We start from the raw sequence: 55,990 nt of genomic DNA on the forward strand, positions 1-55,990 counted from the left end.
TCGGCGTTGGCCCCGAACAACGAGGCCATCGGGTCCGCGGCGGGCTCGTCGTCCGCCTTCCCCTCCACCGGGATGCGCGCGGCGCCGGGCGCGTCGGCGGGCCTCGGCGGGGCCGCGGCGGCGCGCCGGGCCCGCAGGTCCTTGGCCAGGGCGAAGCCGAGCAGCATCAGCACGCCCGCGGCCATGGCCAGCGCGCCCGGGAACTGGTCCGGCCAGACCTTCATCGAGATCACGACGATGGTGATCTCCACGGTGAAGGTGACCGCTCCGCGCACCCGCCCGAACTGGCTCGCGATCGCGATGACGGGGAACAGCAGGAACAGGAAGAGGATCGGCGTCGCCATCTCCTGCATCGCCGTGAGGAAGTCCACCGGCAGGTCGTGCGCCGCGTTGTTGGCTCCCGACAGCCCGAACACCACGACCGCGCCCCAGGCCCCGCCCAGGATCGGCGCCAGCCACCGGCGCGGCGCGAGCAGGCCGAGGATGTCGGTCGGCAGGAACAGCAGCCACGGGTTGAGCACCCCCGTCGACAGCGCCATCGGGGCCCCGAGCCCGAAGACGAAGCCGGCCGACAGGCCGAACGAGACCGCGGTCATCTCGCCGCGCCTGGTGTTGCCGCGGATGAAGTCCAGCAGGAAGGGGCGGGCGCCGTCGTTGAAGACGGCGAGCGCCATGTTCGAGATCAGTGCGGTGAGCGCGCAGAGGGCGATGACGGTCAGGCTCTGCGCCGGGGAGAAGTCGAGCTTGTCCGCCGCCGCGGGGGTGTAGAGGGCATAGGGCATGGCTGCCTCCGAGGGGAAACCGGTCAGGACGGGCGGGTCACCCGTTCCGCCGCCGTTCGTGGATGGCCCCGGCCAGGATCGGGACGACCTGGTCGATCTGGTCGATCGAGAAGCCGAAGGCGACCCTGCCCTCGGCGATCGCGGCTTCGGCGTCGGCCTCGGCGGCCTGCCCCCGGCCGAAGGTGAAGCACCGGGCCGCGCCGAGCAGCCCGACGAGCACGCCCAGGGAGCCCCCTGCCCCGGTGTGGCACGTTCCGATGTAGTAGTCGGCCTGGCCGGCCATCAGCCGGGTGGCCGCGTCCATGTCGTTGGTCACGACGACCTCGAAGCCGCCGATCTCCTCGAGCCGCTTCGCCACGTCGACCTTGCCGACGCCCCCCACCAGGATCTTCGTCATCGCATCGCCTCTCGTTGTCGTAGCAGGGCCAGGTGCAGAGCGAGGAAGCGGACCTCCTGACCGGGCAGGACGACGTCCAGCGCGGACTCGGCCCGCTCCGCCAGCGCCGCCGCCTGCTCCAGCGCGTCCGGGTGGCCGGCCAGCTCCGCCCGCACGGTCTCGTCGGCGGCGAACTCGGTCAGTGCCCCGCCGTCGCGAGAGCGCTGCAAGGCCAGGAGGAGATGGCTGGTCAGCGTTCCCGCGCTCTCCTCGGTGATCTCGCTGCCCGCCGCGTCCAGCATGTCGAGCTCGACTCGTACGAAACGGCAGATCTCGGGCGCGACCTGCCCGGTCCTCTCGAAGATCTCCAGCCGCTCGGCCAGCTGCCGGTCCATGGGACGGCCTCCTCTCAGGGCGGATCAGTACGAAGGCAGCCGGTCGCCGGACAGCACGGCCTGCTGCGTCCGGGTCACGAGCTCGGCGGAGAGGCGGTCGCGCACGGCTTCCAGGGCCGGGGAGTCGCCGGCGCGGACGGCGAGGACGGCGCGGGAGTTCCGGTCCGCGAGGCCGGTGGAGGTCACCTCGTCGAACGGGATGGTCGTGACCTCCTCGTCGATGTGCTGGTGGACCTCGTCGAGGTTCCAAACCGTCGCGTCCACCTCGCCCCGGCGGAACAGCTCACCGAGCTGCATGTACGACGTCTCGACGTACCGGACGGGCCGTTCCGCGAAGACCAGCCGGGTGAGCCGCTGCTGGTCGGCGGAACTGGTGTCGACGGCGACGGCCAGGCCCGGGTCGTCCAGCGACGTGCCCGCCCGCAGCAGCACGCCGTGCGCGCCGACGAACGTGCGGGGGCCGAGGTCGGCGAGCTGGGCGATCGGGCAGTCCGCCCCGAACTCCTCGAACGCCAGCCGGGACACCACGATGAGATCGACCTTGCCGGCCAGCAGCGCGTCCAGCCGGGCCTGCGCGCCCCGCATGAACGTGAGCGCGAACGGGATCTCCGCCTGCTCGAACGCCTCCCGCAGCCCGGTCGCCAGCCCCTCGTAGCGGCGCGAGTACGGCAGCGGCATCGCGGCGAGCATCGTCCCGAGCCCGGCCAGCTTCCACAGACCGGTCCGGTCGACGGCCCGCAGGTACGTGCCGAGGTGCCCGCGCGCCTCGGTCTGCACCGCGCCCGTGCTCTCCAGCAGCTGCAGGGCCGCCTGCACCGTGCCGTTGCCGACACCGAGCCGCTCCGCATAGTCGCGGATCCTCGGCAACCGCGAATCCGGCTGCTGATTGAGCAGTTCGGCTGCCAATTGCCGGGCGGCCATCCCGTTCCGTGTAAGGAACCGTGCGTCCAACATGCACTGAACAATAACCAGGATCCTGTACAAGCGCAATGGGTGACCGGGAACCCGCTGGGCGAGCCACTACGGTCCGCCGACGCGGCGCTGCCTGCCTTTCCTGCCCGGACACGACGGACCCCGCTCCCGTCCGAGGACGGGAGCGGGGTCTGTGGCGAGGATCGGGGGGCTGGGAGGGATCACCCGGACGGGGCTCAGCCGAGGGGCTTCGGGGCGCCCTTCTTGCCGGGGCCGTGGCCCCAGGACAGCACCTCGTACTTGACGCCCTTCAGGTGGCCCGCCGAGGTGCCGGTGTTGTACTTGCTGCTCGGCTTCTTGCCGTCCACCAGGTGGCGGAAGGTGTAGGTGTCGAGGTCGAGCATGACGCCGCGGTGCGACGGCTCGCCCGGCCCGCGGTCGCCGACGAAGCCGGTGACGGTGCGGCCCTTGTAGGACACCTTGACCTTGGTGTGCATGGGCCAGCTCGGGCTGGCGAACAGGCCCTTCTGCATCGGCTTGCCGCCGGCGGGGGCGCCGGTGTCGCCGTTCACGCCCGAGCCGTCGTCCCAGAAGTAGGACGCGGTGGTGCTGCCCGACAGGACGCCGTGGCCCTTCGGAGCGCCCTTGCCGGTGGCATGGCGCGGGGCCTTCGCGTCGTGCTGCCCGGCCACCGGCTGCCCGGTGACCTGCTTCCCTGTCACCTGCTTCGCGGTCACCGGCTTCCCGGTCACCTGCTTCCAGGTGACCTGCTCACCGGTCACCTGCTCCCCCGCCACCGGCTTCCCGGCCATCTCCTGCCCGGCGACCAGCTGGCCGGTCATCTGCCGGCCGGTGACCTGCTGGCCGGTGACCTGCTGGCCGCTGACCTTGTGCGCCGTCGGGCTGTCCGCCAGGGCTCCCTGGGCGGTCCCGACCGCCACTCCCGCGACGAGCGTGCCCGCGAGGGCGGTACTGATGAGGGCGACTCGCTGCTGCATGTTCATCCTTTGCTCGGTGGTCCGGGGCGCCGGGTCGCGCCTTCGGGCGTGTGGGGCTCGCCGTTCGGGCATGACGGACCCGGCGCACGGCACGTGGCGTGCTCGCGACGTGGGTGTGATCGCGCGGAGGGATGGAGAAAGGGGGGAGCACCGCTGGACGGTGCGGGGCTAGGGGGCCGCTGAGCGGCCCGGGCTCACCGGTACTGGGGGTAGCCGTAGCCTGCGACGGTGGAGGTGTCGCGGACCTTCTGCTTCACCGCGTCACCGGTGTTGCCCTCGATGGTCTTGATGGTGCCGTCGTGGTTGTCCTTCACGACGATGCCGACGTGCTCGACACCCTTGACGCCGCCGCCGTTCCAGGCGAAGAAGACCACGGCGCCGGGCTTCGGGGTCTCGCCGAAGCGGCCGGTCTTCTTGAACCACTTGGCGTGGCTGACGGTGTAGGCGTCGGCGCCCATGCCCTTGGTGCCGGTGTTCTGGCCCAGCCAGGACACGAACATGTCGCACCAGGACTGGCCCTTGTAGACCGAGGCGCTCTTGGCGCCGATGCGGTGGGCGTTCTGCTCGCCCAGCGGCGAGCCGGCGTACCAGTCGTTGAACTTGCTGTTGCCCGAGGCGTCCTCGTGGGTGCCGACCTGCGTGCGGGCGAGCTTGATGACGTCCTGTGCGGAGGCGCCGACCTCGGCGCTCTGGCCGCCGGCCTTGGACGCGGGGGCGGCCTGCGCGGTGTTCGCGGGCTTGGTGTCCGCCTGGGCGGACGGGGCCAGGGAGGTGAACCCGAACACACCTGCCAGGGAGAGGACGGCTCCGGCGGCGACGCGGGTGCCCATGCGCTTGGGCAGGCGGATATTACGAGCGGTCATGCAAGGTTCTCCTGAGTTCTTCCAGTCCGCCTACCGGGTTAGCTGTCGGGTTCGGGCGTGGAAGTGGCCCTACCGCGGCCCCGCGCATGGCGGGGGTGCGGATTCACCCCGGTGTTTCGGTGGGTCCCCGGCTCCGCTCGGCCATGATCGGCTCTCTGCGGACTCGGCGGCGGACGTGCCGTGATCGGCCGTCCTGATGATCAGGGACTCGACGCGCCCTTCATGATCTGGTCGGGCGCTCCGTACGGGCTTCCCCGTCGGTTACACACTCACAACAGGTTCAAGCGACCCCATATTTCGTCAAGCACGCCCCAAGAACCCGTCCGACCTGCAAAGCCTCCCCAAAACCCCCTAAACGCAAGGCCTCCGGCCCAGTCAAGCCGAAGCATGATTTTTTGGCCGCCACCTTCGCCCAGAGGGGTCAGCCCACACCCGACCGCCCAGGACGTTGCCTGAGATACGCCCATCACGCCACTGGTTGCCTTAAGGCATCGACGAAGGTCTGAGCCAAGCGGACGCCAAGCGTGGCGGCGGACACACCTCGGCGTTTGCAGGCACCATCGGCCGGTGAGGCCGAAGCACGTGTCTCGGCGGCAGGCGAGGGGGCGCCACACCGGCGTTGGCTTTGTGTGCGCGCCCAGGGTTAGACCGGCTGCACGGCGGCGTCCGGCTGACGGTGGAGTCGCTTGGTCCGCAGCAAGGGCCGGGCGAGCAGTGGCAGCATGCACACTGCGGCCGTAGCAGCGGCGGCGAGCATCGCTGCTCGCAGGCCGAACGTGGTGCCGACGAGTCCGGCGGCGGCTGAGCCGATGGGGAGCGTGCCCCAGGTGAGGAAGCGGTGGACCGCGGTCGCGCGCGTGGCCAGATCCGGCGGCGTGGCCAGATGCCGGATGGTGATGGCGTTGACGGCGAACATGCCCTGACCGATTCCGTTGACGAACGTGCCGGCGGTGAGCAGCACGCCCGGCCAGCTACCGGCGGACGCCGCGCCGATGGCCAGCCCGAGCACCGAGGGCACGCCGGCGATCGTCAGGGACGGCCCGATACCGAAGCGGTCCGCCATGGAGCGCGCCAGCAGACCGCCCAGCGGGAATCCGCTGCCGCCGACCCCGAGAGCCACGCCTAGCAGCCAGGCGTCCAGGCCGAGGTGCTCGACCGCGAACACCGCGAGGAGGGAGTCGTACATGGCGACGCCGAGGTTGTACAGCGCACCGCAGACCATGATCGGCCGCAGCACCGGATGCCGCGCCACGAACCGCAGCCCGTCAAGCACTTCCCTCCGCAATGGACGCCGTTCCACCGGGACCGCCAAGACCGGGTCGCGCTGCCCGATCAGTGCCAGGGTCAGCACGCTGACGAGGTAGCTACAGGCATCGGTGAGCAGCGCCCGAGCGGCCCCCACGCTGCTGACGACGACCCCGGCGATGCCCGGGCCGACGAGCAGCGAGGTGGACTCGGAGACCGAAAGCCGGGTGTTGGCGGCATGCAGCCGCTCGTCGTCTGCGATCAGCGTGGGCGTGTAGGACTGGTAGGCCACCTGGAAGAACACCATGCCGATCCCGGTCACCAGCGCCACCAGCAGCAGATGCGGCAGCGTCAGCACGTCCAGCCAGGCCGCCACCGGCAGTGACAGGACGGCCAGGGCGCGCATGAGGTCCGCGCCGAGCATCGATCGCCGCATCCCCAGCCGCGCCACCCAGACCCCGGCCGGCAGCCCGATCAGCAGGAACGGCAACCTGCCGAGCGCCGCGAGGACGGCGATCTCCATCGTGCCGGAGTGCAGTTCCTGAAGCGCGGCCAGCGGCAGCGCCAGCAGAAAGACCTGATCCCCGACCAGGCTCACACTCTGCCCGGCCCACAGCAGTCGAAAGTCTCGCCACGACCGGCGGTCGGACGACACGGAGATCTCACTCGGCATCGCACCAGCATCATGGCCGCGACCACACCACAGAAGTGGCGCAAATGCCTACGACCGCCAATATCTCGCCACGAGACACTGGACTTCTCCACTCCACCCGCCCCAGCCAACGCGCCGACCCCGAACGCGTCCATGCCGACCGGGTCGGGGTACTGCTGGTCGAACTCGGGCACCTGGCAGACCCAGCGCGGCGTCGTCGGCGGGCTCGGCGTCCAGACTGGACAGGCCGATCGTCATCGGGGTGGTGGCGTCGAAGCGCCGCCGGCGACGCCCCCGCGCGGAAATGGCATTCTCAGGGCACCGCGAGGAAGACCGTCACCGCGTGGCGATGGCATTGGCCGCCTCGATGAAAACGTCGACGAGCAGGCGCAACGGGCCGGTTGTGGACTTCGGGCCGCCAGCGGCATGGGGGCGACACCAGAATGGCCAGCATGCGCAACGGCAAGGTCTGGTGGCCATGGCTGGCGGTCCTGGCGGCAGTGGTCGGCGTCCTGGTCCTGGCATGGGTGACGTTCACCCCGCTGACCGACAACGGGGGGTTGCAGGTCTCGGCGAACCGTGCCCAACTGACTGGCGGGTTCGTGTTGGCCGCCGCCGTGCCGTTGGTCCTTGCATTGCGGTGGGCCCGACAGCGTTCCCGCGAGCTGGTCGCCGCTGCCGTCCCCGGCCCCGAGGTCGTGGCGCGCGCCAAGGAGTTGCTGGCCGGCTTGGTGGCCGAGCAGTGGGAAGACGAGGCACGGCGGCGGTCGCTGGATGACCCTTACCCGATCCCTGTGCGCTGGCGCACACCCGCACCCGACGCACACACTCCCGCGGTCATGGACCATCCCGACCTCATCGACCCCACCACCGCAAGCACAGGCCGAGTGTGGTGGACGGCCTCCAGCAACCACATCGCCGCTCTCTCCGTCCGGTTCCGCCGCACCCGACGGGGCCGACTTGTGATCCTCGGCAAGGCAGGGACCGGCAAGACCACCCTGGCGATACAGCTGCTGCTGGATCTACTGGCCACCCGCACCACCGGTGAACCGGTCCCGGTGCTGCTGCCGGTGGCCGGCTGGGACACCGAGCAGTTTCCCCGCCTCCACGACTGGGTCGCCGACCGGCTCGCCCGCGACTACCCGGCACTGCGCTCACCCGACCTGAGCACCGGCGCGGCGCACGCGCTGACCGGGCGCGGGCACGTGCTGCCGGTCCTGGACGGGCTGGACGAGTTGCCCCCACCCGCCCAGGCCAACGTGATCTCTGCTTTGAACCGGTCGCTGGGCGGCGACGACCAGCTCATCCTCACCAGCCGCACCACCGAGTTCACCACCGCCATCACCGCGGCCGGAGACGTGGTCAACTCCGCCGCCGTGCTGGAACCACTCCCGCTGTCCCCGGCGGCCGCCGCCGACTACCTCACCCACTGTCTGCCGCCCTCCCCAGGACCCGCCTGGGAACAGACCCTGACCGCACTACGCACCACACCCCCCACCGACCTGACGCCACTCCAACAGGTGCCGCCCGGGCCGGCCGGGGCGCTGGCCCGAGTGACCGCCACCCCGCTGGGCCTGTGGCTGTTGCGCACCGTCTACACCGCGCCCGGCACCACCCCCACCGACCTGACTGACCCCGCCCTCTTCCCCACCCCGGCCGCACTCCAAGCCGCCCTGTTCGACCGACTCATCCCCGCCTTGATCACCACTCGCGAGCCCAGGAAGGATTCTGCCGAGCCGTTCCGGCCCCGTCACCGCCACGATCCCTGCGACACCCGCCGCTGGCTGGGCTACCTGGCGCACCACCTCATCAATCAAACCGATTCCTCCGGCGGTCAGGAGGGCGGCCAAGAAACCCGTGACTTCGCCTGGTGGCGCCTGGCCGCCACCACCCGCGCCATGACCCTCACCACTCAACTCGCCCTCACAGTCACCATCACCCTCTCGCTCGCGCTCATGTGGGGACTGATGACCGGATTCGTGGACTGGGTCGAAAATCGGTACTTTGAGGAGAAGGATCAGTTCCTGGGAGGTTTCCCGCTCGGGATACTGGGGCTGGCGTTCGGGCTATTGGCCGGGGCCTACTTCGGGAGTCAAGTACGGCTCTGGGCGCGGGAGACGCCCGGATACGCCGATCTACGCATCCGAAACCGCCCTGCAGGACTCTTCCGCCCACTCGTGAAATATTGCGCGATCGGGCTCACAACCGCGCTCGCGTGCTGGCTCGCGCAGCCAACCGAGGACGGGACTTACGAGTCCAGCCTTCTAGTGATCGTTGCCTGGTATGGGCTCATATTCGGGGCTACAGCCTGGCTTCTCAAAATCCCGAATTGGGCGACCACACCGGTCTCGTCCACCCTCACCGTCGCGCCGATCGACAGTTGGCGCGCCGACCGGAACCTCAATCTCCTGCGCATCACCATCTGCGCACTCGCGGGCGGACTGTGTTTCTGGCCCACGGCTGTGCTCCTGGCCGCGCTCGCGGGCGACCTCGATACCTGGGGTGCTCTGACGTGGTCCGCTCAGACGCTCCTCCTCGCGCTCACCTGCGGACTGACGGTCGGGGTCGCCGGTAGGCACCGGGCCTGGTGGGCCTACCTGATCGCCACCAGAAAGCTGGCCCGGGCCGGCCGCCTGCCGCCTCAACTGATGCCGTTCCTGGATGACTGCCACCGCCTCGGCCTGCTTCGGGCGGTCGGCCCGATCTACCAGTTCCGCCACGCCGAACTCCAGGACCACCTCGCAGCCACCTACCAAGCCCCGCCGTAGTCGTGAAGGCGCCATCCGTTACTTTACGGAGCCGCTCAGTGGCCCGGTCCAGGCTGAGATCAATAGGGAGCAGACCGGCCCGCTGGTACAGGTCTGCCTCACGGCGAACCGCAGCATCGGCTCATGCTCGACTTCAACGACTATGGGAAGAAGGGAATATCTCTCGACGGCGGGCACGGTCTGTGGCCGTTCTCAGCGCGGATGTTCGCCGACCTTCCCGACCGTCCACCCAAGATGGAGAGAATTTCCGGCACCTTCTGCGAGGGCGGGCACATCGACAGGAAGGCCCTCTAGCAACTCTTCCCTAAGATGACGGGACTCTGCGTCCCATCCTCATTCCGGTCATCAGTGGCCTCTTTCATCCTCGGATGTCCTCGTAGCACGGGGATCGGGGTTCAGGCCGGTGAGTTTGTCCGGGTTGATCTGGAGGCGCAGGTTCTGGATGCCGTCCTCGGCGAGGTCGTAGGTCAGGGCGCCGAGGGGCCGGTCGTCGAGGGTGACGAGGATGCCGAGCTCGCCGTTGATGGTGGCCGGTCGCAGGGCGACGCCCGCCGAGACGGGCTTGGCCAGGACGCCCAGGAACCAGCGGGCGACGTTGTCGGGGCCGTGCACGGGGCGGAGGGCGGCGGTGACCTTGCCGCCGCCGTCGGACCACGCGGTGACGTCCGGGGCGAGGAGCTGCATGACGGCGTTCAGGTCACCGCCCGAGCAGGCCGCGATGAAGCGGGCGGTGACCTTCTCACGCTGCGCAGGGTCGGCGTCGAAGCGGGGCCGGCGGGCCTGGACGTGGGTGCGGGCGCGGCGGGCGATCTGGCGGACGGTCGCCTCGGGCCGGTCGAGGGTGTCGGCGATCTCGGCGTGGGTGTAGCCGAAGACCTCGCGCAGGACGAAGACCGCGCGTTCGAGGGGGCTGAGGGTCTCGAGTATCACCAGCATGGCGGTGGACACGGTGTCGGCCAACTCGGTCTCCTGTGCGATGTCCGGGGAGGTCAGCAGGGGCTCGGGCAGCCAGGGGCCGACGTAGGTCTCGCGCGTGGCGCGGGCGGAGTTGAGCCGGTTCAGCGCCAGGTTGGTGACCATGCGCACCAGGTAGGCCCGCGGGTTGCGTACCGCGGTGCGGTCGGCGGCGTTCCAGTTCAGCCAGGCGTCCTGGAGGACGTCCTCGGCGTCGGCGACGCTGCCGAGCAGGCGGTAGGCGGTGCCGAACAGGAGCCGCCGATGCTCCAGATAGGGGTCTGATCCGGACATCTTCCTCATCCTCAGAGCCTCTCGGGTGTGCGCGCCGATGCCGGACGGCGGGCCGGGGCCGCCGTCCGGGCGGCGGCCGTGGCGAAACCCGCGCGCGCCATGGTCGAGGTCGCCGTCACGCCGGGTCCCCGGCGGTCAGGCGGCCGGTGTGCGGGTGGCGCGGCCGCCCCGGGACAAGGTCGCGCTGACGTTCATCCGCTTGCTGTACCGGTAGAGCTTCAAAGGGCTGCCGGAGATGGTCTCCTTGTACAGCACGGCGGCGCGGCCCTTGAGGTAGGCGCGGCGCGGGGTGTCGTCGGCGCGGGTGAACTGGATGACCGCGTCGCGGCGGCCGAGGCTGACCGGCTGGTGGACGTAGCCGAACCGGAACGGCTTCACCGAACGGCCGCGCAGCAGCCGGGCGATGGCGTCGGCGGTGTACTGGGCGGTGGGGAGCCCGCTCTGGCAGGTGCCGTGGATCGGTCCCCAGGCCATCCGGGCCGCGGCGGCGTCGCCGACGGCGTGGACGTCGGGGTGCGAGACCGACCGCAGGGTCGCGTCCACCTGGATCAGACCGTGCTCGTCCACGGCGATCCCCGCCTGCGCGGCCAGCTCGGGGACCGTGACTCCAGTGGTCCACAGGCACGCGTCCGAGGCGACCGTCCGGCCGTCGTCCAGCTCGACGGCGTCGGGCAGCACCTTGGCCACGCCCGCTCCCGTCCGGACGGTGACGCCGAGCCGGTCGAGGGCATTGCGCATGTACGCCTGGGCTTTGGCGCCCATCATCGCGCCGGGCTCCCCCCGGCTGATCAGGGTGACCCGGGCGCCGGGGTGGGCCTCGGCGATCTCGGCCGCGGCCTCGACGGCGGTCAGCCCGCCGCCGCACACCGCGATGGTGCCGCGGTCCGCGGCGACCTCGCGCACCCGTGCCGTGAACCCCGCGCTCCTCGGCCCGTCAAGGGTGAAGGCATGCAGGTCGGCGCCGGGGACCCGGGTGACGTCGGTCGCGCTGCCGAGCGCGTACACCAGGGTGTCGTACTCCAGCCGGTCCGCCTCCTCGTCGAGCACCACGACGCGGCGCTCGGGGTCCAGTGCGGTCGCCCTGCCCTGGACGAAGGCCACGCCGGTTCCGGCCAGCAGGTCGGGGATGCGGTGTTCGGTCAGCGGGTGACCGGCCGCGACCTGGTGCAGCCGCAGCCGCTCTATGAAGCGCGGCGAGGGGTTGACCAGCGTGATCTGCACGCCGGCCCGCCGGGTTCGGTGGGCCAGCCGTATCGCCGTCAGCATGCCGGTGTAGCCGCCGCCCAAGATGACGACGCGGTGCCCGGTGCCGCGCTGGGTGGTGTTCATCGCTTCTCACTCCCACGGTCGATTCCCGTCCGGCCCGATGCGCCGGCCGGTGACACCCATGGGACAAATAGGCCCAGCCCGTCCGTGACACCCCCAAATGTAATCCAAGTCACATCACGACGCCGGGCGCCAACCTGCCGCGGCGGCTTCCGCCACTGCGCCTAAAGGTGCGCCGCGCTGGGCGGCGTGGTGCAGCACCGCTGTTACGGGCGGCTCCTGGCCGAGGCGGGTGGCTGTCAGGACACGAAGTAGGTGGCGATGTGCTCGTGGACGTAGTCCGACAGCCGCTTGCAGGCGGCCTTGGACTCGGTGCCGACCCACTTGCCGTCCTCCAGGACGACGCCCCCGGCCACGAAGTCATTGATCGCGGAGAAGGTCATGAAGATCGCCATGTGGACGTCCACGCCGGGCCGGAACCCCGGGCGCCACCGGTCGATCAGCGGGCCGATGACCGGTGCGGTGTAGGTGTTCTCCAGGTCGCTGAGGTCGGCCGCGTCCGACAGCCACCGCTGCATCCAGATGCGCCGCAGTTCCGGGTGCTCCACGAGGTAGGCCAAGTAGCGGTCGGCCAGCAGGCAGAAGCCCGCGGCATCCGGGGTGTAGTCGGGACTGTCGATGTCCATGTGCGCGAGGAGACCCTCGACGCCCTCGGCGAGGACGCCGAGGTACAACTCCCGCTTGCCGCCGGTCAGTTCCTCGACGGCCTCCGAGGAGATCCCGACCGAATCACCGATCAACCGAAGGTCGGTGTTGTCATACCCCAGTTGCGCGAAGAGCCGGACGGCGACCTGCCGGATCTGCCGCCGCATCTCCTCCGCGCCGCGCTCGGTCATGACGCCCTCCCCCAAGGCCGTCAACGGCAGAGCCGCCGCGCTCGCCGCCGGTACCGCCCCACCGGCGGCGCACAGGTCCTCTACCGTGGCGATGACTTGCCCACTCATCGTATCCACGGCCACAGAGCGTCTTCAGTGGAGCCCCGGGCGGCGTGGAGAGCTTGGCCGAAGAACCCCTGGCCGCGTCAGTGAGTCGGGGTGTTCTCATGAACGCGCGGGGCCGGGCTCGCCGGCCGCGACGGCTCAGTGCTCCTGGTCAGCCACAGGCCCGTGAAGACGGCTGCGGCCAAGGTGACGACGCCGGCCACGACGAAGGCGCTGTTGAGCCCCTCCTCGAAGGAGGCGCCACCGGAGTCCCGGGTGCGGACGACGGCTCCGAGCACCGCCACGCCGAGGACCGCGCCGATCTGCCGGGTGGTGCTGCTGACGCCCGACGCCAGGCCGCCCTCCTGCGGGCTGACCGACTGGATGGCGGCGCCGGTCAGCGGCGACATGGTCAGGGCGAAACCGATGCCGACGACGGCCAGCCGCCACCACACGTTCGCGTAGCCGGTGTCGGCGTGCACGAAGCCCAGGGCCAGCAGTCCCAGCCCGGCCAGCGTCAGACCGACGGTGACCATGATCCGGAAGCCGTACCGGGCGGCGAACCGGCCCGCGAACGGGCTGACGACGACCATCGCGAGCGTGGCGGGCAGAGTCTGCACCCCGGCTCGCAGGATCGAGCTGCCCTGGACGTAGACGAAGAACTGGGAGAAGAAGAACGACGAGCCCATGAGCGCGAAGCCGACCACGGTCATCGCCGTGTTGGAGACCGTGAACAGGCGTTGCCGGAAGAGTCGCAATGGCAGCATCGGCGCCGGAACCCGCCCTTCGACGATCACGAAGACGGCGAGGATCAAGGCCGCGGCGGCGAAGCCGCCCAGGATCACCGGCGAGGTCCAGCCACGGGAGCCGCCCTCGATCAGCGCGTAGGTGAGCGCCCCCACGCCCAGGACGGACAGGGCCGTTCCCGGGACGTCGATCGCCGGCGCGCTCGGATTGCGGGACTCGCCCAGCGCGCGCAGGCCGGCGACCAGCAGGACCGCGCCGACGGGCACGTTGACGAGGAAGATGGCGGGCCAGCCGAACGCCTCCGCCAGGACGCCGCCGGCCAATGGTCCGGCGGCCAGGCCGATACCGCTGAATCCGGCCCACAGCCCGATCGCCCTGACCCGCTCCTGCGGAACCGGATACGCGGCGACCAGCAGGGCCAGCGAGGCGGGGCTCAGCGCCGCGGCCCCGACGCCCTGCAGCACCCGCCCGGCGATCAACCAGCCGATCGAGGGCGCGGCGGAGCACAGGACGGACGCGGCGGTGAACACCGCGACGCCGGCCAGGTACATCCTCTTGCGCCCGAAGCGGTCGGCGAAGACGCCGCCGGACAGCAGCAGCATGGCGACCAGCAGCACATAGGCGTCGACGATCCATTGCAGCCCGGTCAACTGGGTGTGCAGCCGCTCCTGCATGTCGGGCAGCGCCGCGCCGACGATCGTGTTGTCGAGCAGGACCATGAACTGCCCCAGGCAGGTCACCGTGAGCAACGCCGCCCGGTTCGGCACGGCCACCGGCGGTGCAGACTTCATCGCTCCTCCTAAAGCAGTCCTTCACTGCGTTAGGAATCTAGACAGTCTGTCCCGTAAACGCAACTGGGAGCTGCGCTAAGGTGGGGTCATGGAGGAGCGACGGCCGGCCCGGCGGCCCGGCGGGCGCAGCGCCCGCGTCCGGGCGGCGGTGCACCAGGCCGTCGCGGAGCTGGTGAGCGAGCGCGGCTACGGCGAATTCACGGTCGGTGACGTGGCGGCCCGCGCGGGCGTGGCCGACACCAGCGTCTACCGCCGGTGGGGCACCCTGGAGGCCCTGCTCACCGACGTGGTGCTCACGCGCCTGAACGCGCAGTCGCCGATGCCCGACACCGGAAGCCTGGCCGGTGACCTGCACGCCTACGCGGCCCAGGTGGCGCGCGAGATCACAGGACCCGACGGCCTGGCGGTGCTGCGCCTGACCGTCGCCCTGTCGAACAGGGGCGAACGGGGCCTGCGGGCGCGTGACGAGTTCCTCGCCGAACGCACCCGGTTCGTCCAGGCCATGCTCGACCGCGCCGGCGAACGCGGCGAGCATCCACCCGACGTGCTGGGCGTGCTCGACCACATCATGGCCCCGATGTACATCCGCGTCCTGTTCGGCGCGGGCCCCCTCACCCCGGACTACATCGCCGGGCTGGTCGACCGGCTGCTGGAGCGGACCTGATCTCCGCCTTCCGCCCGCGGTCCGCGAGCGCCGTCCTGGAATCTCGTGGGCGCCGAGATGGTTGGTGTCGGTGTGAAGAAGATCGGTTTTCTCTCGTTCGGTCACTGGAGTGACGGCGCGGGCTCGCGGACCCGGTCGGCGGCGGACGCACTGCTGCAGTCGGTCGATCTCGCCGTGGCCGCGGAGGAACTGGGTGCCGACGGCGCCTACTTCCGCGTGCACCATTTCGCCAGGCAGCTGGCCTCTCCCTTCCCGCTGCTCTCCGCGATCGGCGCGAAGACCTCGCGTATCGAGATCGGCACCGGGGTCATCGACATGCGGTACGAGAACCCGATGTACTTCGCCGAGGACGCCGGCGCGGCCGACCTGATCTCCGGTGGACGGCTGCAGCTCGGCATCAGCCGCGGATCCCCGGAACAGGTCGTCCACGGGTGGCGGTACTTCGGGTACGAGCCGTCCGAGGGCGAGACCGATGCCGACATGGCACGCAAGCACACCGAGGTACTGCTCACGGTGCTGCAGGGCAGGGGCTTCGCCGAGCCGAACCCGCGGCCGATGTTCCCCAACCCGCCCGGGCTGCTGCGCGTCGAGCCGCATTCCGAGGGGCTGCGCGACCGCATCTGGTGGGGCTCGGGCTCCAACGCCACCAGCGTGTGGGCGGCCCAGCTGGGCATGAACCTGCAAAGCTCCACGCTCAAGGACGACGAGACCGGCGAGCCGCTGCACGTGCAGCAGCGCAACCAGATCGAGGCCTACCGGCAGGCGTGGAAGGACGCCGGACACCGACGCGAGCCGCGCGTGTCGGTCAGCCGCAGCATCTTCGCGCTGACCAGCGACCTGGACCGCGCCTACTTCGGCCGGAACGCCGACTCGGACGACCACATCGGAATGATCGACGAGAACACCAGGGCCATCTTCGGACGCTCCTACGCGGCCGAACCCGATGTGCTGGTCAAGCAACTCGCCAACGACGAGGCCGTCCAGGCCGCGGACACGCTGCTGCTCACGGTCCCCAACCAGCTCGGCGTCGACTACAACGCACACGTCCTGGAGAACATCCTGACCCACGTGGCACCCGAACTCGGCTGGCGCTGAGGGCACGGCCGGCCTCGGCCTGAGAGTTCGGCCACCAGGACGCTTGGGGCGATCGAGCAAGGCGGCCGGGGTTGAGACGACGCACACTGTGGCCGATGCCAGTCCCGCTCGTGGCGACAGCGCGGGTGGTCGGCGATCGACCGGACGCCCCCGATCACCGATCACCTCGCGGCCGCCGCACCGAGCTTCTGCGCCGACGGTCAGATCAGCAGTTGAAGTACTTTCCGCTTGCGAATTCCTGCATGCCGTCTCCGTCCAGCGACCAGCGGCGGCGGCGGAGGCCCGTCAGGTCCTTTCCGTACACGTGGATCTCCACCGTGTCGGTGCCGGTCAGGTTGTGCATCGAGTGGATGTCGTCGTCGGGGACGAGGACGGACACCGCGCCCGCGGCGTGCCGGTGGTGGTCGACCGGGTTCAGGGTGTCGTCGCCGGCGAGCTCGTAGCGCCGCTCTTCGATGTGGTTGGAGATCAGCCCGATGGCCCCCCACGTCTCGTGGTTGTGGGGAGGGGCGACCTCCCCGGGCGCCCACACGATCGAGCTGATCGTGAAGGTGGGCGAACGGTGCAGGATGTAGCGTCCGCGCCCGTTGTGAGCGGCCGACCGCCGAGTGAACTGGACGGGGATCGGGTCCGGTCGCACGACGAGTTCCTGCAGGAGCTCGGAGACCGTGGTCGCCAGGGCGTCGTCGGGCATCCCGTCTTCGGCCGTGGTGAGGTCGGTCAGGTCGCGGATGAATCGGTCGAGGGCGTTCATGCGGCGTCTTCCTTCGTGATCGACGGGTCAGGGGACGGCGAGGGCCGCCTCCATGCGGTCCAGGGCCTCCGTGAGGATGAGGGGCGAGGTCGCGAAGTTCAGGCGTGCCCACGACGTGCAGGGGCCGGCGAAGTCCTCACCCGCCTGGAGGGCCACGCGAGCGGTCTTCAGGAGGTGCTCGTGGGCCGACCCGCCGCCGGGCGGCAGCCGCGTGAAGTCGAGCCACGCGAAGTACGTGCCTTCGGGCATGTGGGCGTGGACGTCCGGACGGTGGGCCGTCACCCATTCGAAGACCGTCCTGCGGTTCAGTTCGAGGACCTCCAGCACGGTGCTCAGCCACCCGTCCCCGTCGCTCCAGGCGGCGGTGGTCGCGGCGGCGGAGACGCCCGACACCCGGCCGAGCACGCGGTCCGGGAACGTCGCGGTGAACCGCTGCCGCAACCGTTCGGATCCGAAGTGGACGACCGCGCATCGGAGGCCGCCCAGGTTGAACGCCTTCGTGGCCGACTGGAGTGTGACGGTGGTGGCGCCGGAGTCCAGGGCCGCGATGGAGAAGACGGTGTGGCGGTGCGGGGCGAACACGAGGTCCGCGTGCACCTCGTCGGCGACCACGACGACCCCGTGTTCGAGTGCCACCTCCGACACGTGGCGGAGCTCCTCGGCGGTGAACACCCGGCCGGTCGGGTTGTGCGGGTTGCAGAGCAGCATGAGCCGCACGTCGGGACGCGCGGCCTGCCGCCTGAGCAGGTCGAAGTCGATGACGAAACCACCCGGTCCGTCCACCATCGGCACGTCGGCGACCTCTCGGCCGCTCGCCTCGACGCTCCGGACGAACGGCGGGTAGATGGGGCTGAAGACGATGACCCCGTCTCCGGGCTCGCTGTAGGCCATCACGGCCGCCGTGAGGCCCTGGACCAGGTCGGCGATGACGGCCGTCCTGTCGGCCCTGGCCTCCCAGCCGAAGCGGGCGCGCATGCGTGCGGCGAAGGCCTCGGCCACACCGCGGTGCTCGGCGTCGAACGGGTAGGTGAAGTTCCCCGCCCGTCCCGTGTCCAGCACGGCGCGCCTGACGGCCTCCGCCGGCTGGAAGTCCATGTCGGCCAGCCACATCGGGAGCACGTCGTCGGCGTAGGTGCGCCATTTCTTGCCTCCCTGGGCGCGGAGCCGGGACTCGGCGAGCACCAGCTCAGCCATGGTCTTCTCCGGGTTCGGCCGACCCGCCGGCCTTCGCGTTCGCCAGGAGCTCTTCTCCCAGGCGCTCCTCCCAGTCGAGGTACCGGACCATGTCGTCCCGGTTGCGTTCGAGCAGCCTGGGACGCCGTGCGACCAGTTCCGCGTCCTCCTTCGCCTCGGCCAGCGACACGTCCGCGCCGTCGAGTCCCTCTTCCACCGCCCGGCCCGAGGAGATCCACTCGTTGACGCCTCCTGCGAGCACCGAGACGTTCCGGTGGCCGAGCTCCAATAGCGTTTTCGCCGCCAGCGTCGAGCGGAGTTCCCGATCGGACGCGACCACGAGCCGGGTGTCGGCCGTCGCGTGGGCGCCGATCCGCCGTTCGAGGTCGCCCCGCGGGATCCAGACCGACCGGGGTATGTGGCTCAGCGCGTACTCGCTGCTCCGCCTGACGTCGATCAGCATGCCCGTGCCGTCCCGGAGGAGCTCCGACAGCCCGTCGCCGTCGATCGTCTGGACGTCGGGCCCGGAGAACGCGAGGTCGTCCAGGTAGGCGTTCGGGTCGCCGGCGTCGACGGGGCCGCTCCATTCCGCGAGGCCCCCCGCGAGCCAGGCGACGCGGCGGTATCCGATGCGCGCCAGGAGCCCGGCGCCGATCCTGGCCCGTGTCTCGGTGCCGGAATAGCACACCAGGAGCGCGTCGCGGACGGCGATCTGCTCGTCCACCGCGTTGGCCAACTGGCCCGCGGGGCAGGAGATGGCGCCCGGGATGTGTCCCGCGGTGAATTCCTCGACCAGGCGTACGTCGATGATGTAGCAGGGTTCGCGGCCGTCGCCCGGGGCCGGGAGCTCGGATGCCGCGAGGGGGAACGCGTGCGTGCCGGTGACGAAATCGCGCGCGAACCCGGCGGATCTCGCCGTCCCTTCGGAGCCGGGCTCCGAGCCTGTCCACGGTCTGTGCTCCGTTTCGAGCTCTCGGCCCGACATCACCCATGCCATCGTCCCGTTGCGGAGCGCGAACACGTTGTCGAAGCCGGCCTGCCGCAGGAGATAGGCGCCGACGATGCTCCGTGTGCGGCCTGCGCAATGGACGATGATGGGCGCGGTGCGGTCGGTCCGGTCGATGCCCGCGCCGAAGACCGTGGAGACGAGCTCGCCGCCGGGGACGTGGTAGGCGCCGGGGATGTGGCCTTTGGCGTGTTCGCGCGAGGTGCGCGCGTCGAAGATGAGAGTTCCGCCCGCCTCCGTCAGGGCGGCGACCTCGTCGGGCGTGAGCTGCTGGACCTGGTCGGTCACCGAGAGCTTCTCGCCGAAGGTCTTGCCGATGACGTTGACCCCGTAGGCCGGTGAGCGTCCGTCCGCGGCCCACTGTTGGATGCCGCCGGCGAGCACCCGGACGTCCCGGTAGCCCAGTCGCAGGCAGGTGCGCGCGGCGAGGACGCTTCGAAGGTTCCCGTTCGAGTACAGGACCAGGGGGACGTCCTTCCACGGCACCAGCCGCTCGAGGCAGATCTCGATGAGGCCTCGCGGAAGGGGGCAGCTGCCGGGGATCTGCCCGAGTGCGTACTCTCCCCGCTCTCGAACGTCCAGCAGCGCGTGGGCTTTTCCTTCGGCGCGCCAACGCTCGATCTCATCGAAGTCGACGAAGGCGACGTCATCTACGGCGGTCATGTCATGACTCCTGTCTTCCACAAATCCGGGGGCGTGCCGTTGGCCGGCTAGGGCGAGGGAGATGGTGCGGCACCGCGCGGCGGGATATGGGCCCGCACGGGCGGGACAGGCCCTCGGTGAGCGCGCACGTCGACGCTCACCAGCTGACCGGTGCATCCCTGGGCGAGTCGCGATGTGCCGCGGTCGGCGGTCAGGGTGTTCACGTTGCCGTGGCCGCAGGGCGAGTCGGGGTCAGAGGGGTCCAGCGGGTCGTACCACGCCCCCGTGGAGAGCTGGACGCGCCCCTTCTTGATGTCACGTGTGAGGACGGCGCCCGCCAGGCAGCTGCCCTGGGCGCTGCTGATGACCACAAGGCCTCCGGACGCAATGTCCCGCGGGGCCGCGTCCTCGGGATGCATCAGCACGGGCTCGCGCCCGCCGACCTTGGTCTCCTGGCTGGCCGGGCACATGTCCAGTTGGCTGTGCAGGCGGTGCGCGGGCTGGGAGGCCAGCAGGGTGAGCGGATACTCCTCGCTCGGTCCGGCGTCCGGCAGCAGCCAGGTCGGATGGCCCGGGCAGTCGTCGTAGCCGAACGAACGGATGGTCTCGGAGGAGAGTTCGATGCGTCCGCTGGGCGTGCTCAGCCGGAAGGCGTCCGGGTCATGCGCGAAGTCGCGCAGCATGACCTGGTCGTCCGGGGCGTCCGGCAACTCGGTGTGGCCCGCGCTCCAGAACTCGTCGAAAGGCGGAGGGTCCGCCTTCTGACCGGCGACCTCGCCCCGCCAGCGTTCGTAGATCCGGCGCAGCCAGTCGCGCTCCGAACCGTCCTCGGTGAACGCGGACCGGACTCCCATCGCGGCCGCCAGCTCGCTGAAGGTCTCGTAGTCCGTTCTCGCTTCGCCGGGCGGGTCGCAGACCTGATGCATGGCCACCAAGCAGGGATCGTTCCGCGAGGCGCCGATGTCCGACCGTTCGAAGGACGTCGCGCTGGGGACGACGATGTCGGCGTGCCTGGCCGTCGCGGTCCAGAACGGTTCGTGGACGACGACCGTGTCCGGCATCGCCAGCGCCCGGCGCAAGCGCCCGATGTGCTGGTGGTGGTGGAACGGGTTGCCTCCGCACCAGTAGACGAGCCGCGCGTCCGGATAGCGGTGGACGCCTCCGTCGTATTCGAAGCGGGCCCCCGGATTGAGGAGCATGTCGGCGACTCTCGCGACGGGAATGAACGCGTCGACGGGATTGTGTCCCTGCGGAAGGGTGGGCAGAGGGTTCCGCCGCTGAGGGAGGCCCACATCTCCCATGGATCCGTAACCGTGTCCGAACCCGCCTCCGGGCATGCCGATCTGACCGAGGACGGCGGCCAGCGCGATGGCCGTCCACGGCGGCTGCTCCCCGTACCGGGCGCGCTGGAGTGACCAGGTGACCGAGACGAAGGTCCGGTTCGCGGCCATCTGCAAGGCGAGCGTGTGGATCTCGGCGGCCGCGACCCCGGTGATCCCCTCGGCCCATTCGGGGGTCTTCGGGACCCCGTCCTCCGCCCCGAGGAGGTACGCCTCCAGCTGTTCGTAGCCGGCGCACCGCGTGCGGAGGAACTCGATGTCGTGCAGGTGACCGGTGACCAGGACCCAGGCGAGCGCGAGCATCATCGCCACGTCGGTGCCCGGATTGATCGGGCACCATCGGACGTCGGGCCCGGCCGGGCAGTCGGCACGCGACGGGGTCACGGCCACGACGGTGGTGCCGTCGTCGATGATCCGGCCCAGGGCGGCCGCGCCCCGGTGCCGGGTGATCCCTCCGGGGGCCACCTTCAGGTTCTTGGCCGGCAGCCCGCCGAAAGCCACGATCATGGTGGTGTGCTCGGCGAGCACCGACCAGCCGGTCAGCCCGTGGATCGCGTCCACGTCGTGACCGAGCACGTGCGGAAGGAGTACGCTGGACGCGCCCGTGCTGTAAGTGTTCACCGAGCGCGCGTAGCCGCCGATCGTGTTGAGGAACCGGTGCACTTGGCTCTGCGGGTGGTGGAACCGGCCCGCGCTGCCCCACCCGTAGGAGCCGCCGAAGATCGCGGCGTTGCCGTGCAGATCGATGACGCGGTCCAGTTCGGCCGCCAGGAGCGCGGTGAGTTCGGACCAGTCCACGCGGACGAACTCGTCGTGCCCGCGCGCACTGCTGGGACCGGCCCCGTTCTCCAGCCATCCGCGCCGCACCATCGGGTGTCGGATCCTCGCCGGGTGCCCGTTGGCCGTCCCCATGTTGCGCAAGAGGGAGGAAGGGTGCGGATCGAGTTCGTGCGGATCGACGGTGAGCTCTCCGTCTTCCACCCGGGCGCGGAGCGGGCCCCAGTGGGAACTGGTCGGTCTGCCCGGGCTCATGCGACCGGTTCCCTCAGTGGCGGCCTGCGCTCATGCCAGTCGGTCGCGGCCTGCAATGCCATGGCCATGGCGAGGAGGTCCCGGTCCTTCCCGGGGCCGGCCGCCATCTGGAGTCCCACGGGCAGGCCGCCGGACGCCGTCCCGCACGGAACGGAGATCGCCGGCTGGCCGGTGACGTTGAAGCAGTAGGTGTTCGCGAGCAGCACGGCCTGGACCTCTGGTGCCCGCTCGGGGCCGCACTCGGCGACCTTCGGGGCGGTGACGGGGACCGCCGGACCGATCACGGCGTCGAAAAGGCACTGGTCGGCGACCATCTCCGCGGCGAGCCGCCGCCTCTCCTGCTTGGCCGCCCTGTAGCGGGAGGCCGATACCGCCGAGCCCGCCTCGAGCCGCGCCCTGACGTCGTCTCCGTAGCCCCCGGGACGGTCACGGATCCAGCGGCGGTGCACCTGCGCCGCCTCGAACCCCACGACGGCGCCGGTGACGGCGCGGGCCTCCTCCTCGTGGTGGAGGTCGACCCAGTCGACGGCGGCGCCGAGCCCCTCGATGATCTTGAGAGCGCGGTGGACCACCTCGTACACCTCCGGAGAGGCCGCCGCGAGATGCGACCTGACGACTCCGAGGCGAAGCTCCCGGAGCGAACGCCGACGGTGAGGATCTCCCTGGCCGGTGCCGCCGTCCGCCGGCGCGCCCTCCGCGAGGAGGCCCTGGAGGACGCGGGCGCAGCCGGCCGCCGTGCGGCTGAACACGCCGACGGTGTCGCAGGACGGGCTGAGCGGAAACACCTTCGTCGTCGGGACGAGCCCCAGGCTGGGCTTGAAGCCGGTCACGCCCGTCAGGGCGGCGGGTATGCGCACCGAACCCCCGGTGTCCGTCCCGAGCGAGGCGCCGCACGCCCCGATGGCCACCGAGACGGCGCTGCCGCCGCTCGATCCGCCGCTCACGCACCGCGGGTCCCAGGGGTTGACCGTGGTGCGCGCCTTGGGGTTGACGTTGGTGGCGCCGTACGCGAACTCGTGCATGTTGGCCTTGCCGACGTGCAGCGCTCCGGCGGACGCCAGCCGCCGCCAGGACTCGGCGTCGGCCGCGGCCCGCTCGACGAACCACGAGGAGCCGGCCGTGGTCGGCAGCCCCGCGACGTCGATGTTGTCCTTGACGCTCACCCCGATGGCGGCCAGCCGGCCGGGCGACCCGCGCATGATCTCGTCCTCCGCGCGCTTCGCGCCGGCGAGGAGACGCTCGGCGCTGACCGTCACGAACGCGCCCGTCGTCGGCTCCCAGCGTTCGATCGCGGCCAGGTAGCCGGCGGCGACCTCCGTTGGAGACGCGTCCCGCCGGAGAAGGGCGGCCTGCGTCTCCTCCAGGGTGAGATCGGAAAGCGACGCGGACATCTATCCCGCCTCGTCCGGATCGAGGACGGCGACGCCGATCGAGCGGGGGGCGCCGCCGTTGATCGGCATGATGTCCATGGGGCAGACCGAGAGGTAGGCGACGAGGTCCCGGTGGGCCCGCAGGGTGACGGAGGAACCGGCGGGGGCCGGCGATTCCAGGAAGGTGATCCGGCCTTCGGCGTCGACCGGCGAGTTCTGGAACAGGTTCAGCGGGTCGGGCAGCACCTCCATGGCCGCGTGTCCCTCGGCCCCGAGCGCGGACCGCAGGTTGTCGGCGCAGTTGCGGTGCCCCGGCGCGCCGAGTTGCCGATAGCGCCACCGGTCGCAGGGCGGCATCGTCATGTCGTGGATCCCCGGGGAGGAGTCGGCGACGAGGGTGACCAAGGGTTCGCGGCGCCTGGTGACGAAGGTGCTCCCCACCGCCGGGCGGATCGTCCGGATGGAAGCGCGCGAGTGGCTCATCGACGCGAACTCGGCCGGATCGTCGGCCGCGAAGAACCAGGCGTCGACGACCTGGCCGCCGAGCGTGTTGATCACCTCGATCGTCCCGCCCGACGGGACGTGGAAGGTCCCGATCTCGCCGGCCCCGACCGTCGCGGGCCGCCCGGTCATGAGGTCTCCCCCGACGGCGCGGTCAGGTCGATGTCGGCCCATTCGGTGGCGACGAAGCCCACCCGGTCGCCGGAGTGGACGATGGGATCGCGCCGGATGCCGATCACGAGCGCGGGGGTGGGCAGCGAGACCGCCTCCACCTTGTCCCCGTACACGTTGCGGATCTCCCCGAGCGGCCGCCCGGCGGGCACCACGTCGCCGGGCTCGGCGAGTGCGCGGAAGAAGCCTCCCTCGGCCGAGGTGACATGGGTCCGCCGCGTCGCCCTGCAGATCGAGGCGGGACGGTCGCCCGGCGCGTCCGTCTTCGCGGCCGTCCCGGTCTCCGCGGCGAACCGGAGGAGGCCGCGCACCGCCTTCTCCACGGCCGGGCGGTCGTACCGGCCGCCCGCGCCCGCCTCCAGCATGAACGCCCGCTTGCCCAGCTCCAGCATCTGGTAGTCCAGCGCGCCCTCCACCCGGCCGGGCAGTTCGCCCGGGCCGGAGACGTCCATCCGGCAGGCGACGCGCAGGTCGAACAGGGCGATCAGGGACAGCAGCTCGCGTTCGTCACCGGCCGCCGGATGGAGTTTGTAGACGGCATAGTTGCAGGCGTCGAGAAAGGGGCCCATCGTGTGGATGTTGACCACGGTGTCGGCGAGCGGCGACAGCTCGCTGAACAGGCGGTGGGCCAACCGCTGGGTGCCGAGGAAGTCGGACCTTCCGGGAAAGCTCTGGTCGAGGTCCGTCCCGTCGAACGGCGAGTGCTTGCGCCGCTGGTCGAAGGCCAGAGGATTGGCGACGGGCGTCACGATCACATCACCGCGCAGCGGATGCGCCGAAACCGCTCGAAAGAACTCCGTCGCCACGATGGAGGCTTGGGACTCGTCGCCGTGCACCGTCGCGTTGACCCACAGGCACGGGCCGCCGCCCGTGCCCCGGGCGATCATGTAGGGGACGCCGATGGCGTTGCCGCTGGCCAGCCCGCCGACCTCCATCAGCCCTCGATCGACCTCCCCGGCGGCCATGCGGGTGAGGTGGTCGGCCACCGTCGAGTTCATCGCGGGTCTCCTGCGGATCGCGAGCGGATTCCGGCGGCGGCAGGCCGTCCGCCGAGGAAGACGTTCTTCATTTCGGGGTCGTTGAGGATCTCGCCGGCCGGTCCGTTCCGGTGGATCCGGCCGTCCGTCATGACGACGGCGACGTCCGACGCGGCCAGCCCCTCGACCACGTTCTGCTCGACCATGACGACGGACACGCCGCCGGCGGCGATCTCCTGGAGCTTGTCGAAGACCTGGCACCGGGCTTTCGGGGAGAGCCCGAGCGATGGTTCGTCGATGAGGAGGGCCTGCGGACGCACCACCATCGCCATGGCGATCTCAAGAAGTTGCTGCTGGCCCCCGCTGAGGTTTCCGGCCGCCCGCGTCCTGCACGTTGCCAGTGCGGGGAACTCGTCCAACGCCTCCGCGACGGCCGCCGACCGTTCGTTTCGCGGCAGGGTGTAGGCCCCGAGCCGGAGGTTCTCCAGGACGGTCATCTGGGGAAAGTTGCAGCGGCCTTGCGGAACCAGGCTGATGCCCGCTTTCAGGCGTTTCCAGGCCGGCATCCGGCGGACTTCGAGGTCACCGATCCGGACGGAGCCCGTCGACCACTGGGTCAGACCGTAGATGCCGTTCAGAAGGGACGACTTTCCGGCCCCGTTGGGGCCGACGATGGTCGTGACGCTGCCGTTCGCGAAGCCGTGGGTCAGTTCGTTGACGATGGGAACGTCCGCGAGGTATCCCGCGGAGAAGGCGGAAACGCGCAGTCTCGGCTCAGTTCGCATTGTGCTCCGCCTTTCTGCCGAGGAACGCCTCGTACACGGCCGGGTCCTCCCAGATGACCGACGGAGGGCCCTCCGCGAGCTTCCTGCCGGCGTCCAGGACGACGACCGAGGAGCAGCAGGAGGTGATGAACTCGACGTTGTGCTCGATGATGAGGAAGGTCTGGCCTTCCCTGTTCGCCTGGAGGACGGCGTCGAGGATCAGGTCGATGACGCGCGGGTTCACGCCCGCCAGCGGTTCGTCGAGCATCGCGATCCGCGGCTGCGCACCCAGTACCGAGGCCAGCGTGAGCAGCTTCTTCTGGCCGTAGGAGAGGATCCCCGCCGGCGCGGTGCGCAGCCGTTCGAGACCGAACAGCGTCAACCAGGCCCTCGCGCGGTCCGTGTCGGTCCGCCGCCGGCCACCGTGGGACCGTTTCGACCTCGTCAGTCCGCGAAGCGCGAGGTCGATGTGCTCGTCCAGGGTGAGTTCGTCGTAGAGGCGCACGGTCTGGAAGGTCCGCGCCAGGCCTGACCTCGCGATGGTGTGGGGCGCCTTGCCGAAGACGGACCGCCCGTCCAGCAGGATCTGGCCCGCGTCCGGGCGGACGAACCCGGTCACGCAGTCCAGGGCCGTCGACTTGCCCGATCCGTTCGGGCCGATGAGCCCGAGAATCGTGCCCTGTGTGAGGGTGAAATCGACGTCCTGCAGTGCGGCGACGCCCATGAAGGACTTTCCCAGACCCCGCACCTGGAGCGCGGCGGACGCCTTTTCCTGAGAAGCGTTCATCGTTGCCCCTCGACTTTCAAGCTGCGCAGGCGCTTGTTCACCGCCCGCTTTCGGAGGAACCCCCCGGCGCCCTGCGGGGCGAACAGGAGCCCCACCGCCAGGATCACGCCGTAGATGACCAGGCGGGCCTCGTCCGCCACCCGGAGGAACTCGGGAAGGGCCGCGAAGAGCACGGCGCTGTAGACGACGGGCCAGAAGGTCCCCGCGCCGCCGAGGATGACGATGATGAGCATGACCTGCATCAGGTAGAAGTCGAAGATGGAGGGGTCGATCGCCGTGAGCCTGAAGACGTGCAGCGCCCCGGCGAGCCCGGTCACGAACGCGCAGAGGGTGAAGACGGCGAGCTTGTAGGAGTTCGTCGCGTAGCCCTGCGCCTTCGTCAGCGGCTCGTTGTCGCGGATGGCGATCATCACGGTGCCCGCGGACGACTTCACCAGCCGGTGCATGGCCCACAGCGCGCACACCGTGAAGCCGGCGAGGAGGAGGTAGTAGTGCCGGGGCGTGTCCGCCACCAGGTCGACCGGACCGAGCGAGAGCTCGGGGGCGGGAAGCCCGAAGATGCCCTGCCTGCCGCCGGTCACACCGGTCCATTCCGCCGCGACCAGCGCGCAGAGCAACGTGAAGCTGAGCGTGATGATGGCGAAGGCCCCCTCGGACAGGCGCACCGTCACGAATCCGATCGCCGCGGCGACCACCGCCGCGGCCACGCCCGCGCAGAGGAAGGCGAGGGGCTGCCAGATACCGGTATGGGTCACGAGCCAACTGGCCGTGTAACCGCCGATGCCGACGAAGGCGACCTGCGCGAAGGAGAGCATCCCCACGTAGCCGTAAAGGAGGTTGAAGGCCGTTCCCAGCACTATGAAGGTCAGTGCGAGGTTGGCGACGTCGATGTAGTAGTCGTCGGCGACCGCTGCGGGCAGCAGCGCGATCACCGCGGTCGTCAGCAGCAGCGGACGGCGCTGGATCGTTCCCACCAGCCGGCCCGCGAGGGACGGGGCCCCGCCCGCCGCCACCGCGTCGGTCTCGGTGCCGGGGTCGTGCGCGCTCATGGCCGCGGTCACACCCGCACCTCCTTGGAGAACAGCCCCTGCGGCCTCAGCAGCATGATCACGATCATGAACAGGAAGACGCTCACGCTCTGGGTCATCGCCGACCCGTAGCCTCCGGCGAAGCTCTCCAGCACGCCGACGGCGAAGGCGACGATCACTGCGCCGGGCACGCTGCCCAGACCGCCGATGACGACGATGGCGAACACCTTGAACACGATCGTGATGCCCATCTGCGGGCTGACCGTGAACACCGGGGCGAGGGTGGCGCCGGCCAGTCCGGCGAGGCCCACGCCCAGGGCCATCGCGAGCCGGCCGATCCGGGTCGGCGAGATGCCGACGACCAGTGCCGCCGTGGGGTTCTGGGAGACGCCGCGCATGGCCCGGCCCATCTGCGTCCTGCTGAGGAAGAGGTAGAGCGCTCCGAGAGTGACGACGGCCACCACGACGACGAGCGCGCGGCCCGCCGGGACCGTCACCTCCCCCAGGGCCACGTGCCCCTGCGGCCTGGCGTCCTCGGGGAGCTGCCGCGGACCGGCGCCCCACAGCATGATCGCTCCATTCTGGACGATCATGGCCAGCCCCAGGGTGAGCAGCAGGGTCCTGGAGAACGCGCCATCCGGGGGAAGGCGCCGCAGCAGGCCCTCGTGCAGGGCGGCGCCCACCGCCGCCATGATTCCGGCACTGAGCAGGAGCCCCGCCCAATAGCCGCTCTGCGGGATCAAGAAGTAGGCGACGAACGCGCCGAGCATGTACAGCGCGCCATGAGCGAAATTCACGACATTGAGAACGCCGAAGATGACAGCCAGGCCCGCCGCGAGCAATGCATAGCTGGACCCCAGGATCACCCCGTTGACCAGCAGTTCCCATATGTAGGTCGTATCCACGGGAGATTACCTCCAACTCCCGACCTCGCCGAGGCGGCCGGATCAGGTGGTGACGTCGGACTCGATGGTGAGCTTTCCTTCCTTCAGCTGGAGGATGAACGCCTTGTCATGTGCCTGGTTGTGGTCGTCGAATTTCACCGTGCCGCCGGTCAGGGAAGGCATGTCGCTCGTGAGGAGCGCCTTCTGGATGTCGACCGGCTTCGCGCTCTTCGCCCGCCGGATGGCGTCCACGAGGACCATCACGGCGTTGTAGCCCTCGAAGGATTCGTAGGTCGGCGCGGTCCGGTGGCGGCTCTGGTAGAGCCGGCCGAACTTCGCGTTCTCCGGCGTGTCGATGAGCGAGCTGTAGGGGTAGACGCTGGACGATCCGGCGAACTGCTCCTTCTTGAGGATCTCCAGGTTCTGGCCCTCGAACTCGACCCGGCCGGTCACGGGCAGGCGCAGGCCCGCCGCGGCCGCCTGCCGCAGGAATCCCAGGTGGTCGGCGCCGGAGACGTACAGCGCGACGCCCTCGGTCCCGTTGTTGCGGTACTTGCTGATCTGGGTCGAGAAGTCGGCGGTTCCCTGGGCGACGAAGTCGACACCGGTCGCCTTGAGGCCCTTCTTATCGAGCGCCGCACTGAAGGCCTTCGCGCCGGTACGCCCGTAGGTGCTGTCCTCGGCCAGGATCGCCAGCTTCCGGAGCTTGCCCGCCGAGGCCAGGTAGGTGGCCAGCGCGTCCGCGAGCGTCGCGTCGGACGGGTTGATCCGGAACGTGAACTCGTTGCCGCCCTTGCCCGAGGCGGTGGTGATGTCAGGCGACGTGGACGTCGACACGATGAAAGGCACCCGGTGGCGCTTAGCCAGCGGCATGGCCGAGAGGGTGACCCCGCTGCAGAGCGCGCCGATCACCGCGGCCACCCGCTGCTTGGTGATGAGCTTGGTGAGCGAGCTCGCGCCATCGGTCGGGTTGCACGCGTTGTCCTCGGCGGCGAGCGCGAGCTTCCGGCCGCCGAAGACGCCCCCGCCGTCGTTGACCTGGTCGATGGCGAGCTCGACGCCCTTGCGCTCGTTCTCCCCGAGCGACGCGGCGGAGCCGGACAGCGGAGTCGAGAGCCCGATCTTGATCGGCCCCGACTCCCCGCCCCTGGCGGCGCCGCCGCAGCCGCCGGCCAGGAGCGTCAGGGCGGTGGCGATCGCGAGCGTTCCGGTACACCTCATCTGTGCCTCCAGTCGATCGGACGTCTCCCTTACGGCACCCGCCTCGTGACCCCGGCGGATGAGGTAACAGGTTCTGCCCACCCTTCAGCCGACCCGGCGTTCCCCCGGACTTCTCCGGAAGGACGTAACTGCAGTCGACTGCGTGTAGGTACAATCGACTGCACCAAGCTGCTTTGTCAAGAGGTGCATCCGAGCGTTCTCGCTGCTCGAGCCGCATCGCAAGGAGGCGACAGTTGACGAACGAGCCGAGGGGACCCGGCCCGAGGACACCGACGCACAAGCTCATCGCGGAGGAGGCCGGGGTCCATCCCTCCACGGTGTCGAGGATCCTCCGCCGCCCGCCCGGACCGCGGAGGTCCGACTTCGCGGAGACCGAGGCGCGCGTACGCGAGATCGCCAAACGCCTCGGCTACCGGCCGGACCTCACGGCGGCCAGCCTCCGGACCAAGCGCAGCAGGGTCATCGGCGTCCTGATGCCCCGGCTCCACGACGTCGTGCTCGCGGCGATCCTCAGCGGGATCGACGCCGAAGCCTTCAACCTCGGTTACCAGACGATCGTCACCAACACGCACGGCGACCCCGGACAGCGCCTGAAGCGCGTCGAGATGCTCCTCAGCCGCAAGGTGGACGGCCTGGTCATCGGCGACGCCACTCTGGACGAGGGAATCTACGAGGAACTGGGCCGCTCGGAGACCTCGCAGGTCCTCGTCAACCACCGCCAGGCCGGGCACGTTTCGGTGACCGGCAACGACCGGCTCGGCGGACGACTGGTGGGCGAGCACCTCCTGGAGCGCGGCCACCGGGACATCGGCATCATCGCCGGGCCGCGCTACCCCGTCGCCCTCGACCGGGTCCAGGGCTGCGTCGAGGCGTTCGAGCGCGCGGGCATCACCGTCGGCCAGGACCAGATCGTCCACACGGACTTCGATCCGGAGGGGGGCCGGCAGGCGGCCAGGCAACTCCTCGAACTCCCCCGCCGACCGTCAGCGATCTTCGCCGTGAACGACTCGGCCGCCATAGGCGCCATGGGGACGCTGAGGGACCACGGGTTGACCGTCGGCCGCGACCTGGCACTGGTCGGCTACAACGACATCGCCATCGCGCGGGACCTCCCCATCCCCCTCTCCAGCGTTCACACGCCCCTGCGGGAGATGGGTGAGATGGCGGCGCGCTCGCTCATCGCCATGCTGGAAGGGGAGACCAGCGAATCCACCATGCTTCGTCCCGAGCTGGTGGTCCGCCAGTCGAGCGCCCCCGAGTTCTCGGCACTCTCGTCACACTGACCCCGGCCGACCACCGGGCGAGGGCGGACGTTCCCGGCACCGTTGAAGAGCGTCATGACCACCGAGGACGTCCGCCGCGTCGCTGCGGCCGTGGCCTGCGGCCCTGCGGGTCGACGCCAGGAGAGGCGAACGGTTCCGCGGTCCGACCGTCGGCCGAGGGAGCCGTCAGGTGCCGCGTTCGGTGCGCCAGCGTTCGATCAGGGCGGGCATCTCGCGGAACATGAACCCGTAGAAGTCACGCATCTCCTGCAGCCGGCGGGCCGCGTGGCTGCCGTCCCCGGCGGCGGCGATTCCCCGGTCGGCGGCCTCGAACATCGCCTGGACCATGCCGTTCTGGGACGACATCAGGGTGGCCCAGGCCCCCTCGCGCACCCGGTAGTGCTCGCGGCGGCTGCCCGGCGCCGGGACACGCTCGATCAGCCCGACGGTGGACAGCATCTTGATCGCGCCGGACACGGCACCGGAGCTGATGCCCAGCCGCTCGGCCAACTCGGGTGCGGTGATGCTGTCCTGGTCGGCGAACATGAACGCCGCCAGGACCCGCGCGGTCGCCTTCTGAAGACCGCCGTCCGCCAGCACCAGCGCCAGGTGCTCGGCCGCCTCGATGGTGTCCGCCAACCCGTCCCCCTCGGTTCATCTGATCGGATCCTAACAGCTCCGAATCTTCAGAATTCTCTGAAAGTTCTGATACTTTCTGCTTCGTGAACACGGCGATCGAGCTCACCGAGCTCACCAAGATCTACGGCACCCGCCGCGGCCTGCGCGGCCTCACCCTCCAAGTGCGGGCCGGGGAGGTGTTCGGCTACCTGGGCCCCAACGGGGCCGGGAAATCCACCACCATCCGGCTGCTGCTGGACCTGATCCGGCCCACCTCGGGCACCGCCCGCGTGCTGGGCCTGGACCCGCGCGCCGACGCCGTCGAACTGCACCGCCGCATCGGCTACCTGGCCGGCGACTTCGTCGTGGACGGCCGGCAGAAGGCAGGCGAGTGCCTGACGTTCCTGGGCAACCTGCGCGGCGGCGTCCCCCCGCACCGGATCACCGCGCTGGCCGACCGGCTGGAGCTGGACCTGTCCGCCCGGATCAAGACCCTCTCCAAGGGCAACCGGCAGAAGGTCGGCCTGGTGCAGGCGTTCATGCACCAGCCCGAGCTACTGGTCCTGGACGAGCCGACCTCTGGCCTGGATCCCCTGGTGCAGCAGACCTTCCTGGACATGGTGGCCGAGGCGCGAGCCGACGGGCAGACGGTGTTCATGTCCAGCCACATCATGAGCGAGGTCGAGGCGGTCGCCGACCGCGTCGCCATCATCCGCGACGGCGAACTGGCCGCCCTGGACACCGTCGCCGAACTGCGCGCCCGCTCCTTCCTGACGGTGCGGATCACCTTCGCCGACCCGGTCCGAGCCGAGGACTTCGCCGCCCTGCCCGGCGTCACCCAGATGACCACCGACGGCTCCACGCTCAGCTTCCGCGTCGACGGCTCCCCCGACGCCCTGGTCAAGGCCGCCGCCCGGCACACCGTCACCGCCCTGCGCGCCGACACCCAGGACCTGGAAGAGCTCTTCCACGCCTACTACACCGGTGCTCCCAGCGCCGCCGCCTGACTCACCCTCCGCCATCGCGTCCCCGAAAGGGCGGCACCATGACCACCCCCGTCCCCGGCACGTCCGGCCCGGCCCGCATCTTCAGCGGCTCGATCTTCACCAAGACCCTTTACGACAACCGCCGCGTCTTCACCGCGTGGGCAGCCGCCACCGGACTTCTGGCGATGATGTACGGCAGCTTCTACCCGCAGATCTCCGCCGACTCCATGGCGAGCGTCCCCGAATCCATGCGGGGCTTCGGTCTCGACGACGTCTCCAGCGCCGCCGGCTACCTCCAAGGCGCCGTGTTCGGCCTGCTCGTCCCCCTTCTGGCCACCTTCTACGGCGCCGCCACCGGAGCCCGGATGATCTCCGCCGACGAGGAGTCCGGCTACCTGGACCTGCTGCTGGCCCACCCCGTCGGCCGCACCCGCCTGCTACTGCACCGCTTCGCCGCCCTGGCCACCGGCGCCGTCGCCATCGCCGCCGTGGTCCTGGCCGCGATGGCGGCCATCCGCTCCAGCGCCGACCTGGGCGCCATCAGCCTCGGCCACTTCACCGCCCAGGCGATCAACCTGGCCTTGCTCGCCACCGTGTTCGGAGCAATCTCCACCGGTCTCGGCGCCGCCACACGCAAGAGCCGCCCCACCGTCTTCGGCATCACCGCCGGGATCGGCGTCGCCGCCTACGCCCTGCACGGCTTCGCCCCGCAAATAGGCGCCACCTGGCTCCGCAACCTGACCCCGTACCAGTACTACATCGGCGGCGAACCCCTGAAGAACGGCCTCCAACTCGCCGACGCCGCCATCCTGGCCGCAACCGCAGCCGCCTTTATCGCCACCGGTGCCTGGCGCTTCACCCACCGCGACCTCGGCTGACCTCGCCCCGCCAAGAGGTGGACGATCGGCACGGCGCCGCGGTCGATAGGGCGGCGGGCTCTTCCGTTGCACCGATACGACATATCCACGGCTCCACAGCAGGGGGCACGTCCGCCGCGCCCCCGCAGGCCCCAGCATCCGCCGGGACAAGATGGGCAGCGATCGTCCTGGGCACCGCTCTGCTCTGGATCAACACATGATCCACCGGACACGCTCTAGGGCTGCGGCCCGCGCGGGCCGGTGATGAGGAAGACGGCGAGCGCGGCCAGGCAGAGGAAGCCGGCCGCGCTCACGCCGGCCACGTTGAAGCCGTGCACGAGGGCCTCGGTGGGCGGGCCGTGGTGGTGGCGGGCCGCGGCCGTCCCGGCGATCGTGCTGAGCAGTGCGGTGCCGAGCGACGCCCCGATCTGCTGGGAGGTCATCACCATGGCGCCGGCGACGGCGCTGTCGGGGCCCGCGCCGAGCGTCGCGGTGCTGTTGGCGGTGACCAGCACCCAGCCCGTGCCGAGCCCCACCAGCAGGAACACCGGCATGACGTGGGTCCAGTAGCCGCTGTCGGGCCGCAGCAGACCGAGCAGGGCGAGCCCGGTCGCGATCGTCAGCAGGCCGGGGCACAACAGCGACCGTACCGGGGCCCGTGCCATCAACCGGCTCACCGCCCGCACTCCGGCCATGAGCCCGACGGTCAGCGGCAGGAACCCGAGGCCCGCCCGTATCGGCGAGTAGCCGAGTACGTTCTGCAGGTAGAAGGTGAGGAAGAACAGCGCGGCGAACATGCCCACCGCCAGGCCGAACACCGCCAGGTACGATCCGCCGCGGCGGCGGTCCAGGACGACCCGCGGAGGGAGCAGGGGGCTCCGCGCGCGGGTCTGGACCAGGACGAAGGCGGCCAGCGCCAGGACTCCGGCGGCCAGCGGGCCGCAGGTGGACGGGGCGGTCCACCCGTCGGGCTCGGCGCGGGCGAACCCGAGGACCACGGCCATCAGGCCCACGGTGGCGAGGACCGCCCCGGTGACGTCGATCCGCACGCCTGCCGTGCGGGGCGCGGGGCGCACGGTGTACAGCACCCCGGCCGCGGCGAGGGCCGCGATCGGCAGGTTCACGTACATGCACCAGCGCCAGTCGAGGTAGTCGGTGAGCACCCCGCCCAGCAGGACGCCGAGGCCGGAGGAACTTCCCATCACGGTGCCGTAGATGCCGAACGCCTTGCCGCGCTCGCCGGGCGTGGGGAAGGCGGCGGCGAGCGTCGCGAGGACGGCCGGCGTGAGCAGGGCGCCGGACAGACCCTGGAGGGCCCGTCCGGTGAGCAGCGCCGCCGGGCCGGTGGCGGCGCCGCCGAGCGCCGAGGCGGCCGCGAACCCGGCCAGCCCGGTCAGCAGGACGCGCCGGCGGCCGATCAGGTCCGAGAGCCGCCCGCCGAGCAGCAGCAGGCCGCCGTACCCGAGGGCGAAGAGCGTGATCACCCATTGCCGGGCCGGGTCGGTCAGGTGGAGGGAGCGCTGCACGGAGGGCAGCGCGATGTTCATGATCGTCAGGTCGATACCGATCATGAGCTGGGCCGTGGCGACCGTGGCCAGCGCCCACCACCGCCGGGGGTCGGGGACGGTGGTGGGCGGCCGCGTCGCGGCGGTCGTGGCGCTCACGGCTGGAACATCCCGTTCAGGTTCGCGGCGGTCTCCGGGATCGGCTGCATGACGTCCCGGCGCTCGACGAGCTTGTTGGCCTCCAGTTTCGGATCCATGCTTCTCCTATAAGTGAACGGCTGTAGCGCTACGACTGTAAGGCAACGGTCGTCGCAATACAATGCCGAGCATGGACGCGACATCCACGCCCCCGCCCGCATCGGCTCGGGGCCGCAACCGGCGAGGTCAGGGAGAACGGCTGCGCCGCGACATCGTCGACGCCACCCTGCGGATGCTGGACGAACTAGGAGACGACGAGGCGCTGTCTCTGCGCGCCGTCGCGCGCACGGTCGGCATCGCCGCGACCTCGGTCTACATTCACTTCGCCGACCGCGACGCCCTCGTCTACGCCGCACTGGAGCAGTGCACTCGCGACCTCCTGAAGGACCTGGAACAGGCCGAGTCGGCAGTCGACGACCCGGCGGCCCGGCTGCGGGCGCGCCTGCTGTTCCTCGGGACCTGGGTCCACGACCACGGGGGGCTGTACAAGGTGCTGCACGAGAGCACTCTCAACCAGCGGATGCGCCTGGCGTTCAAGGAGGAACTGGCCGAGCGCGCCACCGCCGCCGTGCAGCGGTGCATCGACGCGGGCCTCGCACCCGCCGCCGACGCCGCCGAGGTCGCGTTCGACCTGCGCGCGGCCGTGCACGGCGCCGTGTCGATCCGGGTCAACGAACCCGCCCTGGCACTGCCGCCCCTGGCGGACCAGATCGACCGGTTCCTCGTCAAACTCGTCGGCGTGCGCCTGCCGGAAAGCGGAGCTCCAGGCTGATTCTCCGTCCCGGTGTCAGCCTGCTCAGCCACAGCGGGCATCGCCGCGGCGCCGACGACAACACCGGGCGCTACGACACCCTGTTCACCTACGGCGTCCGCGCTCTGCGACGCCTCCATGCCTGCGTGCCGTTCGGGATCAGACGGCCGAGCCGGCATCCCCGGGTGCCGACCACTGGTCCACGAGGGCGAGATATCAGTCCGTCAGCCCCGTCACCCGGGTGCCGAGTTCGAAGGACCGCGGCCCTCCGTCCCCGGCTCACCGTCGACTCCGGTTGAACCACGCCTCGATCGACTGTTTGTAGCCGTCGGGCATGCGCAGACCGTGTACCTGACCGGCGGTGAACAGGCCGAGCTGCTGGTGCTCCTGACTCACGACGGGTTCTGTGTCGGGATTCAGGACGGTGCAGCCATAGGTGACGATGACAACGCGCCGCTCCGGCGACGTCTCGGGCAGCGGCTGATAGATCCACACGTCCAGGAGTGGACCCGCTTTGGCGCTCCAGCCGGTCTCTTCCTGGATCTCTCGCTCCACCGCCGCCTCGGGGCTGCCATCACCGGGTTCCAATCGGCCGCCGGGCAGCTCCCATTCGTCGCGTTCGTTCTTCACCAGCGCTACGCGGCCGCCGACCACTGCGACACCTTTGACGGATACCGGCCAAGTCGGGGGGTTGCTCACCTTGACGGTCCTCGCAGTCAGCGATCAGGGCGCGAACGGGCTGGAGCGGCCTCACCGGGCCGGGCAGGCCTTGGCCAGTGTGGCTCAACGACGGCGCCGGTCATCTGGTGTCTCAATGATCACCGGCTCCGCCCTTGGTGAGAGCCTCCCATGTTCCGGCCACGTCCGGGTCGGCGCGGTCGAGCTTGCCGCGCTTCTCCATGAACGTGGACAGGTTGATGATCCGGGGGGCCGGAGCGAAGGCGCCCGCCGCCAGCAAGGCGTGGGTGAGCAGGAACGGCGCATGGTGGTTGAGGGCGTAGGTTCGCTCGACGCCGTCCGCGGTCTGCTCATAGCGGGGGAACCGCCGCTCCCGCGTTGTTGACGAGCACGCCGATGGGAACGCCCTCGTCCGTCCCAGGCCCGAGCCGCCGCCGGTGACGACCGTGGTGAAGCGGCTCATCATCGTTCCTCTCGCTTGTGACCTCGCCGTATTTCTCGACCTCCCTCAGGGATCTGTCCGGATCCGGCGGCCGGTGCGCCGCCGTCGACCGCGGCCCGCAGCAACTCGTGCAGGCGCACCTTGCCCTCCCGGTCCAGCCGTGCGAACGGGGAGTGCTCGGCGGTATGCCGGATGACGCGATCCCGCAGGGCGCACCCCTCGGCGGTGAGCTGAATGACCTTCACGCGACGGTCGCTGAGGTGCGGGATCCGGCGGACCAGACCGAGTCTCTCCAGCCGGTCGATCATCGAAGTCGCAGTCGACGCATCGACCTGGAGTTGATCCGCCAAACGGCGGGCGGTCATCTCCTCCTCTCGGCTCAACCGCCAGAGCGCATCGGTCTGGGTGTCGGCGAGCCGCGCCGTGATCCGCCTGCCGGCGGACCCGGTGCCGGCTTCAACTGCTCCCGAAGGTGCGCCGGTAGGCGGTGGGGGTGGTGTCCAGCGCACGCCGGAAGTGCAGCCGCATGTTGGCGGCGGTGCCGAGTCCGCACTCACGTGCCACGCGGTCCACCGGGTGGTCGGTGGTCTCCAGCAGTTCTCGTGCTCGGCCGAGACGGGCGTTGAGCAGCCACTGCAACGGGGTCGTGCCGGTCTCCTCAGTGAACCGGCGCATGAGGGTGCGCTGCGAAAGGCCGGCGTGCCGGGCGAGTTCACGTAGCGTGATCGGTTCGCCGAGGCGTCGCATGGCCCATTCGCGAGTGTCGGACAGCGATGCGTCGTCGGCCGCCGGGACGGGGGCGGGCACGTACTGGGCTTGTCCGCCTTCGCGGTGCGGGGCGGCGACCAAGCCGCGCGCGATGCGGTTGGCCACCGCCGCGCCGTGGTCGCGGCGCACGATGTGCAGGCACAAGTCGATGCCGCAGCACACTCCGGCCGAGGTGAGGACGTTTCCCTCGTCGATGTACAGCACGTCGCGATCCACTGACACGGCCGGGAAGTCGCGTTCGAGATCATCGATGTACTGCCAGTGGGTGGTCGCGCGCACACCGTCCAGCACTCCCGCCGCGGCCAGCGCGAAAGCTCCCGTGCAGATCGACACCATCCGCTTGCCCTGCTCGTGCGCCTCGGCCAATGCGGCGAGCACGGCTTCCGGTGGCCGGCAGGGCGGCTCGGACCCCGGCACGATCACGGTGTCGGCGGCGCGCACCCGCTCCAGGTCCGCCTGCGGGAGCACCGTGAAGCCTCCGGTGGTGTGCACCTTCGCGTCGAGGCCGCACACGGTCGTCTCGTACGAGGTCTCCGGCCGGGAAGAGAAGATCTGCGCCGGAATCGCCAGGTCAAGGGGCATGACCTCGGCCAGGACCAGAAGCGCGATCCGGTGGACCGTCATGGCAATATCCTATCGAAGTATGGAAATATTGCCTATCACCAGGTCAGAGGCGCTTCAGACACGCTGAAGACATGACAGGACGAACCCCTGCGGTGCGTTGTGCATGCTCGTCCGCGAGTGCGTCGCACTCGGCTTCGGCGGCCCGATGGGGGCCGACCGCATCGAGGCGGTCACCGACGAGCCTTGGAACTCATCATGAAGACGCCCCGACGTCCAGGCTTCGCGACCTCCTGCTGCCAGCCTCGATCGTCGTCTCGCTCCTGGCCTCCTCCAGCGCACCCACGCCGCTTTACGCCAAATACTCGGACCAATGGCATTTCTCCCCGATTACGACCACCGTCGTGTTCGGCACCTATTGCATCGCCGTCCTGGCCGCACTGCTCGTGCTCGGAAGGGCGTCCGACCACCTCGGTCGCAGGCCGGTGCTCCTGGGTGCGCTGGCGTTGCAGATCGTCGCCATGGTCGTGTTCAGCGAAGCCGGCGACATCGGCGCCCTGTTCGCCGGTCGCATCCTGCAGGGGTTCGGGACCGGCAGCGCATTGGGCGCGCTCGGCGCCGCGATGCTCGACGTCGATCGTGAACGCGGCACCCGCGCCAACGCCGTCGCCCCCGGCCTGGGGTCCGGGATCGGCGCCTTGTCGTCCGGCTTGATCGTCCAGTATCTCCCGGCGCCCACCCGGCTCGTCTACCTCGTGTTCATCGGGGTCTTCCTCGCGCAGGCCCTCGGTGTGGCGCTGCTGACGGAAGCCACCGGCCGCAGGCCCGGACTGCGTGCCGCTCTCATACCCGAACTCGCGGTGCCCCGGCATCTGCGTCGTCTCCTTCTCGCGGTGGCACCGGTGTTGTTCGCGGTGTGGTCACTCGGCGGCTTCTACGGGTCACTCGCCCCGGCGCTGGCCCGGCAGTTGTCGGGCTCGGACTCCGCCGTGATCGGCGGACTCGGGCTGGTCGTGCTCACCGTGGTCTCGTCCGTCACCATCGTCGCGTTCGCGCGAATCCCTCCCAGGACAGTGATGTTCCTGGGGATCACGCTCCTCGTACTCGGCTCGCTCGGTACCCTCCTTGCCGTCGAGGCGTCTTCGGTCACGGGGTTCTTCGCCTGCACTCTCGTCTGTGGGATCGGTTTCGGTGCGGGGTTCCAGGGCGGGATGCGCACCGTCGTGCCACTGGTCGCAGAACACGAGCGCGCAGGCGTTCTCTCTTCGATCTATGTGATCTGCTACCTGGGCATGGGACTGCCCGCCGTGGTCGCCGGGATCCTCGTCGTGCACGGTGGTGGGCTGTCGACCGCGACCAGGGACTACTCGTTGTTCGTGGTCACGTTCGCGGTCGCGACACTGATCAGCCTGCTGCGCGTTCGCGGCCGGACGCGGCCCGCGAGCCTGACATGCGCCGCTCACGACGACGTCCGCTGTGCGCCGAGCCCGAACCGCTGACCGCCCGCCGGGCGCCTCCTTGCGCGGTGGACCACCGCCAAGGCGAACGGGCACCGCGTCGGTCATTCCCTGCACGATTTCGCCTCTCTCGAGTTCAGATGAGTTCTGGCCGCCCCGACGCCTCATCGCCTATGACCCAGATCACTTCGCTCGTTCTTCAACACTTGTGCTCCGGTCCGCGTATCCCGACCAGCTGATGCAGATCGCGCTAAGGGGGCCTCATGTCCGATCGCCCGACAAGCCGCTTGTCGCGGCGCACGGTCATCACCACGGCCGCGGGGGCCGCCGGTGTCGCCGCGGCGGGGAGCGTGCTGGCCGCGAGCGATCGCGATGCCGCGCCGTCGCGTCCGTCTGGGACCGTGCCGTTCCACGGAGCGCACCAGCCGGGCATCGCCACTCCACAGCAGCGATACGCGCTCTTCGCGGCCTTCGACCTGGAGACCACCGACCCATCGACCAGCGAGCGCCTGAACATCGAGCAGACGGAGGCGAACCTGCGGCAGCTCATGCAGGAGTGGACGGACGTCGCCGAACGCCTCGTGCAGGGGCGTCCGCCCGGACCCAGACCCGGTCGACGACCGGACCTGCCACCGGACTCCGGCATCGCCGACGGCCTGGCACCGTCCCGCCTGACGATCACTTTCGGCCTGGGCCCTGACCTGTTCGAGCGGATCGGCCGACAGCGGGACCGGCCTGGACGGCTGGCCCCCCTGCCGGCCTTCCGCGGCGACCGGCTGGAGGCGGCGTGGAGCGGCGGTGAGCTTCTCATCCAGGTCTGCGGTGACGACCTGCAGATCATCAGCCGGGCCTTCCGCGCGCTCCGCAGCCGCGTCCCGGGAGTGGCCCGGCTGCGCTGGAGCCAGCAAGGGTTCCTGGGCCGGTTCGGTGACGCCACGCCGCGCAACCTGTTCGGCCACAAGGACGGCACCGCCAACCCTCGCCCAGGGAGCGCCGAGTTCGACCGGACGGTGTGGGCCGCGACGGCCGCCGGACCGGCCTGGTTCGCCGGCGGCACGTACCTGGTCTTCCGGAAGATCCGCATGGACCTCCCGAAGTGGGACACCGCTACCGCACACACGCAGGACCTGACATTCGGGCGGCGGCGCGACGATGGAGCCCCGCTCAGCGGCGGGCACGAATTCAGCGCACTCGACCTCGGCAAGACCGGGCCGGACGGCATGCCCCTCATTCCCGCCGACTCCCATCTCGCCCTGATCCGGGACATCCCGATGATGCGCCGCTCGTACAACTACGACTATGGCGTTCAGGGGATCGCGGAGCCGATCCGCGGGCACCACCACGCTGCGGGCGCGGATCATTCTCACAGCGGCGGCATGCTGAAACACTCCGGCAGCGGTCACGACTCCTACGACGCGGGACTGCTTTTCTGCGCCTACCTGAGCGATCCCGCCCATTTCGTCCGCGCCCAGCACCGGCTGGCCGAATCCGACCGGCTCAACGCATTCATCCGGCACACCGCCAGCGCGGTGTTCGCCATCCCGCCGGGTGTGCGGCCCGGAAAGTACGTAGCCGCCGACTTGTTCACGGGCCGGTGACGATGGCCTCGCGGCAAAGCAGGGCCGCCGACCGTGACTCAGGACGCATTTCGATGCGGTATACGGCGCCACATGATTGCGTCCTTGCCGGGTGTGAGGAGGTCCGTGCGCTGGTGACGACCGCATGGTTCGGCCGCGTCGGCGAGGGCGCGAGCAGCACACGCGGGCCGCGGGCCGCGCTGCCGGTTCGCGGTTCAGCCGGGCAGGTCGGCCAGGACGGCTTCGGCGGCACGGCGGCCGGACACCAGGGCCCCCTGGATGGATCCGGTGTCGCGGTGATCGCCGCAGACGTAGCGTCCCCTGCGTATCCGCACCGGGCGACGCAGCCGCAGCGGCGGGGGCATCGCCGGGAGAGCGGCTTCGATCGGATAAGTGGCGATCAGCTGCCACCGGGCGGTGTCACCGTAGATCTCCTCCAGCCGGCCGCGCACGCGCGACTCGTCGGCGTCGATCCCGAGCACGGAGGTCGAGATGAGTGCGCGGCCGTCGGCGGAGTACTCGGGCGCCGCGTCGGTGAGGACGAGGCTGTCGGTGATGACCCCCTCCGCGTCCAGGACCTGCAGGGGCTCCTCCAGCGGGGACTTCGGCGCCGCGTGGTAGAAGGTGGTGACGGCCCGCATGGCGGGCGCCTCGATCTCGGGGACGAGGGCGGCGGCCCGGGCGGGGTCGGTCGCCACGATGACGGCATCGGCCTCGAACGTCTCGCCATCGGAGGTCTGCACCCCCTCACCGGTGACCGCTCGCACGGCGGTCTCCAGTGAAAGCACTCCGTCCGGCAGCCGGGCCGCGAGTTGCTCCGGCATCCGTCCCATGCCGAGGGCGGGGACGCCGATCGTGCCGCGTGCGAACGACCGCCAGATCAGGTGGAAGAAGCGGCTCGAGGTCTCCAGCTCCCGTTCCAGCAGCACTCCGGCCAGGAACGGGCGCAGCAGCTTTTCGGTCATCTGCTCGGAGATGCCCCAGTGGCGGAGTTCCGCGGCCGTGTCGCGTTCGGCTCCGTGCATGATCCGGGAGGCTGGGAACGTCAGGTCGCGGGCGGTCATCGCAGCCAGCGCGGCCTTGTCGCGGACGGAGCCGATGTCGGCGAGGGCGCCGCTCAGCGCATGCCGCGGGTGCTTCCACGGGAGCATCACGCGCTCACGCCGTCCCTGATGGAACACGAGCAGACCGGAAGCGAACGGCCTCAGGTCCAGGGCCGGGATGTCCAGGACACGCCTGGCCTCGGGATAGGCGGTGTTGAAGACCTGGAACCCCCGGTCAAGACGGAATCCGTCGACGATGTCGGTCCGCGTCCGGCCCCCGACCCCGTCGGACGCCTCCAGCACCTGCACCGGCACCCCGGCCTCATGCAGCCTGACCGCACACGCCAGACCCGCCAGGCCGGCGCCGACCACGACGGCACCAGACACGTGACCCCCACCTTCCGTAACGGCCCCCGAACGGGCGGTCCGCCCCCACGGTTCTCCTGCCCACCCTGTGGCCCCTTACCCGGTCGTCATCCGCCGTGTCGACGCCTCGGCCGCCCGCTCGTCGGCGTCGCGGAACGGATCACGCGGTGCATTCGGGGGACGGATGGGCCCAGCCCGTCCGTGACACCCCGCAACGTTGATCCACGTCATACGTTGAGCGTCCGTCTTGACGGGTGCCACCTGCCGCGGCGGCTTCCGCCGCTGCGCCTGAGGTTGCGCCGCGCTGGGCGTGGGGCATGGCTGAGCCGTGCGGCTCCTGGCCGAGGCGGGCGGCTGTCAGGACACGAAGTAGGTGGCGATGTGCTCGTGGACGTAGTCCGACAGCCGCTTGCAGGCCGCCCTGGACTCGGTGCCGACCCACTTGCCGTCCTCCAGGACGACCCCCCGGGCCACGAAGTCATTGACGCTGAAGGGCTCCCGGGAGATCGCACCATCGTGTTGTCGCGGTCGCACGGGCGGCAGTGGTTCTTCGTCCTGGCACATCGACGGAAGCCCGCGGAGGAGATGCGGTCATACGGGGCGGCTGGTGGCCTAGGTCACATGGACGTGGCGTCACGGGGGGCGGGTCTGCGGCATCTCGTGTTTCGTCAGGGCGCCACGCGGACGACCCGCGCGGTACCTCTCCTCAAGGAGTCAGGACGAAGTCATGGAGCCTCGTTTCAACCTGTTCGCCAACGAGCTCGGCACCAAGATCGGTAAGCGGATCGCCGGCGTCAGCCTCGCGATCCAGGAGTCGCCGCTGCCCAAGGGCCTGGTGGAACTGGTGGAGTTGCGCGCCAGCCAGATCAACGGCTGCGGCTTCTGCGTCGACGCCCACGCCAAGGAGGCCGCGGCCGCCGGCGAGACCGCCGTCCGAATCAACCTGGTGGCCGCCTGGCGGGAGTCGACGGTGTTCACCGAGGCCGAGCGGGCCGCGCTCGCGCTGGCCGAGGAGGGCACCCGGCTCGCCGACGCCCACCAGGGCGTCTCGGACGAGACCTGGGACCAGGTCCGCAAGCACTACGACGACGAGACCGTCGCGCTGGTGTCCCTGGTAGCGATGATCAACGCGGCCAACCGGCTCGGCGTGATCCTGCACCAGAAGGGCGGATCGTACGAGGCCGGCGCGTTCGCCGACATGGCGAGTTAGCCGGACAAGGGAACATCGGCCCGGGCCGGATCTTCCGATCCGGGCCGGGCCCGCGCGTCCGCAGCACAGCGACCCCGATCGAGCTCGCCGAGGGCAGGATCAGCGGGTTCCCGGCATCCGGCACCCCCGACAAGCACCCCGCCCTTGAGGTTCTACGGCCCCTCACCCGCGGCGACGCGCAAGCGCGGTGATCTTCCTCTCCGGAAGCACGTCAGGCCCGTGGGGCGGCAGCACTTCCCACCACCTCTTTCCTCAAGGATTCACCGAGCATGACAGATCTCAGCGAGCTGACCGGCGACTACGTCCTCGACACCGCCCAGACCCGGATCGGATTCGTCGCCCGGCACACGATGGCCACCAGGGTGCGCGGGCGCTTCGAGGAGTTCGAGGGCGCGCTGTACCTGGACGGCGGCCACCCGTCGAAGTCCGACGTACGGCTCACGATCCGGACGCGGAGCATCCAGACCCGCAACTCGCAGCGCGACGACCTCCTGCGCGCCAAATTCCTGGGGGTGACCGACCATCCGACCGCAACCTTCAGTTCGACGAGGGTGGAGCAGACCGATGGCACGAAATTCAAGGTCACCGGTGACCTCGGCATGCGGGGCGTGATCAGACCGGTCACCGTGGACGTTGAGTTGACGGGCACCGACGAAGTCACGCGAGTCGGCTTCAAGGGCAGCGTCACGATCGACCGCACTGACTGGGGTGTGAACTGGAACACCGCCACCAAGATCATGATCAGCCCGAGCGTGACGGTGGAGTTCGAGGCCACGGCGATCCGACAGCCCTGACAAGGTCCGCCTTCACGCGACCGGCCCTCCAGGGCGGCTCTTCCACAGGGACCCACTCGCGGCCCTGCGGAAGAGCCGCCTCCGCATCCAGCACCGCCCGCGGTCACTAAGATCCGACGTCTCGGCATCCTGGCGTCAAGGGTGCTGCCGATGATGCGGGTCGAGCCGACGGTTTCGTCCAGCGTTCCAGGGGTTCGCGCCGCCGGGACGGCCAGACTCCCCGGACACGCGGCCCGCCGAGGATCGTCCCGGTGGACGGCATGACGGTGCGTGGCGTCCGATCGCGGGCTCGCCCGGGTCACCGCAGGCCGGAGTGCAGAAACGCCGCGGTGATCCGGCGAGCCGCGACGAGGTAGACCGCGATGACCGGGACCGTGGCGAGCATCGCGGCGGCGAGGAGCGGGCCGGGATTACTCGCCTCGGTGTTGGTGAACAGGGTGAGACCCATCTGGATCGTGGTGTGCCGAGGGCTGGGCGCCGCCACCATCGGCCACACGTACTCGTTCCAGGTATTGATGAACGAAAGGATCGCCACCGCGCTCAGCGCCGGCCGCAGCAGGGGAAGCACCACGTACCAGAAGATCCGGAACGAGCCGGCGCCGTCCATGTGCGCGGCCGAGAAGAGCTCTTCGGGGAGGGCCTGGATGTTCTGCCGCAGCAGGAGCACCGCGAGGGCACAGGCACCGAACTGCGGCACGATCAGCCCTGGGAAGCTGTCGACCCAGTGCAGCCGCGAGATGAACACGAACTGCGGGATGATCAACGTGTGCGCGGGGACGAGCACCGCGATCGTGACCGTGGCCATGAGCACGCGTGCTCCGCGGAAGCGAAGCCGCGCGAGCGCATAGGCGGCGAGTATCGCGATCGTGATCTGGCCCACCGTCACGACCGCGGCGGTGACGAGGGTGTTGAACAGCAACCGGAACAGCGGGAACTGGCGGCCGGCGACCCGGTAGTTCGCGAGGGTTCCATGCAACGGCAGGGGATTGGAACCGTAGAGGTCCTGGACGGGCTTGAACGAGCCGGCCAGCGCCCAGAGCGTCGGGAACAGCATCAGGAGGCAGGCCGCCGCGAGGAACGCATGCCAGCGGATACGCCTCCATCGATTCCTCCAAGTGATCATGAATTCACCGCTACGGCTCGACGGCACAGGCGGCGGGCCGCCAGGGGGGCGCCCAGGACGGTGATCAGCACCACCGCCGCGGCCGATGCCTGACCCGTGTCGAAGAACATGAAGCCGTAGGTGTAGAGGAGGTAGTAGATGTTGTCGGTGGCGCCGTCGGGACCGCCCTGCGTGAGCACCGACACGTTGGCGAACGCCCACTGTCCCCCCAGCATCACGCAGATGCCGGCCAGCAGGCCGGTCACGGGCCAGAGCTGCGGCACGACGACGAGCCTGGTCACCTGCCGTTCGCCCGCACCGTCGATCCGCGCGGCGTCAAGGGACTGCGGGTCGAGGCCGTCGAGCGCGGCGCCGTACAGCAGCACGTTCAGTCCGATGATCTTCCCCGCGGTGATCAGCGCGATCGCGACCAGCGCCGTGCGCGGATCGCCGAGCCAGTTGACCGGACGGATTCCGAGCAGGCCGAGGGTCTCGTTGAGCACCCCGCCCAGCGGGTTGAGCACGAACTGCCACGACACCGCGTTGGCGATGGGCGCGAGGACGACGGGCACGAAGAGCAGCGCGCGGTAGGTCGACGCGGCCCGGCCCGGCCGCTTCCACAAGGTGATCGCCAGTCCCATCGGCACGGCGGTGGCGAACGGAAGCAGGCAGGCCACCAGCAGCAACGTGCGGACCATGGCCATCGGGAACTGCCGGTCGGCGACGAGCGAGGCATAGTTGTCCAGCCCGGCGAAGCCGGGCGTGCCGGTTCCGTCCCAGTGCAGGACGCTGAGCACCACGGTGAACACCAGCGGCCCGTACACCCAGACGGTGAGGACGACCAGGGCAGGACTGAGGTAGCCCAGGGCTCCGGACCGCCGGTGCACCGCTTTGCTCACTGACCGACCAGCCCGCGGATCGTCTTCGCGGTCGCCTGCATGGTCTGCTGCGCGTTCGCTCCCCGCAGCATGATCGGCGCCACCGCTTCGTCCTGCAGCGTGAGAACGGCCTGCTGCGCCTTCGGCCCGCTGAAGGAGGTGTAGGGCATGAGATGGTCCAACTGGGCCAGGGTGGGAAGCAGCCGCTTGTCCTTGTCGAAGTAGCTCTTCAGGTAGCGCGGATCGGTCACCGTGGCGGGCCGCAGGGGCAGATAGCCGATCTTGGCGGTGATCGTCGTGAACGCCTGTTCGCTGGTCAGGAACTTCACGAACGTCCATGCGGCGCGCTGCTTGGCCGGGTCCTTCGACAGCACTGCGAGCCCTGCGCCGGAATAGGTCGGGCGGGCGGGGCCGGTGCCGAAGCCCGGGAAGCCGGTGGCCTGCACCTCGAACTTGCCGGAAGCCGCCGCGTCGAGGGCGGCGAGCACCGCCGTGGAGGTGACGAGCATGCCCAGCTTGCCCGCCTTGAACGCCGCGATGGCGTCGGCCTCGCTGACACCCGGCTGCGCCCCGGACTGCGTCAGGTCTGCCAGCGTCCGCATCGCCTGGACGGCAGGCGGCTGGTCGAGCGTGACCTTGCCGTCGGCGTCGACGAGCGAGCCGCCGTTGCTGTTGACGAGGGACTGGGTGAGGAAGTCGGACTTGCCGGCGCCGGCCGCGTCGACGTAGACGCCCTCCGCTCCCTTCTTCACGATCTTGAGCGCGGCGCTCTTCATCTCGGCCATGGTCGTCGGCGGCTTGGCCGGGTCCAGGCCCGCGGACCGGAACAGGTCGGCGTTGTAGAACAGCGCCGGGACCGACATCGTGTACGGCATCGCGGCCGTCACACCCTTGTGACGCGTCGCGGCGAGGACGGCCTGGTTGAAACCGGCGCTGGTCTGCCGCCAATCCTGCGCCGTGGCGATCTCCTGGACGGGTGTGATCGGCAGGCTCTGGTACGCCTGCGCCATCTTGCTCCAGCCGATCTGCGCGACATCGAAACCGTTGCCGGAGAGGCTGGACGTGCGCAGCTTGGTGAGGACGTCGGCGACGGCGACGCCCTGCGGTTCGATCTTGATGGAGGGATTGGCCTTCTCGAAGGAGTCGATCAGCTCCTGCGTGCCCTTTCCGCCCAGATCGGCGGTGCCGTAGTTGTAAGAGAGGAAGGACAGCGTCACGGTCTTGCCGACGGCGGCGTCGCTGCCGGACGAGCATCCCGCGATCGACGACGCTGCCACGGCCAGCACGGCGAGAGCGACGCGCGGTCGGCTCACGCCTGCGCGCATCTTTTTATTGATCATTTGGGGGTCTCCTAGGGGGATCAAACAGGGAACTTCGCGAACGGGGTGGCGATGTGGACCGGACCGCCGAACCGGGCGGCGGCGCGTCTCCGGCTCTTCTCCAACCAGGAGGTGTCGGCCGACACGAAGTGAGTGAGCACGAGTTGCCCGGCGCCGGCGGACATGGCGACCTCGGCCGCGTCCTCGGCGCACAGGTGGCCGTGGGGGCCGGAGTCCGGCTCGTCCAGCGTGCACTCGGCGAGCAGCAGGTCGGTTCCCGCGGCGAGGTCGTCGAGTGCCGCCGTACGGCCGGTGTCCCCCGTGTAGACGAGGATCCCCTCGGGGGTTTCGACGCGGACACCGCAGTTCGGCACCGCGTGCTTGAGGAGTTCCAACCGGATTTCCGCGCCCCCGACAGCGAATCGCGCACCGGGGGCATATTCACGGACGTCGAATGCCAACTCGAACGCACGGTCAAGGGCCGGCATCGTCACGACCGGAAAGATTTCAGCGAGCCGCTCGAAACGCTCCGCGGAGCCGACCGGAACATAAAGCGGAATCCGGGATATCCGCACATCCGCCTGCGGCGGCGATCCGGCGGTCGGATAGCGCAGATTCGCGGAGAGCAGTGTCTTGCCGACCGGGAGCAGGTCGTAGCAGTGGTCGAGATGAACATGGGTGATGACGACCGCGTCGAGCATCTCCGGCGTGCCGACCCTGCTCAACGCGGTCGCCACTCCCGGCCCGCAGTCCAGCAGCAGCCGGGTCGGCGCCGCGTCGGGCCCCAGCGAGACCAGGTAGCCCGAGCCGGCCTGACCGTCCGCAGGCATCCCCGAGCGGCAACCGAGTATCGTCAAATTCATCAATTGCTCTTCGCTCGTTTCCCTGAGATTGAAAGGTTCACACGGCCGATGCCGCAGGCCCGAAATCAAGCATGGCAAGGCGGCACATCCCGGTCAACAAAGGAAATCCGAATCGGCGATTGAGTACACCAATCGCCGCCGCCATGAGGGTCGGCTCGGTGGAACGTCGCGGTGACAGGTCGGCGGCCTGAGGCTGGGGCACCGATTTCAGATGGTGGACGGCGGCCGGACAAGCGACGAGGACCTGACCGGTCCCCCGTCGCGTCGGTCAGAGACCGACAGCCGCGAACGGCGCCGCCGCCTCGAGACATGCCAGGAACACGCGTGCCCCCGGGGACGAATCCCGCGCCGGCCACACCGCGCATACGTCCAGCGTGGGCTCCGGCTCCACCAGCGCGACAGCGGACAATCCCATGGCGGACGTCTCGACCGCGCGCGTCGCGGAGGCGAACCCGACCACCGTCCCGGTGGCGATGACCATGGCGGTGGCCATCGAGTCGTTCACCTCGTCGGTGACGTTCAGCCTGATCCCGCTCTGCTTCGCGGCCTGCGACAGCGCGTCGTGCGAGGCCGGGCTCAGCTCTCGGCTGAAGAGGATGCTGCGGTGCTCGGCCAGTTCGCGGAACGGCATGGAGCGCCGTCCGAACAGCGGATGACCAGGCGCGACCAAGGCCATCAGCGGCGTACGGAACAGCGCTCGGGACGCGAAGTAGGGGCCCTCGGGCACGCCGAACAGCAACGCGACGTCCAGCCTGCCCGCCACGAGGTCGGCCAGCTGCGGCCCGGAGCGCTTCTCGACCAGCTCAGGCCGTAGCCGCGGGTACGCCTGGGCCAGCCGGTCCAGCGTGAGCGGCAGGACCCGGCGGCCGGCCGGGTAGTTGAACCCGACCCGCACCGTGCCCGCATACCCCGATCCGACCTTCCTGGTCATCTCGACCGCGTCGCGCAACTGATCGAGCAGCCTCCGCGCCTCCGCGCGGAAGACCTCACCGGCCTCGGTGAGCGTGACATGGTGCGATCCGCGGTCGACGAGCCGGACGCCCATCGAACGTTCCAGCCGTTGCAAGTGCTGGCTGAGGGACGGCTGGGAGATGTGCAGGGCCGCGGCGGCCCTCCCGAAATGCAACTCGTCGGCGATGGCAAGAAACGACTCAAGGTGCCGCAGCTCCACGCACATCCCCCTCCCGGAAGGTCCGTTGCCGGACAAACCGGCCTGGTCATGATGCACCGGCAAGCTGACCAGCGGGTGACGACCGGCGTTCTCCGCGGTAACGAGCCAGGGCTCCGACCTGGGCAGACAGGCCACGGGCAGCCGCGCTCGCGGAGTTCGGAGATCTGCGATGAGTTCCGTACCGGGGCCGCAGCCCGGCTTCTGGTACCTGCCCACGCTCATGGAGCGCGCACCCTGGCCGCAGACCCTCGGTGACACGCTCGCCGACCTGGTCGACGAGGGGCATCCGCTCGTGGTCGGCACCGCGGACCTGAAGCGAATTTTCTCCCGGGGCTCAGCCGGCCAGGGTGCCGCCGAAGATCTGCCAGGCCAGGGCCGACTTGGCGGTCAGGCTCAGCACGATGTAGCCCTTCTCGCCGAAGAGGTAGTCGGCCCAGCGTCCCTTGGCGCGGTACTGCAGCCATTGGTTCAGCGCGAAGATGTTGAAGAGGACGAACAACGAGACGATGATCCCGTACACGAAGGCGGGCGGCTCGGCCTGCGACGGCGACTTCGGTGCGATCGTGTAGATGACGATGGCGATCCAGGGCACGGCCCCGGCGATGCAGCCGAAGGTGAACGGCAGCCACCCGTGAGCGCCGGGCTCCTCGTACTTCTCCTGGAGCCAGCCGAAAAGAATCATCGCCGCGTTCACACCGAAGATGGCGATCAGTGCCGCGACGTCGGCGATGCCGACGAGCTGGGAGATCAACACGATCATCAGCGAGGCGGACAGGGAGTACTCCACCCAGCGGGCCCTGTTGCGTCGCCGCTCGAGGTCGAGCACGTAGCGCCGCCACCAGACCGTGCAGACGAGCAGATGCGCGATTCCTGACAGAGCCAGGAAGGCGGCCACGGCGAAGCCGGTCGGCAGGCTGAACAGCACCACCGGGTTCTGTGGAGCCGTTCCCGGCGGTCCGGCCAGATAGGCCGCGGTGACCGGCAGGGAGAAATCGGTGGCCAGCACGCCGATCAACACCGCCTGGCCGGCGTGCAGCACGGCGGCCGCCGCGTTGCCGCGCCGCAGGCTCCGTCGCTGACGTCGATCCATGCCTGCTCCTGGGAGAGTGTCGTCGCGCTGTGTCACTACCCGCTGGATCCCAAGGGACGTTCACTACCCGCTCATTGGAGCTTTCCGGAAGCGCAAGGCTGCTCGCCGGACCCGTGCAACCGCTCGCCGCGTCCCCGTTCGGAGACCAGCGCCACCACCTCGGGCCGGTGATGCGCTCCGGAGCCGGTCACCGTAACGACCTCCAGTCGGGGGCGTGTGGCCGGAGGAGCAGACAGAAGCGGGCTGGGGGATGCCGGACACGGTTGGTTTCTCCCTGGCCGGGCGCTAACGGGCTTGGCCGTCGCCAGGCCGATCAGGCGGTCAGCCCAAGATCCTCACAGTACGGTTCTCGGCAATATCGGCGTCTCGAAGACTCCTGGGACGACATCGTGCTTCTTGCAGATTTCGTCAACCGCGAGTCCGCAGAAGTCCCGCGGTACAGGCACGTCCACCCCGGACGCGCCGGATCGAGATTCAGTCCGGCGAGACAGGCACAGACCCCATGCCTCTCCGGATCAGGTGCCGCCATGAAGCTGACCAGGACGTTCAAAACCGCGGCTCAACGGCGGGTCAGCTGGGCGGTGAGCCGGGTGAGCAGGGACACGCAGTTCCGCAGTTCTCGTTGCTCGCCGACAGTGAGCGTGTCGTGAATGGCGTTGTGCAATGAGGTGGCGCGGCGGTCGCGGTCCTGTCGCAGGCGTTCTCGCCCGGCTTCGTCGATGCGCAGGAGCACCTTGCGACGGTCATCGGGGTGCGGTTCGGCGGCCACCAGGCCGGCGCTCAGCAGTTCTTTGACCGTCTTCGCGGCCGACTGGTGGCTCACCATCCGCCGCTGTGCCAGGTCGGCGGTGGTCTGCGGGCCGTCCCGGTCGAGGTAGCCGAGGATGGCGGCCGCGCCGCCAGGCATGGTGTCGACGGCCCGCACCGCGCGTACCAGCGCACCGATCGCCTGCCGCAAGTCTTCGGCCAGTGTGTCGTCCACCTCTTCACCCTACCCTTGCCCTCACAACCAGGTTGTATAGTTTGATTGTACAGCTTAGTTGTATATCTGGGAGCGAACCTTGCAGCTCACGAAGTTCGGGCACGCCTGTGTCCGCGTCGAATCCGACGGCCGGCGGCTGGTAGTCGACCCCGGCGGCCTGACCGATCCGCGCGCGCTCGACGGCGCCGACGCGGTCCTGGTCACCCACGAGCACTTCGACCACTTCTCCGAAGACACGCTGCGTCAAGCCTTCGCGGAGAACCCGCGCCTGCTCCTGTGGACCAACACCGCCGTCGGAGGCAGACTCGCCGACCTCGGCAAGCGCGTGACCGTCGTCGGCGACGGCGAGGCGTTCACCGCGGCCGGCTTCGACGTGCAGGTCTTCGGCACCTGGCACGCTGTCATCCACCCCGACATCCCGCGCGTGGCCAACATCGGCTTCCTGATCAACGGCGCCCTTTTTCACCCCGGCGACGCGCTGACCGTGCCGGACACGGCCATCGACACCCTGCTGCTGCCCGTGCACGGCCCTTGGTCCACCACCGGGCAGCTGATCGACTACGTGCGCGAAGTGAAGCCGCGGCAGGTCGTCGGCGTCCACGACGGCGCCCTCAACGACGTCGGCGGCGCAATGGTCGCCGGCCTGCTGGGCGGCAACGGCCCCGGCACCGGCAGCCCCTACCAGCGACTGACCCCCGGCGCGTCCGCCGAGATCGCCTGAACATGCGTCGCCACGACCCGACACGAGGCGCCCAAGGCGGTCACGCGCGTCCACGGCGACCGGCGGGCCGTCCTCGACGCCGTGGCGGCGATGACAGCCGCGAACCGGTCAAGGCCGTGGCCGAGCGTCGTGAATGCCCACCTGGGTGGTGACGACGTGCGCCCCTCGGTGTCGCGTCCATGATCTGCCGACCGCGCTCCAGGTACTCGCGCAACACCTCCCATCTGCCGCACGTCCTGCCGCAGGCCGGCGGCGACGTCACGCTGCATCGCCGAGGAATTTCCAACCTGAGTCCGCAGGTCACGGGCCGGTTGCATCCCGCGCGGCCTGAGTGATGACAAGAGAGCTCCTGGTAGATCGAGTTTTGCGACGATCTCGACCCCCAAGAGCTCCGATGATGCGGCGGGAGAAGCAGTCCAGTACGGCTGCGCAGTACAGCTTCCCCTCTTCGGTCGGATGCCGGTGATGTCGGTGCCCAGAGCTGGTCAGGCACCTGGACGTCGAAGGTCCGCTTGCGTACGAGCCCGACCCGAAAGCTTGAGTCTCGTCAGTCACCGGGCTCTGACACCGTTCACCCCTCGTACGGGCGTTCGCGGGTATGAGAAATCGGGCCGTCGAGGACCGTGTCGGGGTAGCCCCTGGCCTTCGAGCCGACCTCCAGTTCGATCTGCTCGTGGCTCCCGTCAGCGTAGACCAGGGAAACCGGAAACTTGATGAAGGTGCCTTCGGTGTTCCAACTCGTCGAGCGGGCGCCTCCAACGTCGAAGGACACGAGGGGTGCCCCGCTCGACAGAAACCCCTCGCAGTCTTCCATCGCCAAATCGGATGTGTCGTCCTGCATGTCGCAGGCCTTTATCCATTTGCGCTGACGAACGAGATCCAGATAGGCGACCAGGGTCGCGCGCGCTCGGGCCTCGTCCCGTTGCCTCATGGCGTTTCCCTCTGAGATGAAGGTCCACACTGCGATGATGCAGCCGGTCACGAGTATGGCGAACACGAGTATGGCGATCCAGGCCGACGGGCGCGGGCGTGTCATGGGCGGAAATGCTACGCGCTGCGACAGGTTTTCGAATGTAGAAATTGTGGTGAAATGTGGAGAGCATGTGAAGATTTCGTATGCCAGGTGCCCGGTGTTGATGCCATTGGCCACGTACCGGCCTTCCGGATCACCACCCCACCCACACGATCTTTAGGACAGTCCCCGCCCTGGACGCCGAACACAACCGCGCCGCCGGAGAGTTCATCGAGCAGTTCAGAAACAACGACCACGTCCTGGACGGCTCGACCCCTTCTGCATCACCATCACCCCCTGAACCCGAACAGAGTGGCGGGCCGGTCCCCCGGGTCTGGGGGTGGTGGGCGTGCCCATCGGGACGGCCACCACGTAGAGCGGTAGTCGCGGCCGCATCTCGGCGGTGGCCCGGTGCCGAGGTGACCGCCGATCGGTTCGGCGCCCCCCGGCCAGGTCGCGGGCGTCGGCGGGGCTGAGAGCCGCCTTCCCCCGCCCGCCACTCGCTACCCGACGCCTACCGCAGCAGTGCTGCCGTGTGGCGGGCCCCTGGGGCTACGTGGCCGGCCTGGCCGCGCGGAGAACGCGCGAATGCGACCGTCTCGGCGAGCGCCTGTTCAAGGCCGACACCCTCCAGCGCTACGAGACCCTGGTCGACTTCGACACCGTCAAGACCGGTCTGGCCCTCCCGCTGCCCGCGCCACGGCCCACTCGACCACACGACGGGCGGCCATGAGCAAGGTGGAGACCTGACGTCGGCGACACCCGGATGGGAAACGACGACGCCCGACGGGAGCCGCCCGCTGTGGGCGACCCCCGCCGGCGGTCGCGTTCCGATCAACCGCTCAGATCGTGCGTGCCCCTAGGACGTGCTCAGCACGTGGGGATCCCCGAGGGGACGTTGGTGACGTTCCCGGAGTAGATCCAGCCTGGGTCCCAGTACTCCCCTGCGGGCGGCTCCGGACGGACGTAGTACCAGGTGTTCCGCGCGTCGTTGACGAACTTGCATCGGACCCACAACTTCTGGCTCTTGGGCATCGAGGTCCACCCGATGGGGTCACAGGTGACCGACGGGCCCTCCCGCAGTTTCATCGGCTTGTTGGTGCGCAAGGCGGCCACGCCCACGCCGAGGCCGATGGCGGCGACGGTCGTCAGACCGAGCCGGGTGATCTTCTTCATGCCGAAAGCTGGTATCTCCATCTCCTTTTCGAGTGTGCGGCGGCTCTTCTGAAGGCCGGGCAGTCGCACCGCCTCCGAGTAAAGGGCTAATCCGTCACTCGAAGCATTTGTCGGCGCACGCATACCGGCCCCCTGAGACCTCCTTTCCCAACCGTGGACGAGCCTGGACGCGCTCTTCCGCGTCCATCAGCAACCTGCGTCGGAGCCGGCTGCGCCACAAGGGGATCTTCGTCCGGGACACCTGCTGTGGCCTGCACAAAGGAAAAAGAGCAGTGTCCCGGACAGCGCCGGACAGCCGTTCGGACGGCACCGATTCCCGGACACCGAAAATGATCACCTGTGGACACGATCCGGCGACGCAGCGTTACCCGGGGACATTGCCCCTTGTCAGAGATCTTTGAATGCGGTCATCATTCTTTGCATACGCGGCGGGTGCCATTCGGGCGGCAGGGGAGAACGTGGCGCAGGAGATGGTTTTCCGGAGGACATGCGGTCCAGCGGAGAGTTCGTTTCGTCCCTGCGCCACCTGAAGCAGCGGTCGGGAATCTCCTACCGGCAGTTGGAGCGGCGGGCGGAGGCAGCGGGCGACACGCTGCCCCGCAGCACCATCGCCCAAGCCCTCACAGGCGAAACCCTGCCACGACGAGAAACCGTCGAAGCATTCGTCCGCGCCTGCCTCGGCCCCGAACAAGCCGTGACGGAGGCGGCGCAATGGCTGGCGACCTATGACCGCCTGGCCGGTGACGGGCCGCCGGTCCACGCCATGCCCCCGCGCAGACCTTCCTACTGGTCGACACCAGGCCGGTTCGACCACAGCCGAGAGCGGCCGCGAGCAGGACGCGCAACCGGATCCGGCGATACGCGGTCGCGCTGTCGGCCGCCATGCTGCTCATCCTGAGCGGCTCCACGGCGCCGCCACTCGCGGCCCCGACGGCCGAGCCGGTGGCCTGGTGGCAGTTCGACGATGCCGGGAACGGCCTCGCCGCGGACTCCCGAGGCCGCCATCCGCTGAGGACGGCCGGCCGGGCGAGTCGAACCGACGCTCCCAGCGGGCAGGCGCTGCTGCTCGACGGCACCGCCCACACCACAGCCCCGGACGCGGTGTTCCGCACGGATCTGGACTTCACCGTCACCGCCTGGGTCAGGCTCGACGCCAGCGACAGTTGGGGCA

The 55,990-nt window shown here is 69.8% G+C and carries 54 protein-coding genes, 1 pseudogene and 1 riboswitch (2 of these 56 cut by a window edge); of the genes and pseudogenes, 16 read left to right on the forward strand and 39 right to left on the reverse strand.

The window, feature by feature from the left end; translation table 11 throughout:
* From ABWI07_RS19420 to ABWI07_RS19450, 7 genes are all read right to left on the reverse strand, one after another.
* Positions 1–782 carry the 5' portion of a YhfT family protein gene (locus ABWI07_RS19420; protein WP_353819364.1) on the reverse strand. The gene continues 607 nt to the left of window position 1, outside the view, so 782 of the gene's 1,389 nt are visible here — the first part of the coding sequence; the start codon lies at positions 780–782; the stop codon falls past the left edge of the window.
* A 37-nt stretch (positions 783–819) separates the two neighbouring features.
* Positions 820–1,179: a DUF2620 family protein gene (locus ABWI07_RS19425; RefSeq protein ID WP_149263993.1), complete on the reverse strand. Its 360-nt coding sequence runs from the start codon at positions 1,177–1,179 to the stop codon at positions 820–822.
* Complete coding sequence (locus tag ABWI07_RS19430) at positions 1,176–1,553, reverse strand: PRD domain-containing protein (protein WP_353819365.1); 378 nt, start codon at positions 1,551–1,553, stop codon at positions 1,176–1,178. The genes ABWI07_RS19425 and ABWI07_RS19430 overlap by 4 nt, the downstream gene beginning before the upstream one ends.
* A gap of 24 nt (positions 1,554–1,577) precedes the next feature.
* Positions 1,578–2,507 (reverse strand): GntR family transcriptional regulator YhfZ, encoded by a 930-nt coding sequence (yhfZ, locus tag ABWI07_RS19435; protein WP_149263995.1) that lies wholly within the window; start codon positions 2,505–2,507, stop codon positions 1,578–1,580.
* Positions 2,508–2,701: 194 nt separating this feature from the next.
* The gene (locus ABWI07_RS19440) at positions 2,702–3,463 is read right to left on the reverse strand and encodes a hypothetical protein (protein WP_353819366.1); all 762 of its coding nucleotides are present in this window, start codon (positions 3,461–3,463) and stop codon (positions 2,702–2,704) included.
* A gap of 194 nt (positions 3,464–3,657) precedes the next feature.
* Positions 3,658–4,326 carry a CHAP domain-containing protein gene (locus tag ABWI07_RS19445; protein ID WP_149263996.1) on the reverse strand — a complete coding sequence of 223 codons (669 nt, stop codon included), beginning with the start codon at positions 4,324–4,326 and terminating at the stop codon, positions 3,658–3,660.
* Between the two features lie 13 nt (positions 4,327–4,339).
* Positions 4,340–4,505, reverse strand: a riboswitch (cyclic di-AMP (ydaO/yuaA leader).
* A 464-nt stretch (positions 4,506–4,969) separates the two neighbouring features.
* Positions 4,970–6,244 carry an MFS transporter gene (locus ABWI07_RS19450; RefSeq protein WP_353819368.1) on the reverse strand — a complete coding sequence of 425 codons (1,275 nt, stop codon included), beginning with the start codon at positions 6,242–6,244 and terminating at the stop codon, positions 4,970–4,972.
* 431 nt (positions 6,245–6,675) lie between these two features.
* On the opposite strand from ABWI07_RS19450, the gene ABWI07_RS19455 reads away from it, so the two are divergent.
* Together ABWI07_RS19455 and ABWI07_RS19460 are read left to right on the forward strand one after the other, a co-directional pair.
* Positions 6,676–8,991, forward strand: coding sequence for an NACHT domain-containing protein (locus ABWI07_RS19455; protein ID WP_353819370.1), 2,316 nt, complete (start codon positions 6,676–6,678; stop codon positions 8,989–8,991).
* Between the two features lie 123 nt (positions 8,992–9,114).
* Positions 9,115–9,285, forward strand: a complete 171-nt coding sequence (locus tag ABWI07_RS19460) for a hypothetical protein (protein WP_160161168.1) — start codon at positions 9,115–9,117, stop codon at positions 9,283–9,285.
* A gap of 51 nt (positions 9,286–9,336) precedes the next feature.
* Here ABWI07_RS19460 and ABWI07_RS19465 read toward each other — a convergent pair whose 3' ends face one another.
* From ABWI07_RS19465 to ABWI07_RS19480, 4 genes are all read right to left on the reverse strand, one after another.
* The gene (locus ABWI07_RS19465) at positions 9,337–10,239 is read right to left on the reverse strand and encodes an RNA polymerase sigma-70 factor (protein WP_149263999.1); all 903 of its coding nucleotides are present in this window, start codon (positions 10,237–10,239) and stop codon (positions 9,337–9,339) included.
* Between the two features lie 135 nt (positions 10,240–10,374).
* Positions 10,375–11,568 (reverse strand): NAD(P)/FAD-dependent oxidoreductase, encoded by a 1,194-nt coding sequence (locus ABWI07_RS19470; RefSeq protein WP_149264000.1) that lies wholly within the window; start codon positions 11,566–11,568, stop codon positions 10,375–10,377.
* 236 nt (positions 11,569–11,804) lie between these two features.
* Complete coding sequence (locus ABWI07_RS19475) at positions 11,805–12,401, reverse strand: TetR/AcrR family transcriptional regulator (protein WP_149264001.1); 597 nt, start codon at positions 12,399–12,401, stop codon at positions 11,805–11,807.
* A gap of 185 nt (positions 12,402–12,586) precedes the next feature.
* On the reverse strand, positions 12,587–14,023 hold the full coding sequence (locus tag ABWI07_RS19480; RefSeq protein WP_353819371.1) for an MFS transporter: 1,437 nt from the start codon (positions 14,021–14,023) through the stop codon (positions 12,587–12,589).
* Positions 14,024–14,111: 88 nt separating this feature from the next.
* On the opposite strand from ABWI07_RS19480, the gene ABWI07_RS19485 reads away from it, so the two are divergent.
* Both ABWI07_RS19485 and ABWI07_RS19490 read left to right on the forward strand, forming a co-directional pair.
* Positions 14,112–14,687, forward strand: coding sequence for a TetR/AcrR family transcriptional regulator (locus ABWI07_RS19485; RefSeq protein ID WP_353819373.1), 576 nt, complete (start codon positions 14,112–14,114; stop codon positions 14,685–14,687).
* 72 nt (positions 14,688–14,759) lie between these two features.
* Positions 14,760–15,782: an LLM class flavin-dependent oxidoreductase gene (locus tag ABWI07_RS19490; protein WP_353819374.1), complete on the forward strand. Its 1,023-nt coding sequence runs from the start codon at positions 14,760–14,762 to the stop codon at positions 15,780–15,782.
* A 205-nt stretch (positions 15,783–15,987) separates the two neighbouring features.
* Here the strand turns inward: ABWI07_RS19490 and ABWI07_RS19495 are convergent, their stop codons facing one another.
* Genes ABWI07_RS19495 through ABWI07_RS19550 form a run of 12 tightly spaced genes read right to left on the reverse strand, consistent with a single transcriptional unit; the run spans position 15,988 to position 29,432 of the window.
* Positions 15,988–16,536 (reverse strand): cysteine dioxygenase family protein, encoded by a 549-nt coding sequence (locus ABWI07_RS19495; protein WP_149264005.1) that lies wholly within the window; start codon positions 16,534–16,536, stop codon positions 15,988–15,990.
* Between the two features lie 27 nt (positions 16,537–16,563).
* Complete coding sequence (locus ABWI07_RS19500) at positions 16,564–17,730, reverse strand: MalY/PatB family protein (RefSeq protein ID WP_353819375.1); 1,167 nt, start codon at positions 17,728–17,730, stop codon at positions 16,564–16,566.
* Positions 17,723–19,378 (reverse strand): rhodanese-like domain-containing protein, encoded by a 1,656-nt coding sequence (locus tag ABWI07_RS19505; protein WP_353819377.1) that lies wholly within the window; start codon positions 19,376–19,378, stop codon positions 17,723–17,725. Before ABWI07_RS19505 ends, ABWI07_RS19500 begins: the two co-directional genes overlap by 8 nt.
* Positions 19,379–19,425: 47 nt before the next feature.
* Positions 19,426–21,729 carry a molybdopterin-dependent oxidoreductase gene (locus ABWI07_RS19510; RefSeq protein WP_353819378.1) on the reverse strand — a complete coding sequence of 768 codons (2,304 nt, stop codon included), beginning with the start codon at positions 21,727–21,729 and terminating at the stop codon, positions 19,426–19,428.
* The gene (locus ABWI07_RS19515) at positions 21,726–23,120 is read right to left on the reverse strand and encodes an amidase (protein WP_353819379.1); all 1,395 of its coding nucleotides are present in this window, start codon (positions 23,118–23,120) and stop codon (positions 21,726–21,728) included. The genes ABWI07_RS19510 and ABWI07_RS19515 overlap by 4 nt, the downstream gene beginning before the upstream one ends.
* Positions 23,121–23,732, reverse strand: coding sequence for a DUF1989 domain-containing protein (locus tag ABWI07_RS19520; RefSeq protein WP_353819380.1), 612 nt, complete (start codon positions 23,730–23,732; stop codon positions 23,121–23,123).
* Entirely contained in the window at positions 23,729–24,769 is a 1,041-nt protein-coding gene (locus ABWI07_RS19525; protein WP_149264011.1) for a M14 family metallopeptidase, read from the reverse strand. The genes ABWI07_RS19520 and ABWI07_RS19525 overlap by 4 nt, the downstream gene beginning before the upstream one ends.
* On the reverse strand, positions 24,766–25,533 hold the full coding sequence (locus ABWI07_RS19530) for a branched-chain amino acid ABC transporter ATP-binding protein (protein WP_353819381.1): 768 nt from the start codon (positions 25,531–25,533) through the stop codon (positions 24,766–24,768). Before ABWI07_RS19530 ends, ABWI07_RS19525 begins: the two co-directional genes overlap by 4 nt.
* The gene (locus ABWI07_RS19535) at positions 25,523–26,299 is read right to left on the reverse strand and encodes an ABC transporter ATP-binding protein (protein WP_149264013.1); all 777 of its coding nucleotides are present in this window, start codon (positions 26,297–26,299) and stop codon (positions 25,523–25,525) included. The genes ABWI07_RS19530 and ABWI07_RS19535 overlap by 11 nt, the downstream gene beginning before the upstream one ends.
* Positions 26,296–27,360 carry a branched-chain amino acid ABC transporter permease gene (locus ABWI07_RS19540; protein WP_149264014.1) on the reverse strand — a complete coding sequence of 355 codons (1,065 nt, stop codon included), beginning with the start codon at positions 27,358–27,360 and terminating at the stop codon, positions 26,296–26,298. Before ABWI07_RS19540 ends, ABWI07_RS19535 begins: the two co-directional genes overlap by 4 nt.
* The gene (locus tag ABWI07_RS19545) at positions 27,357–28,232 is read right to left on the reverse strand and encodes a branched-chain amino acid ABC transporter permease (protein WP_149264015.1); all 876 of its coding nucleotides are present in this window, start codon (positions 28,230–28,232) and stop codon (positions 27,357–27,359) included. The genes ABWI07_RS19540 and ABWI07_RS19545 overlap by 4 nt, the downstream gene beginning before the upstream one ends.
* Positions 28,233–28,274: 42 nt before the next feature.
* Positions 28,275–29,432, reverse strand: a complete 1,158-nt coding sequence (locus tag ABWI07_RS19550) for an ABC transporter substrate-binding protein (protein WP_353819383.1) — start codon at positions 29,430–29,432, stop codon at positions 28,275–28,277.
* A gap of 233 nt (positions 29,433–29,665) precedes the next feature.
* Here ABWI07_RS19550 and ABWI07_RS19555 point away from each other — a divergent pair, with 233 nt between their 5' ends.
* Positions 29,666–30,715 (forward strand): LacI family DNA-binding transcriptional regulator, encoded by a 1,050-nt coding sequence (locus ABWI07_RS19555; RefSeq protein ID WP_149264017.1) that lies wholly within the window; start codon positions 29,666–29,668, stop codon positions 30,713–30,715.
* Positions 30,716–30,880: 165 nt separating this feature from the next.
* Here the strand turns inward: ABWI07_RS19555 and ABWI07_RS19560 are convergent, their stop codons facing one another.
* Positions 30,881–31,333, reverse strand: coding sequence for a GbsR/MarR family transcriptional regulator (locus ABWI07_RS19560; protein ID WP_353819384.1), 453 nt, complete (start codon positions 31,331–31,333; stop codon positions 30,881–30,883).
* Positions 31,334–31,416: 83 nt separating this feature from the next.
* Between ABWI07_RS19560 and ABWI07_RS19565 the strand changes: the two genes are divergently transcribed.
* Both ABWI07_RS19565 and ABWI07_RS19570 read left to right on the forward strand, forming a co-directional pair.
* A complete protein-coding gene (locus tag ABWI07_RS19565) occupies positions 31,417–32,319 on the forward strand; it encodes an ATP-binding cassette domain-containing protein (RefSeq protein WP_353819385.1) in 903 nt (300 codons plus the stop codon).
* A gap of 38 nt (positions 32,320–32,357) precedes the next feature.
* Positions 32,358–33,176 carry an ABC transporter permease subunit gene (locus ABWI07_RS19570; protein WP_353819386.1) on the forward strand — a complete coding sequence of 273 codons (819 nt, stop codon included), beginning with the start codon at positions 32,358–32,360 and terminating at the stop codon, positions 33,174–33,176.
* Between the two features lie 215 nt (positions 33,177–33,391).
* Here the strand turns inward: ABWI07_RS19570 and ABWI07_RS19575 are convergent, their stop codons facing one another.
* On the reverse strand, positions 33,392–34,819 hold the full coding sequence (locus ABWI07_RS19575; protein WP_353819387.1) for an MFS transporter: 1,428 nt from the start codon (positions 34,817–34,819) through the stop codon (positions 33,392–33,394).
* Between the two features lie 169 nt (positions 34,820–34,988).
* Between ABWI07_RS19575 and ABWI07_RS19580 the strand changes: the two genes are divergently transcribed.
* Positions 34,989–35,630, forward strand: a complete 642-nt coding sequence (locus ABWI07_RS19580) for a TetR/AcrR family transcriptional regulator (RefSeq protein ID WP_353819388.1) — start codon at positions 34,989–34,991, stop codon at positions 35,628–35,630.
* A gap of 258 nt (positions 35,631–35,888) precedes the next feature.
* On the opposite strand, the gene ABWI07_RS19585 is transcribed toward ABWI07_RS19580, so the two are convergent.
* The 4 genes from ABWI07_RS19585 to ABWI07_RS19600 form a co-directional block, all read right to left on the reverse strand.
* A complete protein-coding gene (locus ABWI07_RS19585) occupies positions 35,889–36,308 on the reverse strand; it encodes an NUDIX hydrolase (RefSeq protein WP_149264022.1) in 420 nt (139 codons plus the stop codon).
* A gap of 112 nt (positions 36,309–36,420) precedes the next feature.
* A complete protein-coding gene (locus ABWI07_RS19590; protein WP_353819389.1) occupies positions 36,421–36,750 on the reverse strand; it encodes a Rossmann-fold NAD(P)-binding domain-containing protein in 330 nt (109 codons plus the stop codon).
* Positions 36,750–37,286, reverse strand: coding sequence for a MarR family winged helix-turn-helix transcriptional regulator (locus ABWI07_RS19595; protein ID WP_353819390.1), 537 nt, complete (start codon positions 37,284–37,286; stop codon positions 36,750–36,752). Before ABWI07_RS19595 ends, ABWI07_RS19590 begins: the two co-directional genes overlap by 1 nt.
* On the reverse strand, positions 37,186–38,121 hold the full coding sequence (locus ABWI07_RS19600; protein WP_353819391.1) for a GlxA family transcriptional regulator: 936 nt from the start codon (positions 38,119–38,121) through the stop codon (positions 37,186–37,188). Before ABWI07_RS19600 ends, ABWI07_RS19595 begins: the two co-directional genes overlap by 101 nt.
* Before the next feature lie 230 nt (positions 38,122–38,351).
* Here ABWI07_RS19600 and ABWI07_RS19605 point away from each other — a divergent pair, with 230 nt between their 5' ends.
* Positions 38,352–39,557 carry an MFS transporter gene (locus ABWI07_RS19605; RefSeq protein ID WP_502912839.1) on the forward strand — a complete coding sequence of 402 codons (1,206 nt, stop codon included), beginning with the start codon at positions 38,352–38,354 and terminating at the stop codon, positions 39,555–39,557.
* Positions 39,558–39,778: 221 nt separating this feature from the next.
* On the forward strand, positions 39,779–41,113 hold the full coding sequence (locus ABWI07_RS19610) for a Dyp-type peroxidase (protein ID WP_353819393.1): 1,335 nt from the start codon (positions 39,779–39,781) through the stop codon (positions 41,111–41,113).
* Between the two features lie 194 nt (positions 41,114–41,307).
* On the opposite strand, the gene ABWI07_RS19615 is transcribed toward ABWI07_RS19610, so the two are convergent.
* Positions 41,308–42,522 (reverse strand): NAD(P)/FAD-dependent oxidoreductase, encoded by a 1,215-nt coding sequence (locus ABWI07_RS19615; RefSeq protein WP_149264025.1) that lies wholly within the window; start codon positions 42,520–42,522, stop codon positions 41,308–41,310.
* A gap of 706 nt (positions 42,523–43,228) precedes the next feature.
* Between ABWI07_RS19615 and ABWI07_RS19620 the strand changes: the two genes are divergently transcribed.
* Together ABWI07_RS19620 and ABWI07_RS19625 are read left to right on the forward strand one after the other, a co-directional pair.
* Positions 43,229–43,711 carry a carboxymuconolactone decarboxylase family protein gene (locus ABWI07_RS19620; RefSeq protein WP_353819394.1) on the forward strand — a complete coding sequence of 161 codons (483 nt, stop codon included), beginning with the start codon at positions 43,229–43,231 and terminating at the stop codon, positions 43,709–43,711.
* 269 nt (positions 43,712–43,980) lie between these two features.
* Positions 43,981–44,505 (forward strand): YceI family protein, encoded by a 525-nt coding sequence (locus ABWI07_RS19625; protein WP_149264027.1) that lies wholly within the window; start codon positions 43,981–43,983, stop codon positions 44,503–44,505.
* A gap of 298 nt (positions 44,506–44,803) precedes the next feature.
* Here the strand turns inward: ABWI07_RS19625 and ABWI07_RS19630 are convergent, their stop codons facing one another.
* From ABWI07_RS19630 to ABWI07_RS19660, 7 genes are all read right to left on the reverse strand, one after another.
* Positions 44,804–45,628 carry a carbohydrate ABC transporter permease gene (locus tag ABWI07_RS19630; RefSeq protein ID WP_149264028.1) on the reverse strand — a complete coding sequence of 275 codons (825 nt, stop codon included), beginning with the start codon at positions 45,626–45,628 and terminating at the stop codon, positions 44,804–44,806.
* Entirely contained in the window at positions 45,625–46,506 is an 882-nt protein-coding gene (locus ABWI07_RS19635) for a carbohydrate ABC transporter permease (protein ID WP_353819395.1), read from the reverse strand. Before ABWI07_RS19635 ends, ABWI07_RS19630 begins: the two co-directional genes overlap by 4 nt.
* Positions 46,503–47,798 carry an ABC transporter substrate-binding protein gene (locus tag ABWI07_RS19640; protein WP_200842357.1) on the reverse strand — a complete coding sequence of 432 codons (1,296 nt, stop codon included), beginning with the start codon at positions 47,796–47,798 and terminating at the stop codon, positions 46,503–46,505. The genes ABWI07_RS19635 and ABWI07_RS19640 overlap by 4 nt, the downstream gene beginning before the upstream one ends.
* A gap of 47 nt (positions 47,799–47,845) precedes the next feature.
* Positions 47,846–48,736: an MBL fold metallo-hydrolase gene (locus ABWI07_RS19645; RefSeq protein WP_353819396.1), complete on the reverse strand. Its 891-nt coding sequence runs from the start codon at positions 48,734–48,736 to the stop codon at positions 47,846–47,848.
* Between the two features lie 199 nt (positions 48,737–48,935).
* Positions 48,936–49,838 (reverse strand): LysR family transcriptional regulator, encoded by a 903-nt coding sequence (locus ABWI07_RS19650; RefSeq protein ID WP_353819397.1) that lies wholly within the window; start codon positions 49,836–49,838, stop codon positions 48,936–48,938.
* A 334-nt stretch (positions 49,839–50,172) separates the two neighbouring features.
* Positions 50,173–50,928: a heliorhodopsin HeR gene (gene heR / locus ABWI07_RS19655; protein WP_353819398.1), complete on the reverse strand. Its 756-nt coding sequence runs from the start codon at positions 50,926–50,928 to the stop codon at positions 50,173–50,175.
* A 559-nt stretch (positions 50,929–51,487) separates the two neighbouring features.
* On the reverse strand, positions 51,488–51,910 hold the full coding sequence (locus ABWI07_RS19660; protein ID WP_200842360.1) for a MarR family winged helix-turn-helix transcriptional regulator: 423 nt from the start codon (positions 51,908–51,910) through the stop codon (positions 51,488–51,490).
* 79 nt (positions 51,911–51,989) lie between these two features.
* Here ABWI07_RS19660 and ABWI07_RS19665 point away from each other — a divergent pair, with 79 nt between their 5' ends.
* Positions 51,990–52,631 (forward strand): MBL fold metallo-hydrolase, encoded by a 642-nt coding sequence (locus tag ABWI07_RS19665; RefSeq protein ID WP_353819399.1) that lies wholly within the window; start codon positions 51,990–51,992, stop codon positions 52,629–52,631.
* 571 nt (positions 52,632–53,202) lie between these two features.
* Here the strand turns inward: ABWI07_RS19665 and ABWI07_RS19670 are convergent.
* Positions 53,203–53,667 (reverse strand): hypothetical protein, encoded by a 465-nt coding sequence (locus tag ABWI07_RS19670; RefSeq protein ID WP_353819400.1) that lies wholly within the window; start codon positions 53,665–53,667, stop codon positions 53,203–53,205.
* A gap of 511 nt (positions 53,668–54,178) precedes the next feature.
* Between ABWI07_RS19670 and ABWI07_RS19675 the strand changes: the two genes are divergently transcribed.
* On the forward strand, positions 54,179–54,376 hold the full coding sequence (locus ABWI07_RS19675) for a hypothetical protein (protein WP_149264035.1): 198 nt from the start codon (positions 54,179–54,181) through the stop codon (positions 54,374–54,376).
* A gap of 137 nt (positions 54,377–54,513) precedes the next feature.
* Here the strand turns inward: ABWI07_RS19675 and ABWI07_RS19680 are convergent, their stop codons facing one another.
* A complete protein-coding gene (locus ABWI07_RS19680) occupies positions 54,514–54,840 on the reverse strand; it encodes a hypothetical protein (protein WP_353819401.1) in 327 nt (108 codons plus the stop codon).
* Positions 54,841–55,306: 466 nt separating this feature from the next.
* Between ABWI07_RS19680 and ABWI07_RS19685 the strand changes: the two genes are divergently transcribed.
* Positions 55,307–55,717 (forward strand): helix-turn-helix domain-containing protein, encoded by a 411-nt coding sequence (locus ABWI07_RS19685; protein ID WP_353819402.1) that lies wholly within the window; start codon positions 55,307–55,309, stop codon positions 55,715–55,717.
* Positions 55,702–55,990, forward strand: a pseudogene (locus ABWI07_RS19690) (LamG domain-containing protein) (its annotated part continues 230 nt past the right edge of the window); the annotation flags it as partial. The gene ABWI07_RS19685 and the pseudogene ABWI07_RS19690, both read left to right, overlap by 16 nt.

The organism is Actinomadura sp. NPDC000600, assembly GCF_040492135.1.
Lineage (GTDB): Bacteria > Actinomycetota > Actinomycetes > Streptosporangiales > Streptosporangiaceae > Spirillospora.

What these genes read in the sequence shown, in the direction of transcription:
- ABWI07_RS19425 (WP_149263993.1), bottom strand. Translation starts at nt 1,179, where the DNA reads ATGACGAAGATCCTGGTGGGGGGCGTCGGCAAGGTCGACGTGGCGAAG.
- ABWI07_RS19430 (WP_353819365.1), bottom strand. Translation starts at nt 1,553, where the DNA reads ATGGACCGGCAGCTGGCCGAGCGGCTGGAGATCTTCGAGAGGACCGGG.
- yhfZ (WP_149263995.1), bottom strand. Translation starts at nt 2,507, where the DNA reads ATGTTGGACGCACGGTTCCTTACACGGAACGGGATGGCCGCCCGGCAA.
- ABWI07_RS19440 (WP_353819366.1), bottom strand. Translation starts at nt 3,463, where the DNA reads ATGCAGCAGCGAGTCGCCCTCATCAGTACCGCCCTCGCGGGCACGCTC.
- ABWI07_RS19445 (WP_149263996.1), bottom strand. Translation starts at nt 4,326, where the DNA reads ATGACCGCTCGTAATATCCGCCTGCCCAAGCGCATGGGCACCCGCGTC.
- ABWI07_RS19450 (WP_353819368.1), bottom strand. Translation starts at nt 6,244, where the DNA reads ATGCCGAGTGAGATCTCCGTGTCGTCCGACCGCCGGTCGTGGCGAGAC.
- ABWI07_RS19455 (WP_353819370.1), top strand. Translation starts at nt 6,676, where the DNA reads ATGCGCAACGGCAAGGTCTGGTGGCCATGGCTGGCGGTCCTGGCGGCA.
- ABWI07_RS19460 (WP_160161168.1), top strand. Translation starts at nt 9,115, where the DNA reads ATGCTCGACTTCAACGACTATGGGAAGAAGGGAATATCTCTCGACGGC.
- ABWI07_RS19465 (WP_149263999.1), bottom strand. Translation starts at nt 10,239, where the DNA reads ATGTCCGGATCAGACCCCTATCTGGAGCATCGGCGGCTCCTGTTCGGC.
- ABWI07_RS19470 (WP_149264000.1), bottom strand. Translation starts at nt 11,568, where the DNA reads ATGAACACCACCCAGCGCGGCACCGGGCACCGCGTCGTCATCTTGGGC.
- ABWI07_RS19475 (WP_149264001.1), bottom strand. Translation starts at nt 12,401, where the DNA reads ATGACCGAGCGCGGCGCGGAGGAGATGCGGCGGCAGATCCGGCAGGTC.
- ABWI07_RS19480 (WP_353819371.1), bottom strand. Translation starts at nt 14,023, where the DNA reads ATGAAGTCTGCACCGCCGGTGGCCGTGCCGAACCGGGCGGCGTTGCTC.
- ABWI07_RS19485 (WP_353819373.1), top strand. Translation starts at nt 14,112, where the DNA reads ATGGAGGAGCGACGGCCGGCCCGGCGGCCCGGCGGGCGCAGCGCCCGC.
- ABWI07_RS19495 (WP_149264005.1), bottom strand. Translation starts at nt 16,536, where the DNA reads ATGAACGCCCTCGACCGATTCATCCGCGACCTGACCGACCTCACCACG.
- ABWI07_RS19500 (WP_353819375.1), bottom strand. Translation starts at nt 17,730, where the DNA reads ATGGCTGAGCTGGTGCTCGCCGAGTCCCGGCTCCGCGCCCAGGGAGGC.
- ABWI07_RS19505 (WP_353819377.1), bottom strand. Translation starts at nt 19,378, where the DNA reads ATGACCGCCGTAGATGACGTCGCCTTCGTCGACTTCGATGAGATCGAG.
- ABWI07_RS19510 (WP_353819378.1), bottom strand. Translation starts at nt 21,729, where the DNA reads ATGAGCCCGGGCAGACCGACCAGTTCCCACTGGGGCCCGCTCCGCGCC.
- ABWI07_RS19515 (WP_353819379.1), bottom strand. Translation starts at nt 23,120, where the DNA reads ATGTCCGCGTCGCTTTCCGATCTCACCCTGGAGGAGACGCAGGCCGCC.
- ABWI07_RS19520 (WP_353819380.1), bottom strand. Translation starts at nt 23,732, where the DNA reads ATGACCGGGCGGCCCGCGACGGTCGGGGCCGGCGAGATCGGGACCTTC.
- ABWI07_RS19525 (WP_149264011.1), bottom strand. Translation starts at nt 24,769, where the DNA reads ATGAACTCGACGGTGGCCGACCACCTCACCCGCATGGCCGCCGGGGAG.
- ABWI07_RS19530 (WP_353819381.1), bottom strand. Translation starts at nt 25,533, where the DNA reads ATGCGAACTGAGCCGAGACTGCGCGTTTCCGCCTTCTCCGCGGGATAC.
- ABWI07_RS19535 (WP_149264013.1), bottom strand. Translation starts at nt 26,299, where the DNA reads ATGAACGCTTCTCAGGAAAAGGCGTCCGCCGCGCTCCAGGTGCGGGGT.
- ABWI07_RS19550 (WP_353819383.1), bottom strand. Translation starts at nt 29,432, where the DNA reads ATGAGGTGTACCGGAACGCTCGCGATCGCCACCGCCCTGACGCTCCTG.
- ABWI07_RS19570 (WP_353819386.1), top strand. Translation starts at nt 32,358, where the DNA reads ATGACCACCCCCGTCCCCGGCACGTCCGGCCCGGCCCGCATCTTCAGC.
- ABWI07_RS19580 (WP_353819388.1), top strand. Translation starts at nt 34,989, where the DNA reads ATGGACGCGACATCCACGCCCCCGCCCGCATCGGCTCGGGGCCGCAAC.
- ABWI07_RS19590 (WP_353819389.1), bottom strand. Translation starts at nt 36,750, where the DNA reads ATGAGCCGCTTCACCACGGTCGTCACCGGCGGCGGCTCGGGCCTGGGA.
- ABWI07_RS19600 (WP_353819391.1), bottom strand. Translation starts at nt 38,121, where the DNA reads ATGACGGTCCACCGGATCGCGCTTCTGGTCCTGGCCGAGGTCATGCCC.
- ABWI07_RS19610 (WP_353819393.1), top strand. Translation starts at nt 39,779, where the DNA reads ATGTCCGATCGCCCGACAAGCCGCTTGTCGCGGCGCACGGTCATCACC.
- ABWI07_RS19620 (WP_353819394.1), top strand. Translation starts at nt 43,229, where the DNA reads ATGGAGCCTCGTTTCAACCTGTTCGCCAACGAGCTCGGCACCAAGATC.
- ABWI07_RS19625 (WP_149264027.1), top strand. Translation starts at nt 43,981, where the DNA reads ATGACAGATCTCAGCGAGCTGACCGGCGACTACGTCCTCGACACCGCC.
- ABWI07_RS19630 (WP_149264028.1), bottom strand. Translation starts at nt 45,628, where the DNA reads ATGATCACTTGGAGGAATCGATGGAGGCGTATCCGCTGGCATGCGTTC.
- heR (WP_353819398.1), bottom strand. Translation starts at nt 50,928, where the DNA reads ATGGATCGACGTCAGCGACGGAGCCTGCGGCGCGGCAACGCGGCGGCC.
- ABWI07_RS19670 (WP_353819400.1), bottom strand. Translation starts at nt 53,667, where the DNA reads ATGACACGCCCGCGCCCGTCGGCCTGGATCGCCATACTCGTGTTCGCC.
- ABWI07_RS19680 (WP_353819401.1), bottom strand. Translation starts at nt 54,840, where the DNA reads ATGGAGATACCAGCTTTCGGCATGAAGAAGATCACCCGGCTCGGTCTG.
- ABWI07_RS19685 (WP_353819402.1), top strand. Translation starts at nt 55,307, where the DNA reads ATGCGGTCCAGCGGAGAGTTCGTTTCGTCCCTGCGCCACCTGAAGCAG.